Annotated in this window: 56 protein-coding genes and 2 pseudogenes (1 of these 58 only partly in view); 27 read left to right on the forward strand and 31 right to left on the reverse strand. The window is 64.0% G+C overall.

The features are described 5' to 3' along the window. Positions 1-177: 177 nt before the first annotated feature. The 3 genes from RCH07_RS09065 to RCH07_RS09075 all read right to left on the reverse strand — a co-directional run bounded on the left by RCH07_RS09065 (position 178) and on the right by RCH07_RS09075 (position 2599). Positions 178-1482 (reverse strand): plasmid pRiA4b ORF-3 family protein, encoded by a 1305-nt coding sequence (locus RCH07_RS09065; RefSeq protein WP_326967140.1) that lies wholly within the window; start codon positions 1480-1482, stop codon positions 178-180. Positions 1483-1666: 184 nt separating this feature from the next. Next, positions 1667-1993 carry a GYD domain-containing protein gene (locus RCH07_RS09070; protein ID WP_326967141.1) on the reverse strand — a complete coding sequence of 109 codons (327 nt, stop codon included), beginning with the start codon at positions 1991-1993 and terminating at the stop codon, positions 1667-1669. A gap of 402 nt (positions 1994-2395) precedes the next feature. Beyond that, positions 2396-2599, reverse strand: coding sequence for a cold-shock protein (locus tag RCH07_RS09075; RefSeq protein WP_024365339.1), 204 nt, complete (start codon positions 2597-2599; stop codon positions 2396-2398). A 257-nt stretch (positions 2600-2856) separates the two neighbouring features. On the opposite strand from RCH07_RS09075, the gene RCH07_RS09080 reads away from it, so the two are divergent. From RCH07_RS09080 to RCH07_RS09090, 3 genes are all read left to right on the forward strand, one after another. After that, on the forward strand, positions 2857-3294 hold the full coding sequence (locus RCH07_RS09080; RefSeq protein ID WP_326967142.1) for a helix-turn-helix transcriptional regulator: 438 nt from the start codon (positions 2857-2859) through the stop codon (positions 3292-3294). A 10-nt stretch (positions 3295-3304) separates the two neighbouring features. Beyond that, entirely contained in the window at positions 3305-3706 is a 402-nt protein-coding gene (locus RCH07_RS09085; RefSeq protein ID WP_326967143.1) for a VOC family protein, read from the forward strand. A 162-nt stretch (positions 3707-3868) separates the two neighbouring features. After that, complete coding sequence (locus RCH07_RS09090) at positions 3869-4450, forward strand: protoglobin domain-containing protein (protein WP_326967144.1); 582 nt, start codon at positions 3869-3871, stop codon at positions 4448-4450. A 57-nt stretch (positions 4451-4507) separates the two neighbouring features. On the opposite strand, the gene RCH07_RS09095 is transcribed toward RCH07_RS09090, so the two are convergent. The 8 genes from RCH07_RS09095 to RCH07_RS09130 form a co-directional block, all read right to left on the reverse strand. Continuing rightward, on the reverse strand, positions 4508-5077 hold the full coding sequence (locus RCH07_RS09095) for a DM13 domain-containing protein (RefSeq protein WP_326967145.1): 570 nt from the start codon (positions 5075-5077) through the stop codon (positions 4508-4510). A gap of 190 nt (positions 5078-5267) precedes the next feature. Next, positions 5268-5534, reverse strand: a complete 267-nt coding sequence (locus tag RCH07_RS09100) for a hypothetical protein (protein ID WP_326967146.1) — start codon at positions 5532-5534, stop codon at positions 5268-5270. Continuing rightward, the gene (locus tag RCH07_RS09105; RefSeq protein WP_326967147.1) at positions 5531-5854 is read right to left on the reverse strand and encodes a hypothetical protein; all 324 of its coding nucleotides are present in this window, start codon (positions 5852-5854) and stop codon (positions 5531-5533) included. Before RCH07_RS09105 ends, RCH07_RS09100 begins: the two co-directional genes overlap by 4 nt. Before the next feature lie 24 nt (positions 5855-5878). Further along, positions 5879-7033 (reverse strand): acyltransferase family protein, encoded by a 1155-nt coding sequence (locus RCH07_RS09110; protein WP_326967148.1) that lies wholly within the window; start codon positions 7031-7033, stop codon positions 5879-5881. A 65-nt stretch (positions 7034-7098) separates the two neighbouring features. Beyond that, on the reverse strand, positions 7099-7941 hold the full coding sequence (locus RCH07_RS09115; RefSeq protein ID WP_326967149.1) for an SDR family oxidoreductase: 843 nt from the start codon (positions 7939-7941) through the stop codon (positions 7099-7101). Between the two features lie 14 nt (positions 7942-7955). Further along, positions 7956-8402: a MarR family winged helix-turn-helix transcriptional regulator gene (locus tag RCH07_RS09120; protein ID WP_326967150.1), complete on the reverse strand. Its 447-nt coding sequence runs from the start codon at positions 8400-8402 to the stop codon at positions 7956-7958. Further along, on the reverse strand, positions 8399-9040 hold the full coding sequence (locus RCH07_RS09125; RefSeq protein ID WP_326967151.1) for an NAD(P)-dependent oxidoreductase: 642 nt from the start codon (positions 9038-9040) through the stop codon (positions 8399-8401). Before RCH07_RS09125 ends, RCH07_RS09120 begins: the two co-directional genes overlap by 4 nt. Before the next feature lie 108 nt (positions 9041-9148). Beyond that, the gene (locus tag RCH07_RS09130) at positions 9149-10300 is read right to left on the reverse strand and encodes a DUF6226 family protein (protein ID WP_326967152.1); all 1152 of its coding nucleotides are present in this window, start codon (positions 10298-10300) and stop codon (positions 9149-9151) included. A 798-nt stretch (positions 10301-11098) separates the two neighbouring features. Here RCH07_RS09130 and RCH07_RS09135 point away from each other — a divergent pair. The 7 genes from RCH07_RS09135 (at position 11099) to RCH07_RS09165 (ending at position 16087) form a co-directional block, all read left to right on the forward strand. Next, complete coding sequence (locus RCH07_RS09135) at positions 11099-11575, forward strand: response regulator transcription factor (protein ID WP_326967153.1); 477 nt, start codon at positions 11099-11101, stop codon at positions 11573-11575. 141 nt (positions 11576-11716) lie between these two features. Continuing rightward, positions 11717-11902, forward strand: coding sequence for an aureocin A53 family class IId bacteriocin (locus tag RCH07_RS09140; RefSeq protein ID WP_326967154.1), 186 nt, complete (start codon positions 11717-11719; stop codon positions 11900-11902). 105 nt (positions 11903-12007) lie between these two features. Then, positions 12008-12547: a PH domain-containing protein gene (locus RCH07_RS09145; RefSeq protein ID WP_326967155.1), complete on the forward strand. Its 540-nt coding sequence runs from the start codon at positions 12008-12010 to the stop codon at positions 12545-12547. Next, complete coding sequence (locus RCH07_RS09150; RefSeq protein ID WP_326967156.1) at positions 12537-14057, forward strand: PH domain-containing protein; 1521 nt, start codon at positions 12537-12539, stop codon at positions 14055-14057. The genes RCH07_RS09145 and RCH07_RS09150 overlap by 11 nt, the downstream gene beginning before the upstream one ends. Further along, the gene (locus tag RCH07_RS09155) at positions 14054-14953 is read left to right on the forward strand and encodes an ABC transporter ATP-binding protein (RefSeq protein ID WP_326967157.1); all 900 of its coding nucleotides are present in this window, start codon (positions 14054-14056) and stop codon (positions 14951-14953) included. The genes RCH07_RS09150 and RCH07_RS09155 overlap by 4 nt, the downstream gene beginning before the upstream one ends. A gap of 2 nt (positions 14954-14955) precedes the next feature. Then, entirely contained in the window at positions 14956-15765 is an 810-nt protein-coding gene (locus tag RCH07_RS09160; RefSeq protein WP_326967158.1) for a hypothetical protein, read from the forward strand. Positions 15766-15832: 67 nt separating this feature from the next. Further along, entirely contained in the window at positions 15833-16087 is a 255-nt protein-coding gene (locus RCH07_RS09165; RefSeq protein WP_326967219.1) for a hypothetical protein, read from the forward strand. 141 nt (positions 16088-16228) lie between these two features. Here RCH07_RS09165 and RCH07_RS09170 read toward each other — a convergent pair. Together RCH07_RS09170 and RCH07_RS09175 are read right to left on the reverse strand one after the other, a co-directional pair. After that, positions 16229-16306 (reverse strand): annotated as a pseudogene (locus tag RCH07_RS09170) (PEP-utilizing enzyme); the annotation flags it as partial. Then, on the reverse strand, positions 16299-16634 hold the full coding sequence (locus RCH07_RS09175) for a hypothetical protein (RefSeq protein ID WP_326967159.1): 336 nt from the start codon (positions 16632-16634) through the stop codon (positions 16299-16301). The gene RCH07_RS09175 and the pseudogene RCH07_RS09170, both read right to left, overlap by 8 nt. A 204-nt stretch (positions 16635-16838) precedes the next feature. Here RCH07_RS09175 and RCH07_RS09180 point away from each other — a divergent pair, with 204 nt between their 5' ends. The 7 genes from RCH07_RS09180 (at position 16839) to RCH07_RS09210 (ending at position 26247) form a co-directional block, all read left to right on the forward strand. Continuing rightward, positions 16839-18074 carry a glycosyltransferase gene (locus RCH07_RS09180; RefSeq protein WP_326967160.1) on the forward strand — a complete coding sequence of 412 codons (1236 nt, stop codon included), beginning with the start codon at positions 16839-16841 and terminating at the stop codon, positions 18072-18074. Between the two features lie 199 nt (positions 18075-18273). After that, positions 18274-19716 carry a DUF3375 domain-containing protein gene (locus RCH07_RS09185; RefSeq protein WP_326967161.1) on the forward strand — a complete coding sequence of 481 codons (1443 nt, stop codon included), beginning with the start codon at positions 18274-18276 and terminating at the stop codon, positions 19714-19716. Then, on the forward strand, positions 19713-20402 hold the full coding sequence (locus RCH07_RS09190) for a DUF4194 domain-containing protein (protein ID WP_326967162.1): 690 nt from the start codon (positions 19713-19715) through the stop codon (positions 20400-20402). Before RCH07_RS09185 ends, RCH07_RS09190 begins: the two co-directional genes overlap by 4 nt. Then, complete coding sequence (locus RCH07_RS09195) at positions 20399-23827, forward strand: ATP-binding protein (RefSeq protein WP_326967163.1); 3429 nt, start codon at positions 20399-20401, stop codon at positions 23825-23827. The genes RCH07_RS09190 and RCH07_RS09195 overlap by 4 nt, the downstream gene beginning before the upstream one ends. A gap of 100 nt (positions 23828-23927) precedes the next feature. Beyond that, positions 23928-25160, forward strand: coding sequence for a Wadjet anti-phage system protein JetD domain-containing protein (locus RCH07_RS09200; RefSeq protein ID WP_326967164.1), 1233 nt, complete (start codon positions 23928-23930; stop codon positions 25158-25160). Between the two features lie 284 nt (positions 25161-25444). Beyond that, positions 25445-25714, forward strand: a complete 270-nt coding sequence (locus tag RCH07_RS09205) for a type II toxin-antitoxin system TacA family antitoxin (protein WP_326967165.1) — start codon at positions 25445-25447, stop codon at positions 25712-25714. Further along, the gene (locus RCH07_RS09210; RefSeq protein WP_326967166.1) at positions 25711-26247 is read left to right on the forward strand and encodes a hypothetical protein; all 537 of its coding nucleotides are present in this window, start codon (positions 25711-25713) and stop codon (positions 26245-26247) included. The genes RCH07_RS09205 and RCH07_RS09210 overlap by 4 nt, the downstream gene beginning before the upstream one ends. Positions 26248-26390: 143 nt before the next feature. On the opposite strand, the gene RCH07_RS09215 is transcribed toward RCH07_RS09210, so the two are convergent. From RCH07_RS09215 to RCH07_RS09225, 3 genes are read right to left on the reverse strand one after another with little or no spacing between them, the layout of a single operon-like run. Then, positions 26391-27329 (reverse strand): sugar ABC transporter permease, encoded by a 939-nt coding sequence (locus RCH07_RS09215; protein WP_326967167.1) that lies wholly within the window; start codon positions 27327-27329, stop codon positions 26391-26393. After that, positions 27326-28930: an ABC transporter permease subunit gene (locus RCH07_RS09220; RefSeq protein WP_326967168.1), complete on the reverse strand. Its 1605-nt coding sequence runs from the start codon at positions 28928-28930 to the stop codon at positions 27326-27328. Before RCH07_RS09220 ends, RCH07_RS09215 begins: the two co-directional genes overlap by 4 nt. A 7-nt stretch (positions 28931-28937) precedes the next feature. Continuing rightward, positions 28938-30269, reverse strand: a complete 1332-nt coding sequence (locus RCH07_RS09225) for a sugar ABC transporter substrate-binding protein (RefSeq protein ID WP_326967169.1) — start codon at positions 30267-30269, stop codon at positions 28938-28940. Positions 30270-30485: 216 nt separating this feature from the next. Here RCH07_RS09225 and RCH07_RS09230 point away from each other — a divergent pair, with 216 nt between their 5' ends. The 3 genes and pseudogenes from RCH07_RS09230 to RCH07_RS09240 form a co-directional block, all read left to right on the forward strand. Further along, positions 30486-32234 carry a glycoside hydrolase family 13 protein gene (locus RCH07_RS09230; protein ID WP_326967170.1) on the forward strand — a complete coding sequence of 583 codons (1749 nt, stop codon included), beginning with the start codon at positions 30486-30488 and terminating at the stop codon, positions 32232-32234. Next, complete coding sequence (locus RCH07_RS09235; protein WP_326967171.1) at positions 32222-33250, forward strand: LacI family DNA-binding transcriptional regulator; 1029 nt, start codon at positions 32222-32224, stop codon at positions 33248-33250. The genes RCH07_RS09230 and RCH07_RS09235 overlap by 13 nt, the downstream gene beginning before the upstream one ends. A 385-nt stretch (positions 33251-33635) precedes the next feature. Continuing rightward, positions 33636-34151, forward strand: a pseudogene (locus RCH07_RS09240) (alkaline phosphatase D family protein); the annotation flags it as partial. Between the two features lie 187 nt (positions 34152-34338). Here the strand turns inward: RCH07_RS09240 and RCH07_RS09245 are convergent. Continuing rightward, positions 34339-35298, reverse strand: coding sequence for a DNA cytosine methyltransferase (locus tag RCH07_RS09245; RefSeq protein WP_326967172.1), 960 nt, complete (start codon positions 35296-35298; stop codon positions 34339-34341). Positions 35299-35364: 66 nt separating this feature from the next. Beyond that, positions 35365-36168 (reverse strand): HNH endonuclease, encoded by an 804-nt coding sequence (locus tag RCH07_RS09250; RefSeq protein ID WP_326967173.1) that lies wholly within the window; start codon positions 36166-36168, stop codon positions 35365-35367. A gap of 321 nt (positions 36169-36489) precedes the next feature. Between RCH07_RS09250 and RCH07_RS09255 the strand changes: the two genes are divergently transcribed. Continuing rightward, on the forward strand, positions 36490-37656 hold the full coding sequence (locus tag RCH07_RS09255) for a DUF262 domain-containing protein (RefSeq protein WP_326967174.1): 1167 nt from the start codon (positions 36490-36492) through the stop codon (positions 37654-37656). Positions 37657-38753: 1097 nt separating this feature from the next. On the opposite strand, the gene RCH07_RS09265 is transcribed toward RCH07_RS09255, so the two are convergent. From RCH07_RS09265 to RCH07_RS09290, 6 genes are all read right to left on the reverse strand, one after another. Continuing rightward, the gene (locus RCH07_RS09265) at positions 38754-39563 is read right to left on the reverse strand and encodes a DUF2510 domain-containing protein (RefSeq protein ID WP_326967175.1); all 810 of its coding nucleotides are present in this window, start codon (positions 39561-39563) and stop codon (positions 38754-38756) included. 897 nt (positions 39564-40460) lie between these two features. Then, the gene (locus tag RCH07_RS09270; protein ID WP_326967176.1) at positions 40461-41024 is read right to left on the reverse strand and encodes a 4Fe-4S cluster-binding domain-containing protein; all 564 of its coding nucleotides are present in this window, start codon (positions 41022-41024) and stop codon (positions 40461-40463) included. Between the two features lie 59 nt (positions 41025-41083). Continuing rightward, on the reverse strand, positions 41084-41860 hold the full coding sequence (locus RCH07_RS09275) for a ComEA family DNA-binding protein (protein WP_326967177.1): 777 nt from the start codon (positions 41858-41860) through the stop codon (positions 41084-41086). Further along, the gene (locus RCH07_RS09280) at positions 41857-42075 is read right to left on the reverse strand and encodes a DUF2997 domain-containing protein (RefSeq protein ID WP_326967178.1); all 219 of its coding nucleotides are present in this window, start codon (positions 42073-42075) and stop codon (positions 41857-41859) included. The genes RCH07_RS09275 and RCH07_RS09280 overlap by 4 nt, the downstream gene beginning before the upstream one ends. Before the next feature lie 2 nt (positions 42076-42077). After that, the gene (locus RCH07_RS09285; protein WP_326967179.1) at positions 42078-42281 is read right to left on the reverse strand and encodes a hypothetical protein; all 204 of its coding nucleotides are present in this window, start codon (positions 42279-42281) and stop codon (positions 42078-42080) included. A gap of 228 nt (positions 42282-42509) precedes the next feature. Then, positions 42510-44141, reverse strand: a complete 1632-nt coding sequence (locus RCH07_RS09290) for an AAA family ATPase (RefSeq protein WP_326967180.1) — start codon at positions 44139-44141, stop codon at positions 42510-42512. Between the two features lie 374 nt (positions 44142-44515). On the opposite strand from RCH07_RS09290, the gene RCH07_RS09295 reads away from it, so the two are divergent. From RCH07_RS09295 to RCH07_RS09315, 5 genes are all read left to right on the forward strand, one after another. After that, positions 44516-45532: a LacI family DNA-binding transcriptional regulator gene (locus RCH07_RS09295; RefSeq protein ID WP_326967181.1), complete on the forward strand. Its 1017-nt coding sequence runs from the start codon at positions 44516-44518 to the stop codon at positions 45530-45532. Positions 45533-45660: 128 nt separating this feature from the next. Continuing rightward, on the forward strand, positions 45661-46980 hold the full coding sequence (locus tag RCH07_RS09300; RefSeq protein ID WP_326967182.1) for an ABC transporter substrate-binding protein: 1320 nt from the start codon (positions 45661-45663) through the stop codon (positions 46978-46980). Between the two features lie 86 nt (positions 46981-47066). Beyond that, positions 47067-48089, forward strand: a complete 1023-nt coding sequence (locus RCH07_RS09305; protein ID WP_326967183.1) for a carbohydrate ABC transporter permease — start codon at positions 47067-47069, stop codon at positions 48087-48089. Next, complete coding sequence (locus RCH07_RS09310) at positions 48086-49012, forward strand: carbohydrate ABC transporter permease (RefSeq protein ID WP_326967184.1); 927 nt, start codon at positions 48086-48088, stop codon at positions 49010-49012. The genes RCH07_RS09305 and RCH07_RS09310 overlap by 4 nt, the downstream gene beginning before the upstream one ends. Then, positions 49009-50682, forward strand: a complete 1674-nt coding sequence (locus RCH07_RS09315) for an alpha-amylase family glycosyl hydrolase (RefSeq protein WP_326967185.1) — start codon at positions 49009-49011, stop codon at positions 50680-50682. Before RCH07_RS09310 ends, RCH07_RS09315 begins: the two co-directional genes overlap by 4 nt. 350 nt (positions 50683-51032) lie before the next feature. On the opposite strand, the gene RCH07_RS09320 is transcribed toward RCH07_RS09315, so the two are convergent. From RCH07_RS09320 to RCH07_RS09345, 6 genes are all read right to left on the reverse strand, one after another. Further along, positions 51033-51398, reverse strand: a complete 366-nt coding sequence (locus RCH07_RS09320) for a zinc-binding dehydrogenase (protein WP_326967186.1) — start codon at positions 51396-51398, stop codon at positions 51033-51035. An 18-nt stretch (positions 51399-51416) separates the two neighbouring features. Then, positions 51417-51809, reverse strand: coding sequence for an alcohol dehydrogenase catalytic domain-containing protein (locus tag RCH07_RS09325; protein ID WP_326967187.1), 393 nt, complete (start codon positions 51807-51809; stop codon positions 51417-51419). After that, positions 51806-52552, reverse strand: coding sequence for a DUF2306 domain-containing protein (locus tag RCH07_RS09330; protein WP_326967188.1), 747 nt, complete (start codon positions 52550-52552; stop codon positions 51806-51808). The genes RCH07_RS09325 and RCH07_RS09330 overlap by 4 nt, the downstream gene beginning before the upstream one ends. 13 nt (positions 52553-52565) lie before the next feature. Continuing rightward, positions 52566-52853 (reverse strand): hypothetical protein, encoded by a 288-nt coding sequence (locus RCH07_RS09335; RefSeq protein WP_326967189.1) that lies wholly within the window; start codon positions 52851-52853, stop codon positions 52566-52568. A 41-nt stretch (positions 52854-52894) separates the two neighbouring features. Then, positions 52895-53587, reverse strand: a complete 693-nt coding sequence (locus RCH07_RS09340) for a hypothetical protein (protein WP_326967190.1) — start codon at positions 53585-53587, stop codon at positions 52895-52897. Positions 53588-53713: 126 nt separating this feature from the next. Then, entirely contained in the window at positions 53714-56413 is a 2700-nt protein-coding gene (locus RCH07_RS09345) for a LuxR C-terminal-related transcriptional regulator (protein WP_326967191.1), read from the reverse strand. Positions 56414-56475: 62 nt separating this feature from the next. Here RCH07_RS09345 and RCH07_RS09350 point away from each other — a divergent pair, with 62 nt between their 5' ends. Further along, positions 56476-56799 (forward strand): hypothetical protein, encoded by a 324-nt coding sequence (locus tag RCH07_RS09350; RefSeq protein WP_326967192.1) that lies wholly within the window; start codon positions 56476-56478, stop codon positions 56797-56799. A 38-nt stretch (positions 56800-56837) separates the two neighbouring features. Here RCH07_RS09350 and RCH07_RS09355 read toward each other — a convergent pair whose 3' ends face one another. Further along, a protein-coding gene (locus RCH07_RS09355; protein ID WP_326967193.1) for an RES family NAD+ phosphorylase crosses the window boundary here: on the reverse strand, positions 56838-56997 show its 3' portion. It continues 365 nt past the right edge of the window; only the last 160 of its 525 coding nucleotides appear in the window; its start codon lies beyond the right edge, outside the window — the gene reads right to left on this strand; the stop codon is at positions 56838-56840.

The raw sequence follows: 56997 nt of genomic DNA on the forward strand, positions 1-56997 counted from the left end.
CTGAGCTGCTCACCCTGACCACGAGCAAACAAGGACCCAAAACCATGCCGTCCACGCGCGCACTTTCGAATGATTCCACGAAGAAAGCTACGCGCGCATCTTGACATGATTCCCCGGGGACCCGCTTGGCTGTCCGGTCCCGCGTGGCAGTCAATACCCGACGCCGACGACGCCCGGTCACTCCTCGGTGAGCCGCCTCTGCGCCTGCAGCAGGAACTTCCGGCCGCCGTCGGTGAGAGTCCTGGCCTCGCTGAAGTCGCGGTCCGGCACAGTCAGCTGGACGCAATCGAGCGTCCACCGCACCTGCCGATACAGCTCGTCGGCCATGTCCTGTGGCACCGGTTCCCCGGCTTTCATCCGGAACCCGGCCGCGTGCAGCGCGTCCGCGATCGCGGGTCCGCGCCGGTCCCAGGGCGGCGTGGTTCCATGAACCAGCCACTGGACCACGCTGTCCGTCACTACGGCCGTGGCCTTCTCTGTCGGTGAAGCCACCGCGCCGGCGAGGTAGTCCCACAGTTGCCGGCCGCCGTCGTGCATGGTGCGTCCCTTCGGCGTCAGCAGCAGGCGGCCGTTCAGTTTCCGCACTAGCTTCCACGCCTGCAACTGCTGCCGGAGCCGCAGCACGGGAGGGGTCTGGACTTCCCTGTTCGCCGTCCCCGGCCAGCGGTATTCCCAGCCAAGTTCGCGGACGGCCCGGCTCACCACGGCGGGTTTGAGGTAGCCGTCCTGGGTAAGCTGCAGCCCGTCCAGGGGAACCTGGTTCAGGAGCCAGTGCACGGGACGGACGACGGCGTCGATCTCCTGGCGCGTGGGCGGTTCGGGCCACAGCCGCTGGGCCAGCCCGTCCAGGCGGTCGTTGAGAGCGTCGGGGTCGAACGCGCGGGGATCAAAGGTGCCGGCGTCCTGCCCCGTGGCAAACGTGTACCAGCCGGAAAGCTCCTGGTGATCTTTGTCCGCCGGATCCGCCAGCGCCGCAATGAGGCGTACGTAGCCGTAGGGGCCGCCGGAGTCCTCCACCGGGCCGCGGTTGGCGCCGTCAACACAGCGCAAGGTCCCGGCGGGAAGCTCGGCGGGACCGATCACGTCGAAGGTGTGCGTCCAGGCATCGCCGAAGTCGTACTCGTATTCCAGCGCCGCCGGGCCGTCCCGCTGGGCGTCCAGGAGTTCAGAAAGCACGACGCCGGAAGCCGGCTCGTCGTCCGTATCCTCGGCTGCGGCGTCGGGGCCGATGACCATCCGGGACTGGCCCAGCCGGTCAACGCCCCGGATCCCGTACAGGTGGCGGTTGTCCCAGCCGAACGCGGCCTGGAGGACCTGGTGCAGTTCAGGGACGGTGATGGTCTCCGGCACCAGCAGCCGGCGCCAGATTGCTGGTTCCGTGGCCTGGATGCTGACGCGGAGATCGTAGGCGGGGACGGCACTGGGTAGCGGGGCGATCGATGGCGGCGGGCTGGCGGGTGACTGCAGGCTGGCGGATTCCATGCTGGCCATCATGTCAGAGCGGCGCCCCGCGGCCCCAACGCCACGGGGCCTCGGGAACGCGGCTGGGGGAACGCGGCTTGGCGAACGCGGCTTGGCGAACGGGCCGTCGCAGGGGCACGCCAACCATTGAGCAGGATTTCGATTAAGCAGGACTTCGACGCATACGTCGCCCCCGCCAGTGCCGTCAGGTGCCGGGAGGACGGTACTTAATCTGCTCCGCTTTCCGCAGCGCGTCCATCGTCTCGTCGACGGTCAGGAGGACTGTCGTTTCCATGGAACTCAATGCGCCGCCGCCGCTGATCGCCAGTGCGACAGCGGCCATGGACACGTTATCGGGAGCCTCCCACATGGTGTAGCCGTCGTGGGCGCCGAAGGCGTACCAGAATCCATGGAGTTTCCCGCCCACCGATTCGATGTATGTCCGGGCGGCCTGTCCGCGGTCTTCGGGGTTGCTGATCAACCTCGCCCAGGTCTCCGGTGTGTAGCTGAACTTTGACAGATATAGCGGCATCGTCTCATCCTTGCATTCGCTGTTGGAAGTGCGGATTTACCAAGAATGGCAGTCTGTTGCCAAGTCAGCAATGGCCACGATGTCATCGCTGAAAGCCGTCGGGTCCAACCGGCTGGACCATTCGGCGTATGGATGAGAGTGACTCGGCAGCAGCCGCGGAGGCCGGTGACCTGGCGCAACTGGCCCGGGATCAGGCGCCGGTCCTCCAAAAACTCTTACAGGCCGGACCGAAAAGCTGAAGAACGCCATCACCTCCGGGGGCCCGGCGTCCGGATTGAACGAGGCCCACGGCTTGGGACCAGCAAGCACACCTGGGTTAAACAAAAGCAGGGCCCGTCGAAGACGGGCCCTGCTCGAAACCTTGCGGCCCCGGACTCAGAAGAGTTAGCTGGAAGCTAAGTCTTAGAGAGCCTGGATGTTTACGGCCTGCGGGCCCTTGGGGCCCTGCTCGGTCTCGAAGGAGACCTTCTGGTTCTCTTCGAGTGAGCGGAAGCCGGAAGAGGCGATCGCGGAGTAGTGTGCGAAGACGTCCTGTGAGGAGTCATCGGGGGAAATGAAGCCGAAGCCCTTTTCAGCGTTAAACCATTTGACGGTACCAGTAGCCATTATTTTTCGTCCTTCGTGAAGGTAGAGGAAAAGTCCCGACTTTCGGGTCCTCCGGTGTGGGGTGCTCAAAACCGCTGCTTCAGAAGAACAAGGTCTTTCAACCGTGCGTACTGCCTGAACTACGAACTGCATAAACACAACAACAGAATCAACTGTACAGGAGATTCCCGGGACGGGTGACCACCGCGGTTGGCGCCGCGCCTCCTACGGCTCATGTCAGGCCCCCGTAGCGATCTCAACGGTTCTAGAATGGCGGCATGACACCGCAGGAGTTGGCCAACCTGGTGCACCTGCGCCGGGCCCGGGACCTGATCGACCGCAACTACGCCCGGCCACTGGATGTGCCCACCATGGCCGCCGGGGCCCTCATGTCCCCGGCGCACTTCTCCCGCCAGTTCAAAGCGGCCTACGGCGAGACGCCCTACAACTACCTCATGACCCGGCGGATCGAACGCGCCATGGCTCTGCTGCGGTCCGGTACCAGCGTGACGGACGCGTGCATGGAGGTCGGCTGCACCTCGCTGGGATCGTTCAGCTCACGGTTCACCGAGATCGTCGGCATGCCGCCGAGTGCGTACCGGTCCCGGCAGCACCACGCGGTGAAGGCTATGCCCTCGTGTATCGCCCGGCTGCGCACCCAGCCAGGGCGCAAACCGAGCAGGATTGAAGAAGCGCCCCCACGGCCGCTGCCATAGCGTGAACAGCATGAATATTTCACTGCAGTACTCACAAATCACCGTCAATGACCTCGATACGTCGCTCGCGTTTTACCGGGACGTGCTCGGCCTGGAAGTGCGCAACGACGTCGGCTCGGACGGACAGCGCTGGGTCACTCTCGGCACGGCCCAACCGGACCTGGAGCTGGTGCTGTCCGTCCCGCACGCCGGCCGTTCCCGGGACGACGGCGACGCCCTCCAGCAGCTGCTCGTCAAGGGCGCGCTCCCCATTCTTGTATTCCGCACCGACGATCTCGACGCCACGTTCGAGGCCGTCCGGGCATCCGGCGCGGAGGTCATCCAGGAACCCATCGTTCAGCCGTGGGGACCGCGCGACTGCGCCTTCCGCGACCCGTCCGGAAACATGGTCCGCTTCAACCAGGCTGCCTGACCCCGCACCGCACCCCCCACTGACCCGCAATTGTGGTCGTTTGAAGGGCCAGTCGTTTGGAGGGCCCAGAACCACCACGATTGCGGGCTACTTTGGCTGGACTCTATACGTCGGCGCCTCCAAGTGCTTTTATGAGAAAGTTCCCCGGCGAAAGGTGTCATCATGTCCACGATCCCCGGCTACACGTTCGGCAGCGAGTCCCTTGCCCCGAGTCCCGTGTCCCTTGAAGACCTGGCCCGGCTCGAAGGGGCGGTGCTATGGACTCCGGATGATGCGCACGCGTTGCGGCGCGCAGGCGAGATTCTTGGACCGCAAACCGATCGAATCCTCGACGTCTGGTACGGATTCGTTGGCAGCCACGACTTCCTCATTGCCAGTTTCGCCGGAGCGGACGGAACGGCGAATCCGGACTATCTTGGAGCCGTACGGGCCAGATTCGCCCAGTGGATCGTTGACACTTGTTCCCGCGACCACGACCAGCAGTGGCTTGACTACCAGCATGAGATTGCCCTCCGCCACACGGCGGCGAAGAAGAACCTCACCGACGGCGTGAGCTCGACGGCGTCCGAGATCACCCTGCGCTACATCATCGCCTTCATCGTTCCCTTGACCGCCACGATCCGGCCCTTCCTCACCGGGCAGGGTGCGGACGCGGATGAGGTGGAGGCGATGTATCAGGCGTGGTTCAAGTCCGTCACCCTGACGGCGGCCCTGTGGGCCGAGCCTTACTCTTCATCCTGGTGACGGGCCGCGCTGCCTCCGCCCAACGAACCTGCAGGCCTGCCTGGTTGCCGGGTGTAACTAACTCGTCAGCTCGGCAGCGGCGAAGGAAACCGCGAACCGCGCGCACCAGATACTCACGGAGCTGTAGTCCGCCAGGTTCGCTCCGGGCGGGATCACGTAATTCTGATCGCCCTTGTTGGCCTTGAGCACTCCCAGATCGAGGTACGCCCCGTCGTCGAACACCTGCCAGCCGGCCGCTCCCTCGATCACCTGGGCGTCGCTGAGCCACACCCGAAGGTCCGGGCCATCGGACGTATCGAGGCCTTCGAACCTCAGGATCCGGCTCCCGTCGGCGAGTTCGAGGATTTTCACGGTGCCGGAGCTGGCATGTTCGTGGCTGATAAGTTCGCCCCCGCTGAGTTGACGCGGCGGGATCGGGGCCGGTTCGGCCGATGGCCCCGCAGATTGCGGCGCAGATTGCGGCGCTGACTGGGGCGCTGACTGGCTGGCCGGCGGCGCAACGGCCGGAATGTCCTCCGCCACGGTGGAACTGGTGAAGATCCGCCAGGGCTGGAACAGAAATAGTCCGACGGCCACCGCGACAACAGCAAATAGGGCTACAACCGGAATCACGACGCGCCTGTTCATGCCCGTCCAACGACCGGCCCGACATCGGAGTTCCGGGCCGGCACCGGGCGCGTGTGAGGGTGATGCTTCCCCGGCCGGGCGGTCACCGGGCGCGTGTGAGGGTGATGCTTCCCCGGCCGGGCGGTCACCGGGCTCGTTCTGCTGCGGAGTTCGGCTAGACCTCTCTGAGCCGCCACACAGTCGCCGCGTTTCAGGAGCGGCCGGAAGCCGCCGCCAGAACACCGTTGGGTTCCCGGCGCCAGTTCAGCCCGTTGCTGTCCCTGAAATTCAGCGACGCCATGTAGTCAGCATTCCCGGCCAGCGGCTCTGCCCTATCCAGTTCCCCCATCAGCTCCGGCCACCGCGCCCCCGCGGCCACGAAATACTGTCCCGGCGGAAGCACTTCGGCTTTCGCGCTCAGCGCCGCAATGGTGCTGCCCTTACCCCGGCTGAGCGCCTGCGCCCTGGTGATGCTCATGCCGAACACCGGCGCAGCGGAGGCGTTGACAACCAGGAGTCCCCACTGATTTCGACCTGGAAATCGGCCTTCACCGGCCAGGCGACGATTTGGGCTGCCTGCCGTTGAGCATCAAAATCCGCGGCCCGTTTTTCCCTGCCACTTTCCAGCGCGTGCATACGCTGGGCCTCGGAAACCGCATCGCGTGAGTGCTTGGTTTGTCGGGTCACGAAGATCAACGCCCCCGTGGTGGCCAGGGCACTGACTATCTGAGCTATGTCCACCCAATTCATCGATTTCCCCCATAGATTACCGACCTCGATGGGTTGCAGAGTTACCAACCCGGTACATCCTTGCACTTCAACCTAAACACCCCGGGCACCGACGCGTTGCGCCCGGTGGGGGAGATACATTTTTTGTTCCACGGCCCGGCCTGCTGCCATCGAAAGCCGGTGGGCGGGCTGCTCCACATAGCGGTAGAACAGCGTGGCGGCCAGGAACGAGGCGGCCACCGAAACCGCGAGCGCCAGCGGAAGCGAGACTGCGCGGAGCAGGGTGACACCAGCCAGGATGATGGGCAGGTGCACCAGGTAGAGACTGAAGGACACGCGTCCCAGCCATTGGGCGACGGCGGCGTCCCCCAGCCTTTTGGCGGAGCGGCAGGACACAAACAGCACCACGATCAGCACCGAGCCCACCGTAACAACGGCCTCGACGGCGGCGATCGGCTGCCCGGGACTGGTCCATTCCGCGTTGGCCAGGAAGAGGCCCGCGGCGGCCACGACGAACCAGGCGAGGGGCGGCCATGATTGAGTCAGTTCACGGATCCGGTCGCGTTCGGTGCCGAGAATGGCCCCGATGGCGAAGATCGGGAGATAGGTCAGCCATTCCTGGTCCTGCAACGCTCCCACCACGGTCAGCAGCAGTGCGATGCCGATTTTCACATGCCAGAAGCGCCGCCAGCGGAGGGCGATGAGGACGTAGGCCGGGAGCAAAAGGGAGAACGCGACTTCCCATTTGAGGGACCACAGCGGAGTGTTGATGGTGCTCGCGGTCAGCAGGAGCAGGCTGTCCTTGAAGACCTGGCCCATGCTGGGGCCGATTACGTAGATGTCCGCCCAGGGGCTCTGCAACGGCGACGCCGACCGGGGAATGATGGAGATCAATGCAACGGCCACCGCCAGCGATGCCCAGGCCGGTAAGTAGAGGCGGAGCAACCTTTTGGCGTAGTACTGCGCCCAGTTTCTGACGGCCCCAGGTCTGGTAAACGGCAGGACCAGCACGAAGCCGGAGAGCACAAAAAAGACGTGGACTGCCGGGGTGCCGTTCCAAAGGACGTGCAGCGGCGAGAAAACCGCCCACTCCCCCGTCGTAGTAAGTCCCGCGGATCGGTTGCCACTGACAACACTCCCGATTCCGGGAAGTGTTGACAGTACGTGGCAGGCAACAACCACCAGGGCGGCAATTCCCCTGAGGCCATCCAGCTGCGTGACTCTTGTTTGACCAGACTTAGACAGCATCCGTTCTACGTTACCAGTCCGTTACATTGCGCCTGTGGGGTCCAGCGCTTCGTGTCTGGCGCCTATCAGCTCTTCCACGCACCGCGCTCACGCTCGGCAAATTCGCGGAATGTGGTGGCTGGGTGCCCGGTGAGGCGCCGGACCGACCGGTTGGGGAAAGCTGAGATGTTGAAACGCACGATGCGGTAGATCATCTTCTGCACGGCGATGTAGTCATCGGACTTGCCCTGTTTGCGCAGGCGGGATAGGTATTCGGTCTCGCTGGGTCGCCGGTAATGGATGCTACGCCCGAGCACGTCGCTGAGGATGCCAGCGACGTTGCGATAGGTGAGGCTCTGTTCGCCCGAGAGGGTGTAGGCGCGGCCGTTGTGGCCCGTTTCGGTCAGTACGGCCGCGCTCACGCGGCCGATGTCGCGGGCGTCGATGAACGCGGTGAAGGAGCGTCCGGCGGGCACGAAGACGTCGTCGTCGTCACGGATCTCCGCCGCGTGGGTCGTCGACAGGTTCTGCATGAAGAAGTTCGGGCGCAACGACGTGAACGGTGCACCGGTGCTCTTCAGATACTGCTCAACGGCGTAGTGGGGGGTGCGGCGGTTTTGCTGCACGCCCTGCAAAGACAAGAACACGATGTGTCGGATGCCGCGACGTTGGGCGGCGTCGATGACCGGGAACAAGTACGTCTTCACATCGGCGATTGCGGGAGGTCGCATCAGGAACAGTTGGTCGCACCCCTCCAGTGCCTGATCGAGTCCGGCTGGCGACATCGAGAAGTCAAAGTGCCGTGCCTCCACGCCTGCACGGAGACGGGCCGCGTCGTCAGCGTTGCGCACGGCGCCCAGCACGGAGGCTCCGCGCTCGAGCAGAAACTCCGTCACGGCGTCGCCCACCGTGCCGGTTGCGCCGGTCACCAGAACACTCCCGATCATTCTTTCGTCTCCATGGTGACGCGATTCATCAGGTCCGCGAGTGTCGTCAGTTCGGCCGGTGTCAGGGCCGCGAACTTGGGCCGCAGGCGTTCAGTGGTGGCCCCTTCGAAGTGCTCCACCTCGTCGCGGGAGGCGCGGGACAGCACGATGATGCGCGATCGGGCATCAGCAGGGTTGACCCGAATGTCGATGTGCCCGTCCGCTCTCAGCGCGTCGACGAGCTGGGTGACAGCGCCTGCGGACACGGTGAGGAGCTCCGCCAGCCGGCCCGGGGTCAAGCCAGACGGCGTCCGGGCGAGGAAGAACAGCGCCGATAGTTGCGAGCCGGTCAGCACCCGCCCTTCGAACGGACGCCGCTGCTCCACCGTCAGCGCCCGGCTGAGCGCCGCCACACTGCCGAGCACCACACGCACCGGGTCAACCCGGCCGTCGGCGGCGCTCATCGGGCGCTGACGAACGGCATCTCGCGTACGTACTGGCGATCATCGATCTGGGTGATAAGAAACTGGGCGAGATCGTCGCGACTGATCTTCGTGGTGCTGTCGCCTCCCACCCAGCCCACCCCGTACGAGCTCGTCCCGGGTTCTTCGGTCAGGCGGGGTCCGCGCACCACCGTCCACTCCAGGCCACTCTGCTGCAGCAGCTCCAAGTGCGCTTCGGCGTCCGCGAGCAACTGGCCCGATAGCAGCTTCAGGAGGCCGCGGATGATGCGATCTTGCAGCTTCGGCCGATCCTTACCCTCGGCACGCAGGCCGCCGCCCGAGAGGGTCACGATCCGGGTGATCCCGTGATGCTGCATCGCCTCCAGGATTAGCCGGGTACCGTCCGCCTGCAGGCCGGCCGGGGAGCCTTTCACATGCCCGAACACACTGAGCACGGCATCCGCCCCCGCCACCACCCGGTCGACCGACCGTGCATCCAGCACATCCCCCTCGATCACGGTGAGCCGATCATCGGCAACGGCGATCTTGGCGGGATCACGCGCGAGTGCGCGCACGGAGAGCCCTTGCGCAAGGGCCTGGTCGAGTACACGGCGACCGGTTTTCCCGGTCGCACCGAACAAAGCAATGGTCGTGGTCATGCCATTACTTTAGCAGCTAAACAATATCGCTTCGAAAGCAGCCGTGGTGGAGTCGGCATCCGACTGAGTCAAACCCTGACTCCTGCTTCCGGCACCCGGGTTGCAGGTTCAGCTCCCGCGCAGCGGCCAGGGGCTCCAGCCGCCGGCCACATCCCGTAGCCGGATCTCCGCGTCGTGGAGGCGCCCGGCGGCGGCGCCGGGTTCGCCTTGTCCGCTTTCCGAACCGGAACCGTCGAACGCGGTCAGCGCGTATTCGCTCCACCGCTTGCGGCCCACCGGGTAGCGTTCGCGGTATCCGCCGGCCGCGACCGAGAGCACCAGCTGCTCCAGCCGGTCCGCTGTTGTCTCTTCCGTTTGGTCGCAGGCATCGCAGACGCAGACAGGAAACGGAAAGTCATGCAGCACCCCGGCGTGCACCACAAGTCCCGGATAGTCGGTCACCAGCAACGTCTGTGAGGCCGCTCCGGAACGCCGCGGGGCGACTTTGACCGCCTGCCGCACATCCTTGACTTCCCTGACCAGTTCCCCGGCATGGACGGGATCCTCCTGGACGTCGACGTCGTAAACTGCTCTGAGATGCTCGATCAGGGCACGGGCAACAACGTGAAGTCCGGCGAAACGCTCGGGGTGGCTGTCCAGGCTGTAGGAATCCGGGCTGGGTCCGTCAGCGCCCCAGTGGCTCCCGTAGCGAATGGGTTCGCCCTCGCGGGAGTAGTAGGTCTTCGCCGGCAGGTCCAGCCGGACATAGCGGGGCTGTCCTGCCGCCGGGGATACGGGCCGGGGCAGCATTGCCGGGAGCTCCTCCGGTTCGTCCCGGGCCCAGTCCAGGATCGCGGCCACGAGTCCGCGGACGGCATCGTCGTCCGCGCTGCGCAGAGCTTCGAGCAGACGGTTAGCCTCGAATGCCTTTCCCCGGTTTCCCACCGTTGGAGGGGCCCCTTCGTAGACGGTCCACTGCGCGTCCGGACGCAGCCCGGCGATGGTGTTCCCGGCGAATACGGCCGCCGCGGCACTGAGCGTACTGTGCTCCGCAATCCGGGAACCGAACACTCGTAAGAACCAGATGAGCCGCTCAGCGTCCGCAGCCAGTTCCTCGGCCCGCACTCCCTGCGCGGCGCAGAATTCAATGAACGGGGTATAGCCCCCAACGTGCCGGACCACCGCCGGGCCGGAACCTTCCCGGTACGGCGAGCTGCCTCGTGACGTCGGCGCCGGCAAACCGGTGGGTTGCCCTTCGAACAAGTCCTCTGCTGTCCCCAAACCGCGATCCTATTACCCCGTGGCCGCATCCCGCAGCCGTCAGGCCGCCGCACTGGTGGCGCGGTACGCCCGGGGCAGTTCGGCGCCCTCGTTACCGACAAACCGGCCCCGCTGAGACGCTGCAGCTACCGTCATCGTGTCCTGTCGGTGGGGAAGCAGCCACGACGCGTTCTACGGCACACCACGATGCCGCGGTTCCAGCGTCGAAAAATCCAGCTTCTTCTGGACATCGTGTATGCCTCACCGCGGCGGTCCCATCCCACAACGCGTCGAGGCTGAAGTCCGCCTAATGGAGGGCTAACCGCAGTGCCCGGACCCGGGAGGCAAAGTCCATCAAACGGAATAACCGTCAATAATGGATCATTTTTTCAGTAGACTTCGGAGCAGGACCTCCTTCATCTCGAAGGGAGGTACGGCAGCCAACTTCGTTGATCCAGGTTCAAGCACTGGTTCTCTGAGGAACCGCAGCACGACAGTCGGACCAAATAGTCACTTTGGGCTGTAGTGGAATTACGTTGTCCCGGAACGGGCAAAGGGGAGAAGGCTGATGTGGCGGTGCAGGAAATGTCGGTGGTTGTCGGCGTCTCGGAGACTCGATTGCTTTCTGTTCTAAATGCAATTTTTCGTTTCAATTCCCAGACGCGGGTTGTATTCAGTCGCGCAACGTCGCCTCTCGAGCTCGCGTCCGATTGCCGGGCACATCAGGCCGACCTTGTCGTCGTTGATGCACGGTTGCCACGCGGCCAGGCAGCTCCCGACCTCCTACCCGTGTTGACCTTCTATCCTCAGGCCCATCTCATGGTCTTCATCGACGCCGGCGCGTCCGAGGCGATTCGAGACGTCATGGACGCAGGTGCCCGCGGAATCCTCACGAGCGATGCTTCGGTTTGCGAGATCCAGAGTGCGGTGTCCGACGTTACGGCGGGCCACGTCTTCGTGTCCCGATCTGCACTTATCGGGTTGCTGGAGGTGTTAAGGAGAACACGCCCCGCCGAACCACTGCTGTCCCGAACCGATCTGCCCACACTGACGACCCGAGAACGGGAGGTCGTTGAGTGCCTGGGCCAAGGACGGGCCAACCGCGACATCGCGAGGGAACTCGGTGTCTCGGAGGCGGCCGTCAAGGGCCACCTCTCACGCATAATGGTGAAATGGTGCGTCCAAGATCGGTTGCAGGTACTTGTCACCGCCCTTGAGGCCGGCGTGCTCCATGTCGGGCCGCGGGGCGGGAAGGTTCTCCAGTCCGAGAGGCGTGAAGCGATTACCGCACACTAGCCAAATGCCCCAACCTTTTATCCAAAAGTATACATATAAAGGACAAAAGAATACTGGTTAGTGATCCATCTGGAAAATAATGTTGACAGCGTATTGGGGGATTCCCGACACATCATCATTGGCTTTCAGAAGGAGACTAAAATGGGTGCAGTATTGAGGTTTGTCGCTTGGGTCCTGACACAGGCTTGGCGTTGGGGGCTGAGCACCGTTAACGCGATCGCCCGGTGGGCCAGGAACAACTGGCCGACGGTCCAGCGGTGGCTCGAGCGAGGCGTGACCTTCGGTACGATCGCCCAATGGATCATGCAGATCCTCGGAATCGGCTAACAGGAGTTGGCACTGGTGTGGCCGGGGACCACGGCCTCTGGCCACACCAGCGCTCCGGAATGCACGGAGAATATGTCGCTAGCAGTACAGACAGAAGGGGACGCAGTGGCCGGCACACAGTCTGACGGCCGGGGCGAATGGCCGGCGTCGGGCCGGACCAAGCGTTCGCATGCCTATGCGTCGGCGCTGCCACCGGTGGCCTTGAAGTACCTCACAGTCCGGTCCACCGTCGAGGTACTAGTGACGGGAGGCCTCGCGTGCGGACTGGCACTCTGGCTCGTCCCCGGCGACTGGAGGCTGCCGACCCTCGTCGTCATGGCGATCCTCATCGTCGCCGGTCTGATCGTTGATGTACCGATTGTCAGCCGCCTCACAATGCGCTACACGTCATACCACGTGGGCCCGGATGCGGTGCGAATCAAACGGGGTTTCCTGTTGTCCAAGGACACTGTCCTGTCCACCGCCCAAATCCTAAATGTCTCCATCATCGAAGGGCCGCTATTGCGGCGGTTTGGCCTCGCTAAAGTCAGGTTTGTTACCCTCAACCACGTTGAACCACTGGGCCCCGTGGAACGTTCTGTGGCCCTGGAGATCCGTCGGCAGGCGTTGTCCACCTATCTGGAGGCGTCACCCGGTGATCACTGACACCCCGCAACGGCTGCCCGTGAAAGCCATGGCGGCGATGTCCCTCCGTGGAGCCCCGAGTGTGGTCAGCCTGCTGTTCGGCGGATTCCTATACTGGGACCGGCCCGGGCTGTGGCCCGGTCCGGTGGCCATCTACGTGATCGGAGGCCTGGTCATCCTCCGGTTGGTCCACCCCGTGTACGCATGGGCGACGCTGAGGTACGAGATCTCCAAGGAAGACTTCTCCCTCACCCGCGGGTTGCTATTCAGAACTACGAGCACGACCGCTTGGCGTGACGTCTCGGTGGTGGACATCGACTCACCCTGGGCGTTCCGCCGGTTCGGGCTGGGGGTTCTCTCCCTGCGCTCCGGCGGCCAGGATGATGCAAAGATCGATGTCCCCGGCGTCGACCACGCAGACCTTGAAACCATCGTCGGGCTAGCACGGGCCCACGGGGCTCCGGGGGCTCAACCTGGACCCTCCGGCAGCACGGCCCGTGGCGTCCACGGCACGGTTCCGGGGTCCTCGGACACGACGGGCCGGACCGTCGTCTACACGGCCCGAAAGAGGGACCTCGTGGCCGCCAACCTGATCTATGGCCATGTGGTGCTCCTAGGGACCGGTGCCGTTCTCGCGGTGGTGGATGCGGCGGACCAACTGGCGAGTTTGGACGGTGCCGTGAACGTGTTCAGTTCCCATCCCTGGGCGGGAAGCTTGGTGCTGTGCGGGGCGGTCCTCTTGGGCGGGTCGGTAGCCGCGGTGGTCAAATACCATAACTTCACGGTGAGCAGTGATCCTGCCGGGTTGTCCATCCGATATGGATGGCTCTCCACCAACCAACGCGACGTGCGATCCTCGGCCGTCGGCGGGATTACGGCACGCCGCAACCTCATAGAGATGCTTCTGGACCGGGTCCGGGTCGCGCTCCTGACGACGGACTCGGATGCACAGATGGGAACTAACATGGTCCTCCCATCGCTGCCGCGCAGGCAGGTGAGACGGATCCTCGACACATCGCTGCCGAAGCTTCCTCGCCCGGCCCTGCTGGAGTCCTCGGGCCGCGGGTCCATCGCCAGATCGATAGCGCTCTTCGCGGCGATCGGGGCACCCGCGCTCGGTTTCGGTTGGGTTCTGCACCGGGTGACCCATGGCGCGTTCCTCCTGGCCGCGGTGGCAACTGTGGCACTCTGGTGCGTTCTGGCCCTGGCGGTCCGCCTTGCCACGGCCCGGTTCTCGGTAGTGGGAACCAGGGTCGGTTGGGCCAGTCACTCCTTCGTTGACCGTGAAGTGGTCCTGGCCGCCACCGGCCTGCACTCCGTGTCCATCGTCGGTGCTCGGACAACCACGGTGTCCCTCGTGCGGGCACACTACTTCGCGGGTCGGCCCAGGACGTTGGCTGCGCTCAGCTTTTCCCCGGCGGTCCCGGACCAGATGGGCCGCCTGGTGGAAGACACCTCACCGAAAATCGCCGCCCTCCGGCGGCGCCCCACCGTCAAGCAGCCCACCGCCGAGGAGTTTGTTTATCCATGATTCATGTCGACAACGTGAGCAAGAGCTTTGGGAGCAAGAGAGCGCTACACGACGTTTCCTTCACCGCCGTGCCGGGGCGGGTCACCGGATTCGTCGGACCCAACGGCGCAGGCAAGTCCACCGTGCTGAAAACCATTGCCGGACTGGTGCGTCCTGACGCCGGCACCGTCAGGGTCAACGGATCAGACTTCGCGCAGGCCCGGCGTCCGGGGAACACCATGGGACTTTTCTTATCGGCGGAATGGCTCCCGGAGCAGGCCACCGCTGCCGGCGTCATCGGCTACGTCTGCCGTGTGCAGGGACTGCCGCTTTCTTGGGGCAGAGACGCCCTCGAAAGGGTGGGACTGGCAGGCGTGGCGCAACACCGGGTCCGCACCTTCTCGTTGGGTATGCGCCAGAGACTGGGCATCGCCACGGCTACGGTGAGTCGTCCGGACGTACTTGTCATGGACGAACCCATCAATGGGCTCGACCCCGACGGAATTGCCTGGATCAGGTCGTTCCTGACGTCTGCGGCGTCACAGGGTGCAACGGTCCTGCTGTCCTCACACCATATGGCTGAACTGGCAGAAATGGCGGATGACATCGTTATGATTGGGGATGGCCGGATCCTCGGGCAGGGGAGCATCGGGGATTTCGTGTCTCGTCCGGACGAAACGGGTTACTACCTGGAGTCCCCGGAACCCGAGATCCTGCTGGTTGCCATGGCACAGAGGGGGTTCCGCGCCACCCGCGAACGGGAAGGACTACTTGTCCACCATACGAACCCGACCGAGCTCGCCTCCGTCGCCTTGGATTCCGGTGCGGGGATCTCGCATCTGTCCCGGGTGACCCGAAGCCTCGAAGACACCTACTTCGAGGTCCTGGCCCGGAGCGCATCCGGAGGAACGGAATGACCATGACCGAATCACGGATCGACCACCGCGCCACCGTGGCCCCCGATCAAAGCCTCGGCGCCGTGACACGGGCCGAGGCGCACCGGCTCCTCCGGAAGGGCGGCGTGCCCACCCCTGTCATCGTGGCGATCACCGCGGCGGTGGCGGCCGGGATACTGACGATGTTCGTCATAAAGTCACTGGCCCCCGAACCCACCGGGGTCATGACCACCACCTCCATCGAAACCGGTGCGTTTGTCAGTGCGCTGGTCCTTTCTGTGGCCGCCGTCTTCGCGGTTGGTCGGGATCACACTGGCCAGTTAGGCCTGGCACTGTCACTGACACCGAAACGCGAGCGGCTCTTCATGGCCAGAGCCCTGTCCTGGGCTGCCCTGACGGCAGCCAGCACGGCCTTCGTCACGATAGTCCTCGCCGTACTCGGATTCATCCTCTCCGGAGGCGGCTTTGCCGGGTCGGGTTTGCTGGGCGTGACGGCGGCCGTCGTCGGCAGCACCAGCATGGTTCTGGTTGCCGTGGCCCTGGCCCATCTCGTGGGGCGCTCCTTCATTGCCGTATTACTGCTCATCGGGGTCAACATCCTCCTGCCTCTGGCGGTCGTCGCTGTAGGCGCCATGATCCCCGCTCAGGCTGCCGGGGCGGTAGATGCCTTGGTGAACGTGACACCGACTCCCCTTTTCATGCAGGCCATCAGCGCGACGACGGTCCAGGATCTGGGACTGGGACGCCTGATCATTGGCCAACTTGGCCTTGCGGTGTGGGCGCTTGTCCTCGGCGGACTGGCGCTCACCGTCTTCCGCCGCCGGAACCTCTAACGCCTTCCCTTAGTGCCCTACCCACCCGCCCGGCATCAGCACCACACGACGACAACAAAGGAAAACCATGGCAGAGATCAAAGACCGGCGTCATGCGGACGGTTCCCCGCGGAGCAAGCCGCCCGGTGAACCGGCGTCAATGGTGGCGCTGCTCGTCACCATCCTGGCCGTCAGCATCGGGCTGGCGCTGTGGACTGACATGAACATAGGTCTGCGCGGGCTCATCGCGGTCGTCACCGGCATTGTCGCGGCCGCCATTACCCTGATCGTGGTCAACCGGATCGCAGCGCGGAAGGGGCGCGAAACCGAACCACTCCGGTGACGGGCCCGCCTCGATCCTGACATCGGTCACCAGCTCCGGATCGCATTCACCCCGGGCCACCGCACCGGCCGCAGGGACCCGTCCGCGCGTTCCGTCCACCCGGACCAGCTGGACGTCGTGCAATACCCCGGTCCCGGACCTGGTACCCATGACAGCCGGTATCCCGTATTCCGGGGCCACGATGGCTGCGTGCGAAGCTATGCCGCCGGCGTCAACCACGACGGCGGCCGCGCGCAGGAACAACGGTGTTCAGGTCGGGTTGGTGTAGGAGCAGACGAGGATCTCGCCGCTGCAGCGGCATCCACTCGAGCTCCCGGCGTTTGGCGGCCCGGGCCAACACCAGGCGGCGGTAACGGCCCCGCTCGGTGGCCGGCAGCGCCCCGCCGTCGTTCATTCCCGCCAATTCCTCGAAGCGCAGGTCGCCCGGTGCCAGTTCCGTGAAGGCCCGCGCCAGCTCCTCCAGCGCCCGGTTGGCCTGGCGGGTGCGGGTCTCCGCGCCGGCGGTCAGGGCCGAGCCCAGCAGCCTCTTGCCCAGCAGCAGGAGCAACAAACGCAGCTTAAGCTGCGGAAGAAAAGCCCCCGGCTACACTCCGGTCCAGGTGCTCGCAAGGGTCTGGCGGCCGACGGCGGCTCCGGCGCGAAGCCGCCGCTTGAACGAAGTACTGCAGAGCTCTGCGGTAGCCGCCGCGCCAGGGTGGGTTAGCGTAGCAGTACCCGTTTACGTCTTGTCCCACTCCCCCGGAGGAACAACGTGCGTGTAGTCGTCGTAGCGAATGACACCCGAGGCGGAGTGCAGCCGTACATCGCACTGGGCACCGGGCTCCGGGCGGCCGGACACGACGTGCGCGTCGTGGCACCGGCGAACTTCGCGTCGCTGGCCTTCTCCGGGCTCAGGGGCAACGCCCGGGAGGATGCCCGGCGCGTGAGGTCGACGGCGCAGCACGGCCAGATCGCCGGCATGCGTGCGGTCGCTGGCGCCATGACCACACGCCTGGAAACGTGGACCAGGGAAACGCTCGAGGCCAGCGAGGGCGCCGATCTGCTGACCGGCGGCGTGGGCGGCATGATCGTGGGGCTCTCGGTCGCGGACAAGCTCGGAGTTCCGTTCGTCCCCACGCACCTGCAGCCGGTGGATGCACCAACCGGCGAGTACCCTGGCGTCCTGCTCGCGGGCATGCCAGCCTGGCTGGGGCCGCCGGGGCGCCGGCTGAGCCACACCCTGACCGCCCTGGCGCTCTGGACGCCCTTCAAGCGGCCCATGATGTCAGTGCGCTCCTCGGTGCTCCAGCTGAGCGGCCCGCCGGCCGCGGCGAAGGGCCAGCCCGTTCTCTACGGTTTCAGCCCGCGGGTGGTCCAGGTACCCATCCGGCCCGGGGTGGAGCGGCATGTGACCGGCTACTGGTTTGCCGACCCATCCGGGTGGACTCCGCCTCCAGCGCTGGAAACATTCCTCGCCCGGGAGGGCCCGGTGGTGAGCATCGGCTTCGGCAGCATGAGCGGCGAGGACCTGGAAAAGTTCACGGTGAAGGTGCTTTCCGCTGTGCGGGCCGCCGGCGTGCGGGCGGTGTTGCTGTCCGGCTGGGGCGCCCTGGCAACGATTCCGGCATCCGAGGACGTGCTGGTGACGGAGGCCGTTCCGCATGACTGGTTGTTCCCGCTGGTGAGCGCCGCCGTGCACCACGGCGGCGCAGGCACCACGGGCGCGGCCCTGCGGGCGGGTATTCCGGCGATCGTGGTCCCGTTCGGTGCGGACCAGCCGTTCTGGGGCGCCCGGGTGGCGGCCCTGGGCCTGGGGCCGGCGCCCATTCCGCGGCGGCACCTCAGCAGCGAACGTCTGGCCGCGGCGCTCGGCCGCACCCTGGCGGACGCGGCCATGCGTTCCAGGGCAGCCGACTTCGGCGTCGGGATCCGGGCGGAGGACGGTGTGGCTGCCGCGGTACGGCACTTCGATCGGATCGGGCGTCGGGGCGGAACCTCCCCGAGATGACCTGGCGGGACAGATATGACCTGGCGGGACAAAGCCCCCGGCAGCGGACTAGCTGCCCGGAGTCGCCGCAACACTGAGCCAGCGACTTTTCCTCCACAGGATGTCTGTCGTCGCATGTACCTTATTAAGTAGCCCCGAGCGCACCCACAGGCACCCCCACGCCCACCCCCACGCACCAAAGAACCGCACCGAGGACACGATGGACTACTACGCAATCAGTTCGCTGCGTGAAAACCACGCAGGATGGTCATTGCTGCGCGCCCAGAACGCCCCGCTGGCGGTGTCCTTCTTTATGGCGGCCTTCACCGGGCCAAACCAGCGGGACATCGGCCGCCAGCAACTCATCGACACCCTGGACGATGTGCTGTTCGGTCTGCGGGACGCCGACGGCGAGGACAAGTTCCCGCGCGCGGCCTCGGAATACCTCGACGATTGGGCAGCCCCGGAACGTGCCTGGCTGCGGAAATACTATGTGTCCGGCCAGGACGAACCCCGCTATGACCTCACTCCCGCCGCAGAGGATGTGGTCCGCTGGGTGGAGAACCTGCGCGGCCGGGACTTTGTGGCCACCCAGTCGCGGCTGACCAGCATCTTCGCCGTCCTCAAGGCCCTGGTCCAGCAGTCCGAGACGGACCCGGAAGTACGGCTGGCCGAGCTCCAGCGGCAGCGGGACGGGATCGACGCGGAGATGCAGCGTATCCGGGACGGCAACGTCCGGGTCATGACCGCCCCGGAGGCCCTGGACCACTTCCAGCAGCTGACGTCGCTGGCCAAGGACCTCCTCTCCGACTTCCGCGAGGTGGAACAGAACTTCCGGAAACTGGACCGGCAGGTCCGCGAACAGATCGCCACCTGGGACGGCAGCCAGGGCGATCTCCTGGAAACCATCTTCGCCAACCAGCAGGACATCAGCAGTTCCCTGCAGGGCCGGACATTCCAGGGTTTCTGGGACTACCTGATGTCCCCGCAGCTGCGCACCGAACTCCGCGACCTGCTGCAGCGCGCCACCCAGATCGAGGCGCTGTCCGGCGCCGACAACCTCCATGCCGTGACCAACCTGCACCAGGACTGGCTGCCCGCCGTCGAGCAGACCCAGGCGACCGTCCGCCAGCTGTCCCAGCAGATGCGCCGGCTCCTGGACGACAAAGTGTTCCTGGAGAACAAACGCATCATGCAGCTGATCCGCAGCGTCGAATCCGGCGCGCTGGGCGCCCGGGAGGCACCGCCGTCGGGCATCTTTATGGAGGTGGCCGCGCCGTCCGTGGACGTGGCGCTGCCCTTCGAACGCCCCCTGTATGAGCCCAGCCGGAAGATCATGGTGGACGACGACGTCGTTGCCGCCGACGACGCGGACGTGGACGCCGGCGCCCTGTTCAGTCAGTTCCACGTGGACCCGGAGCGGCTCAGGACCAGCATCGACGCCGTCCTGGCCCAGGCGGAGCAGGCCACCCTGGCGGAGATCACCGACGCCCACCCGCTGCGGCAGGGCCTGGCCGAGATCGTGGCTTACTACCAGCTGGCCACTGAGTCCCCGTGGGCCAGCATCAACCCCGAGGCTACGCAGCAACTGTCGTGGCAGCTGCCGGACGGAAGTATCCGCGAAGCCACCATCGACCAGATCATCTTTGGAAGGCCCGCATGAAGCCCGCAGAAGCCCCGGAAACCCGGATATCGGAAGCCGGGATGCCGGACGCCAGGACACCGGAGGAGCTTCCCGGCGTCGTCACCCGGCTCTTCAAGGGTGTGGTCTACGCCGAGGCGGACGAGAAGATCTGGCAGTCACTGATCGGCCTGGCGTCGCATGTCCGCGACTATGTTGCCGTGCTGGGGCTGGACCTGATCCTGGACGAGTCCGAGGGCTATGGGTTCCTGAAGTCCCGCGAGGACCCGGACGGCACACTCCCCCGGCTGATTCCGCGGCGCCAGCTGACTTTCAACGTCAGCCTGCTGCTGGCCCTGCTGCGCGGACGGATGCTGGAGTTCGACACCAACTCCAGCGAACTCCGCCTCATCATGACAGAGCAGGACATCGCGGACATGGTCTCGGTGTTCCTGCCCGAATCCAGCAACGAGGCCCGCATCCTGGACCAGCTCGGCGCCAACATCAAGAAGGTGGTGGAGCTGGGATTCCTCCGGAAGCTGCGCGGCCAGGTGGGCACCTACGAGGTGGCCAGGATCCTCAAGGCGTACGTGGATGCGCAGTGGCTGGAGGAGTTCGACGCGCGGCTGGCGGACTACCGCTCGTCGCTCACCAATAACGGCGCAGGGTCCGGCGGCACCGGCGGCGCCGATGCCAGCACCGGGGCAACCAAAGAGGAGGGCGAATGAGCACCAACACCGAACTGCAGGACACCCTTTTCAGTCTCGCGGACCAAGCAGACCAAGCGGACGACGCCGGGGCGCTGCCGGGTTTCCGGCTGCACCGCCTGGAACTGCTCAACTGGGGTACGTTCCATCAGGGCATCCGCACCTTCCGGCTGGACGGCGCCAACAGCCTCCTGACCGGTGACATCGGCTCGGGAAAGTCCACCGTGGTGGACGCCATCACCACCCTGCTGCTGCCAGCCAACAAGATCGAATACAACAAGGCCGCGGGCGCGCAGAAGAAGGAACGCACCCTGATGTCCTACGTCCGGGGCTTCCACAAAAGCGCCCGCAGCGCCGGAGGTGAATACTCCAAGCCGGTGGCACTGCGCGGGACGGGAGCGCTCACCGTGGTGCTGGGCGTCTTCCACAATGCGGTGCTGAACAAGTCAGTCACCCTGGCCGTCACACTCTGGGCCATGCAGGAGGCCGGCCAGCCCAACCGCTTCTACTCCCTCGCCGAGACGGAGCAGTCCATCGCGGCGGACTTTGCGAACTTCGGCCAGGACCCTGCCAAGCTGAAAAAGAAACTCCGCGCAGCGGGCGTGAGCGTCCATGACTCCTTCGACCCCTACGCCGCCGCGTTCAAGCGGCAGTTCGGCATCGGCGGGAACCAGGCCATGGAACTGTTCCACCGCACCGTGTCCATGAAACAGGTGGAGAACATCACCTCCTTCGTGCGCACCAACATGCTCGAGGAAGACGACGTGGCGGCGCGGATCAGCAAGCTGATCGCGCACTTCGACGACCTGAAAAAGGCGCACGACGCCGTGCTGCGGGCCAAGGACCAGATCACCCTGCTGACGCCCATCAAGGACGGCTCGGCCCAGCACGCCAAGCTGACCCGCGAGGATGAGCTCACCCGGGCACAGCGGGACCAGCTGCACCCCTGGTTCACGGACCGGAGGCTGAAGCTCAGCCTGGAACACCAGAACGAACTGGCGGAAACCGGTGTCCGGCTGCAGGAGGACGGCAGCAAGCTGTCCACCGCCATCACGGCGCTGCGCCACGATCTGTCCGCCGTGAAGGAGGACATCCGCAGCAACGGCGGCGGCCGGCTGGCCGCCATCGACGCCGAGGCCACCCGTCTCGGCGAGGAATCCCGCACCCAGCGGCAGCGCTTCGAGAACTACACGGCTGCGGCCGCCGGCCTGGGCCTGCCCGCCGCCGAGGACCGGGTCCGCTTCGACGCCAACCGCGCACGCCTCACCGACGTGGAAACCGAACTCGGCGAGAACTCCCGCGGGCTGCAGGAAAGCCGCACCGCGCTGACCATCGAGCGGACAACGCTCACCGAGCGCGCCGCCGAGATCGGCGCCGAACTGACCAGCCTGCAGTCCCGGCCCAACCTGCTGCCGCGCCCCCAGCTGGAGCTCCGCCGTCGGCTGTGTGACGGGACCGGAATTCCGGAAAACGCGCTGCCCTACGCCGGCGAACTGCTGCGGGTCCGCGACGGCGAGGCCGCGTGGGAGGGAGCCGCGGAACGCACCCTGCACGGCTTCGCGCTCTCTCTGCTGGTGCCCGGCGAGCATTATGCGGCCGTGAGCAAGTGGGTGGATACCAACAATCTCCGCGGCAGGCTGGTCTACCTGAAGATCGGCGAATCCTATTCCCCCAGGGCCGCCGAACCGGGAACGCTGGCGGCCAAAATCGCCATCAAGCACGGCACCCCATTCCGCGATTTCCTGCTGGACGAGCTCGGCAGCAGGTTCGATCACTTCTGCTGCGAGAACCTGGCGGACTTCCGCCGGTACCCCAAGGCGCTGACTCTCAACGGCCAGCTCAAGGGCGGCCGCGGGCGGCATGAGAAGGACGACCGCAAGGACCTCGCTGACCGGCGCAACTATGTGCTCGGCTGGGACAACCAGGACAAGGTCACCCGCTTCCTCGCCGAGCAGGACGAGGTCCGCAGCCAGCTCCAGGGCAACACCGCCCGGCTCGGCAAGGTGGACCACTACCTCGGTGCGCTCGGACGGCAGAACCAGCAGCTCGGAACGGTCCGGTCCGTGACGGATTTCGCCGAGATCAGCTGGCAGCTCACCGCCCGCCGCATCGAGGACCTCAAGCAGGAGAAGGCGGACCTTGAGTCGGCCAGCGATGTCCTGCAGCAGCTGGCGGCCAAAGAAAAGGAGATGGCCGGCCGGCTGGGGCGCCTGGAGGACCAGGCGGACAAGCTCCAGCGCCGGATCGGCGCCAATGAGGAAGCGGCCAAGGAGATTGCCGACGCGATCGACGAGTGCGCTGCCGTGTTGGCTGAGCAGCCGTTGACGGACGACGCCGGTTTGCTGGCCGCCGTCGCCAAGCTCGCCGCCGGTGCGCTCGGGGACAAACCGTTGACGTACAAAAACACCGCGGCGGTGGAAAGCACCGTACGCGCCGGGCTGACGGACATCATCGATGCACTGGTCAAGCGGATCGCCCGCACGGCGGAAACCACGGTGCGGCTGATGGCCGATTTCCGGAACAAATACCCCAACGAGACCACCGAAATCGACGCCGCCCTCGAGGCCGCCGGGGACTACAACCGGCTCCTGGAGCAGCTGGCCAGCAACGACCTGCCCCGGTTCGAAGCCCATTTCAAGGAATCCCTCAACCAGAACACCATCCATGAGGTGGTGGCCTTCAACGCCTTCCTGGACAGCCGCCGGCAGGACATCGTGAACCGGATCGGCGAAATCAACCTCTCCCTGGCCGGGATCGAGTACAACACCGGCCGGCATATCCAGCTGGAGCACCAGAACACCACGGACCTGGACGTCCGCCAGTTCGGCATGGACCTGCGGGCCTGTTCGGAAGGGACCATCGGCGACGAGGCACAATACTCGGAACAGAAATACCTGCAGGTGGCCCGGCTGATCGAGCGGTTCCGCGGCCGGGACGGCTACACCACGCTGGACGAACGGTGGACGGCGAAGGTGACCGATGTGCGGAACTGGTTCACCTTCTCCGCGTCCGAGAAATGGACCGAAACAGGCGAGGAGTTCGAGCACTTCACCGACTCGGGCGGCAAATCCGGCGGGCAGAAGGAAAAGCTGGCGTACACCATCCTCGCCGCCGCACTGGCGTTCCAGTTCGGCCTGGGTGCCGGGCAGGGCAGCGGCGGCAGCGGCCGGAACGCCGGGAAAAATTCCGCCGCCGGTCGCAGTTTCCGCTTCGTCGTCATTGATGAGGCCTTCGGCCGCGGCTCGGACGAGTCAGCGCGCTACGGCCTGGAGCTCTTCCAGCGGATGAAGCTCCAGCTGCTGATCGTCACTCCCCTGCAGAAAATCCATGTGATCGAACCGTTTGTGGCCCACGTCGGCTTCGTGGCCAACACCAACGGCGACGATTCCCAGCTGCGCAACATGACCATCCAGGAATACCGGGACGAACGGGACCGCCGTGCCTAAGCTGCGTCCCGACGGCCCCGAACCGAGCTTGCAAGGTTCGGGAAGGGACCTCCGCGCTGAATCCCCGGCTGTGCGGGCCCAGGGCTGGACTACGCTGGCGATGCTGCGCACCCAGTCGCAGAAGGCCTGGGACAGCGGGGCGCTGCTGCGCGAGCTGCTGGAACCGAGCGGCGTGTATCCGCGCCGCCGTCCGCTGAAGCGGCCGACGGCGGCCACGCTCCGGAGTGACTACGCTGCGGCCCGGGCGTGGGCGGCGGAGTTGTTTGCTGCAGTTGGTCATTTCAGTCTGGAGACGGCGGAGGTGGGCCGCAGCACTGTCGGGGCCAACCTGCTGCCTGCCGCGGCGGTGTTTGACTCTGCACAGGATGAGATTGCGTTTGTCGGAAAGGCGAAGGACGCCGTGCGGTTGCGTGGGCTCGCCGCGGGGCTGTCAGCCCTGGACCCTGCCTTCCGCCGCTGGGCGCTGAAGCGTCCGCTGCAGTTGCTGGAGCTCGGCGGCGACGCGCTGACCGCAGCCCGGGTGTCCCTCTGGTTGCGGGGCAACGCGCATCCTGGCGTTTATGTCCGGCAGCTCAGCCTGCCCGGGGTCCACACCAAGTTCATCGAGCACCACAGAAAAGTCATCGATGAGCTGGCCGCGGAGCTGCGTGCAGGCGTGCCGTTTTCCGAGGACGGGGAGGCGGATGCCGTCGTTTCGGAAGTGGCCGCGGAGCCGGGGTCGCTGCTGGGCCAGGCACCGGCACGGACGCCGGCGGCACGCTTTGCGGCGCGGCACGGTTTTCTTCACCCTCCCGAGCTGGCCAGGTTCCGTGCCCTGGACCCTGGTATGCCGTTGCTGGGCGGGGCGCGGGACCTGACCGTCACGGCCGAGGCGTTCAGCACCCTGAACCTGCCGGTCCAGCGTGCAATCGTCACCGAAAACCTGGTGAATTTCCTGGCCCTGCCGGAAGTGCCAAACACGCTGGCCATTTACGGCGGCGGCTACGGGTTTTCCTCGCTGCGGGATGCCGGCTGGCTCCGCCACTGCGAGGTCTGGTACTGGGGTGACCTGGACACCCACGGCTTCCGGATCCTCGACCAGCTCCGGGCCGTGCACCCGCACGTGGTCAGCGTACTGATGGACCAGGCAACGCTGCTGGCACACCGCGACGCGTGGGGCAGCGAGCCGGCTCAATCCAAGGCCGCGCTTGGCAGGCTGACGGCCGCGGAATCTGCGCTCTATGAAGCACTGGGCAGTGACCAATTCGGGAAGGCCGTCCGGCTGGAACAGGAGCTAATCCGCTGGGACTGGGCCTTGGAAGGACTGCTGGGCGGACGCCGTCCGACTACGTAGGCTCCGACCACTTTCGTGCGTCCATGATCTCAGCCAAGGTTGAACGGGCGCGCAACCATTCCCGGGCCCTAGTCGCTCCCTGTCATGCAGTTCCCTATATTTAGTCATGCAGTTCCCTATATTTAAAGGTGAAGACCCCGGAACGATCACTGGTTCGCCATATCGCCGGGGTTACGCCTTTAACACTTTGGGCGGCTTGGCCTTGGCGTCCCGGCAACTGAAGACGCCAGACCCCTACCCACTACCGTACAGATACCGTACAGTTGGTCGAGGAGGCAAAGACTATGGCAATCACAAAATCCCGTCGCTTGGAGTTGCGCACGGACCAGAGCACCGATGAGTTGATCACGGAAGCTGCGGAACTTCTCCACGTAACTAAGTCAGCGTTCGTTACCGATGCGGCTCGCCAAGCGGCACAAAAGGTCATTTCTCGCTCGGAGGTCACTCTCATGGCTCCCGAGGTCTTCGACGTCATGATGGCATCCCTCGACGTTCCGGACGAGTCGACGGAGTTGGCTGCACTGTCCAAGCTTCCGAGGCTTATCGGTCGATGAGCGACCCGACTTACCGCACGGCGAAGCTGGCCCCCGGGTTTGACCTGGGGGCCTTCGACTGCGGCGAACCGGGATACAACCAGTGGCTCACCGAGCACGCGATGCAAGCCTTGGAGTCTGGGGCGAGCATGGTCTACCTTCTTCTCGAGAAGCGTCCCGATGAGGACGAGCGAGTCATTGGATACTTCGCCATCTGCCCGACACTCGTGGTCCGGGATGATATGCCGAAGCCGCTCCAGCGGAAAGTACTGCGCAACGCCCCAGCCTGGTTGCTGGCCAAGCTTGCACTCGACAGCTCCATGCGTGGAGACCAAGTCAACCAGTGGGGCTGGCAGCTTCTGCGTGCAGCACTGGAGACCATCGTTGAGGCCTCCGAGCTCGGCGGAGGCCAGATCATCGTGGTCGACGCCGGCAATTCCGGCTTGGTCCGGTGGTACACGCGGCACGGGTATATTTCCACCGGGGGCCACAACCTCAGGCTCTATATGAAGGTCGCAACGGCCAGGAAGTACCTCGGTTCGGTCGAGGACTGATCCTGCGACAACATCAGATCGGGCGCCGTCCGTTAGCGCCCGACGGCGGGAGGTGCAGTTGGCTGCACCGCCCGCCACCGCCCGCCACCGCCGCCGTCGAACAGCTCGCGTGATGCACGCAGACCTAACCTGCTGGTTTTGTCCTACTTTACTGATCCGGCAGTGAGGCCGCCCACGATGAATTTCTGCAGGTACAGGAACAGGAGGAGCACCGGCAACGCGATCATGACCGAGCCTGCCGCGAAGACACCGAGGTTGTTGCTGCGGTCCCCGGCGATGATCCCAAACATGCCCACCGCGAGGGTCTTCACGCCGTTGTCCGTGAGGAAGATGCTCGCCAGGATGTATTCGCCGATCACCGCCACGAAGACCAGCAGGCCGGTGATGGCCAGGACGGGACGGATCAAGGGCAAAATGATACTGGTGAAGGTGCGGAAGTGCCCGGCACCGTCAATCCGGGCGGCCTCGTCAAGTTCGTGCGGGATGGAGTCAAAAAATCCCTTGATGAGCCAGACCTGTCCCAAGGCGCCGCCCATCAGCACCAGCGCGTAGCCGGAGAGTGTATTCAGGCCGATGCCAGGAATGACCTTGCCGAAGTTCGCGATCATGAGGAAGAGCGCCACCACGGCGAGGAACTGCGGGAACATCTGGACCAGGAGCAGCGCCAGCAGTCCGCCGCGCCGTCCGTAGAAACGGAAGCGGGAGAAGGCGTAGGCGGCCAGGGTGCTCAGGATTACCTGGGCCACGGAAACCACGGTGCACAGGATCAGCGTATTGAGGTACCAGGCGCCGAACGGACCCTTGGAACCGCCCAGCAGCGTCTCGAAATTCACCAGGCTGAAGGTCCGCGGAATGATTTCCGTGGTGGCCACGCTTCCGAGGGGGTTGAAGGCGGCGGAAACGATGTAGAGCACCGGAAAACCCGCGAACGCGACGCCGGCGAGGCCCACGATGTGGCGCCAGCCGACCTCGCGCCACCAGCGCCTGCCGCGCGGCACCTCCAGGCCGTTCTTCCGGACCCGCATCCGGGTACTGGTGGCGGCGTCGTCGTCGGGCGGGGTCTTGGTGAGTGTGCTGGTCATCGCACGTCCTCCAGGGCTTTGGTGTAGCGGAACTGAATGCCTGCAAGCACTGCCGTGACAATGAACAGGACTACGGAAATGGCAGAGGCGAAGCCGAACTCGGCACCCGCGCCGCCGAAAGCGATCCGGTAGGCGCCGCTGATCAGGATGTCCGTGGCACCGATCTGTCCGCCGCCGTTCGGGAAGGGTCCGCCGCCGGTCACCAGCTGGATGACGTTGAAGTTATTGAAGTTGAACGCGAAGGACGAGACCAGCAGTGGCGCCACCGCAACCAGCAGCAGCGGGAACTGTACCTGCGTGAACGTCGTCCAGCCGCTGGCGCCGTCGATCTTCGCCGCTTCCGCAACATCCTGCGGGAGCGCCTGCAGGGCGCCGGTGGCAATCAGGAACATGTACGGGAATCCGACCCACAAGTTGGTCAGCAGCACAGCGATCTTCGCGAGGAGGGGGTCACCCAGCCAGTCAATCTTCGCACCGCCGAGCATGGAGTTGATGAGCCCGAAGTCCTTGTTGTAGAAGCTTTGCCACACGATGAAGGAGATGAACACCGGGATGGCGTAGGGAATGATCATCACCGCGCGGTAAAACTTCAGCCCGCGCACGCGCGGGTCATTGAGCGCACCGGCCAGAAGGAGGCCGACGACGAAGGTGCTCCCCACGGACCCGACGGCGAAGACCAGCGTCCAGACGAAGGATCCCAGCAGGGAGTCGCGGATCTGGGGGTCGGTGAACAGCCTGGCGTAGTTATCGAAACCGACGTTGCGTTCCCAGCTCTGGTCAAAGCCCTTGGCACCGCCGGCATCGGCGAAGTATTCACGGTCACCGAATTTCTGGACCATGAAGACCTCCCCGGTGGCGGAGTCGGTGATGCTGTCGCTGGCGGCGTCGTACTTCAACGTCTGGATGCCTTCGAAGGCCCTGTTGATGCCTTGGGCGCGGATGGCGCCCTTGTCCGTGGGAACGGTCACGCTGCTGACCTTGGTGCCCGCGGCGTTGACCTCCTTGCCCGTGAGGATTTTGTAGCCCGGAGCCTGCTTGACGAATCCGCCGGCTACTGCGGCGTCGGCTCCGGCAAGCGGTTTGAGTCCCTCGGCGTCTCCGGTAAAGATTTCCTGCGAGGCCTTGTCCACCAGGAAGAACATGAAGGGCCCGTCCGTCGTCGAGCCTTTTGTCCCCACGGAGAGGTTGTAGGTCTTCGAATCAGGCGCCTGTGTGACGGAATTCTGCACGATCGTGGCGATCGTGTCTTCCTTGGAGCCGCGGGTTCCGTCGCCGGAGTTTGTGAAGGACAGCTGCGCGGTGGAAATTATCGGCAGGAGTACGAAGACGGTGAGCAGCAGAGTGCCGGGAAGCAGGTACTTCAGCGGCACCAGGCGCCGGGTCGAGTAGACGGCGATGAGGCCGGCCACGCCGATCCAGAGTCCGGCGAGCATGCCCCACTGCTCGCCTGCCAGAAGGAGCGGGGTCAGGGAGATGGCGGCGCCAAGGGCAGCGCCGAGGCCGAGGATCTTTGCCAGCAGGGCGGGAACTGACGTGGTGGAGCCCAGCGACAGACTGGGCCCCACCACCTTTCCCGTTTTCTTCGGAGTTCGGGTAGCCATCGGGAAATTACTTCAGCGCACCGGCGATGGTGTTGCCGGCTTGTGTCATGGTCTCGGCCGGGTCGGCGCCGCCTACGATGGCTGTTTCTGCCTGGCCCAGTGGCGCCCAGACGGCGGCCATCTGCGGAAGCGATGGCATCGGGATGCCGGCTGCGGCGGCTTCAGCGGCTACCTTGGTGTCCGGGTCGGCTTTGGCAACCTCGTCAATCAGGGCAGCAATTGCCGGCGGAATGTGGTCCGCCTCGTAGAGCGCGCGCTGGGTCTCCTGCTGGGAAGCAACGGTCTGCACGAAGGTCTCGGCAAAGGACTTGTTCTTGCCTTTGGACGCGACGTAGAAAGCCTGGACGCCGGTGAACGGCTGGGCCGACTTCATGCCTGCGAACCCGGGGATGGGGCTCAGCGCGTAGTCGATGCCGGCCTTTTTGATGTCACCCAGCGCCCAGGGGCCGTTGATCATAAACGCGGTCTTGCCCTGGTTGAACAGCGCACTCGAGTTGTCGGCGCTGACGGACGTGCTGAGCACCTTGGAACCCTTCTCGCCGAGCTCACCGATCTTCTTGGCAGCAGCGAGGGAGCCTTCCTTGCCTACGCCCAGATCCGAGGGATCAAAGCTGCCGTCGGCTTTCTTGCCGAAGAGGTATCCTCCGGCCGAGGAAAAGATCGGCTGCATGAAGTATGCGTCCTTGGGGCCCACCTGAAGATTGAGTGCCCGCTCGGCTTTTCCTGACTCAACTGCCGCCTGTCCTGCGGCGATGAGTTCTTCGAAGGATTTCGGCTCTACGGGCGCCAGGGCCTTGTTGCGGATCAGCACCAGTGATTCAACCGAGGCCGGCATCCCGTAGGTCTGCCCGTTGTAGGTGACCGCGTCCGTGGCAACCGGCAGGAAAGCCTTCTTCTGCTCGGCGGTGATCTGCACGGGGTCGATGGAGCCGTTCTGGACCATGTTGCCGATCCAGTCGTGGGCACCGATGACCACATCGGGGCCGTTCCCGGACGCGTTGGCGGTGACAAAGTTGGTCTGGAGCTCCGTCGCAACCGCCTGGACGGCCACGGTGATGCCGTTGTCTTTGCCGAACTTGTCGGCGATCGGCGTCAGCGCCTGAACCACCGCGCCGTTGGCCCAGATGACCAGGTCCGCGTCGCCGCGGACGGGCGCCGGGTCGGAAGCCGAGGGTGCGGCGGCCGCCGTCGGGCTTTCCGACGGCGTGGCGGCCGCGCTGCCGGATGGGGCGCCGCCGCCGGAGCAGCCGGAGGCGAGGAGCATGAGGGAAACGGCAGCGGCCGTGGTAAGTGATGCCCTGGCCCTCCGGGCCGAGGACTTGACGAGAGATGTGCGCACCGATGCGCCTCCTTTAGGAAATGGGCTTTTGCCCTCTGCTGTATCCGCGGCTTTTGACCTCCGAAAGTGATTCCAGGGCCGGGCCGGGTGAGACAAGTCACTACTGTAAGCGATTCTACAATATACGTCCACTGTCCTCGAAAATGACCCACCATCATGCAAACACTGAGTGGAAGCCGTTCCAGAAATTTCATCAACCCAGTTACCATTGCCCACATGACTGAAACAATCGCCCCTGATGTGCCCCGCCTATCCCCCGCCCGGCTGGTGCCTGTTCACCCCGCTGACGAAGGTTCGCAGTGGTGGCGGTCATCGGTGATCTATCAGATTTATCCGCGCTCGTTCAGGGACCTGAACGGCGACGGAGCGGGAGACCTGCCCGGCATTACCGCCGAGCTGCACCATCTCGCCGACCTCGACATCGACGCCGTCTGGCTGTCCCCGTTTTACGTCTCGCCGCAGCGTGACGGCGGCTACGATGTGGCGGACTACTGCGATGTTGATCCGCTGTTCGGAACCCTCACGGACTTCGACGCACTGGTCGCGCGGGCGTCGTCGCTGGACATCAAGGTCATCGTCGACCTCGTTCCCAACCACTGTTCCTCGGACAACGCTCTCTTCCAGGCAGCGCTCAAGGCCGGCCCCGCCAGCCGGGAACGGGACATGTTCATCTTCCGGGACGGACGAGGTAAGGACGGCAGCCTTCCGCCGAACAACTGGCAGTCCCACTTCAGCGGATCAGCGTGGACCAGGATCACGGAGGCATCCGGGGAGCCTGGCCAGTGGTACGTGCACCTTTTCGACTCCTCCCAACCGGACTTCAACTGGGACAACCCCGCAGTCCGCGCCGAATTCGAACGTATCCTGCGCTTCTGGCTGGACAGAGGAGTGGCCGGCTTCCGCGTGGACGTGGCACATGCCCTGATCAAAGCCAAGGACCTTCCGGACTGGCACGGCCGGGCGGACGGCGTGAGCACGGATGACTACCCCGGCCACCTAGCACCCATGTTCGGCCAGCCCGAAATCCACGACATTTACCGCCGCTGGCGCGAGGTCCTGGCCGAATACGACGGCGAACGCATCCTCTGCGCCGAAGCCAGCATCGACCCGCTGTCCCGGCTGACCGACTGGGTCATGCCCGACCAGATGCACCAGGCCTTCAACTTCGCCTACCTCGGTACGCCGTGGGACCCCGCCGCGCTGCGCTCAGTCATCGAAAGTTCACTGCGGATGTTCGACTCCGTCGGCGCACCCACCACCTGGGTGCTGTCCAACCACGACGTCGTCCGGCACGCCACCCGGTTCGGCATCACCTCGCCGTCGTCCCGCCCGGGTGACGGCCTCGGCGCCGAGGACGTCCAGCCGGACGCGGAGCTGGGTCTGCGCCGTGCCGCCGCCGCGTCGATGCTTATGCTCGCGCTGCCCGGCGGGGTTTACCTGTACCAGGGTGAGGAACTGGGCCTGCCGGACCACACCACCATGGACCATGGGTTCCGCCAGGACCCCAGCTTCCGCCGGACCGCCGGCGAGCGGATCGGCCGCGACGGCTGCCGGATCCCGCTGCCCTGGGACGCAGCGGCCCCGGCGTTCGGCTTCAGCGGCACCGGGGACGCGTGGCTGCCCCAGCCCGCGGACTGGGCCCAACTGTCCCGGAATATCCAGCGTGCGGACCCGTCCTCCGTGCTGTCGCTGTACCGCCGGGCCCTGCGTCTCCGCCGGGCCGAGAGCCTCGGTGCGGGCTCGCTGGACTGGCTGTCGGCATCCATCGGAACGGACTGCATCGCCTTCGTCAACAACGGAGTACTGGTCATGATGAACATGGGCGAGAAGCCTGTGGACCTGCCAGGCCTTGAGGTACTGCTGTCCACCGATGATCAGCCGTCCGGTCAGCGTAAACTGGGTCCCGCGCACTGCGTCTGGCTGCGTATGGACCCAAGAGGCACAGAGGATCAGTGGCAGGAATAAAAGACGTTGCGCGCCTGGCCGGGGTTTCCCCGGCCACGGCCTCGCGCGCGCTGAGCGGCAACGGCAGCGTCTCGGCCCGGGCGAGGCAGGCCGTCACCAGCGCGGCCAGCGAACTAGGCTTCATCGGGTCCTACCACGCCTCCAGCCTGGCGACAGGACGCAGCCGAAACGTGGGAGTGGTCCTCCCCTATGTCAACAGATGGTACTTTTCCACTCTGCTGGAAGGCGCCAATGCCGCCCTCATGGACGCCGGCTACGACCTCACCCTGTACGACTTCCAGGGCGACCGCTACCGCGAAACCGTATTAGGCGATTTCCTCCTGCGCAAACGCCTCGACGGCGTCATCGCAGTCTCCCTGCAGCTCAACGAACACGAAGTAAAGCAGATCCTCTCGGCCGGCATACCCGTGGTGGGGGTGGGCGGGCCCCTCCCCGGCATGGCAACAATCAGAACCGACGACCCCGGCATCGGCAGGCAGGCCACCGAACATCTGATCAGCCTCGGCCACACCAGGATCGCGCACATCGGCGGCGAACACGAAGTGGGCCGGTATTTCAAGATATCCACCGGCCGCCGCGTCGGCTACGAGGAAGCCATGGCCGACGCCGGCCTGCCGCTGCGCGATGCGTGGTCACTCGTCTCCGATTACACGCTCAACGACGCCTACGCCCAGGCCAAGCACCTGCTCGCCAATGCAGCCGAGCGGCCCACAGCCATCTTCGCCGCCTCCGACGAAATGGCGGCCGGGGCACTCCTCGCCGCCCGCGATCTGGGACTGAGAATCCCTGACGAGCTCTCCGTCATCGGTGTGGACGGCCACGAGATGGGCGAAGTGCTTGGCCTGACCACCATCGACCAGTTCGCCCGCCAACAAGGCACCCGGGCAGTCGATCGGCTGCTGGCTCAGCTCAAACCCGGAGCTGAACCGACGGAGCCAGCCGACGAGCTCGTTCAAACCCGATTCATCGTCCGATCCAGCACCGCCGCACCCTATATCAGGGCGCGCAGCCGCTGACTTGGTGCAAAAGTGCGACGGCGAAGTTCCGGGAGACCGGGGTTGCCGTTGAGGTGGCGGCTGTTTCGGGGTGAGGCCGGGGGTTGCTCACATCATCGCCACCACGGACAGGCTCCCGGCCGCCGGGGAGACCACCGGCGGCAGCAGCCGCTGCCCGTCTGGGCGCCAGCGCGAGAATCATCGGGGCGGTGGGCGAGAACGCCTCCGGCCGGCTGATGCTGGACGACCTGGGAGGCGCCAGTGTGGACACTTCGGCCGCCGCCGTGCTCGACGGCGACGCGACGGCACGGCGCTGATCGTGGCGGACCGCCACGGCGAAACCAGATCGTGGTGTGCCCAGGGGCCAACTCCAGGTTCTCGTCGGAGGGCCTGCAGTTCGGTTCCGGACGGCTGGCAATAGAACGTGACCGATCACCTGGCCGGGAACCTCACCATCACCGGCGCGCAGCAGGAGAAGTGGCTGCTGGACGGCTTCAAGAACTCCACGCAGCACTGGGACATCCTGGGCCATCAGGTGTTCTTCGCCGAACGGGACCGGAACCAGGCGCCGGAGATCGACGACGTCGTGGACGCGAACGTGCGCAATGCCGTGGTCCTGATCGTAGACGTGCACCGCAACTGGGCCAACTACGTCAAGGTGGATTACAAGGACCCGGCCTCGCCCGTGGTGGGCTCGGAGCTGGTGTGCACGTCCATCAGCTCCACCGGAAACGGCACCGGCCCCACCACGGATGCAACAATGGCATGGAACCCGCACCTGAAGTTCTACAACGACAACCGCGGCTATGTGAACACCCGCATCACGAAGGACACCATGACCGCCGAATTCCGGGTAATGGACGTCGTCACGACGTCGGGATCCCCCGTCAGCACAAGGGCCTCCTTCGCCGTCCAGTATTAGGTTCCAGTGCCGCGTTAGCGGGTAGAGCCTGCCGGAACTCGGGTGATGGAGCCTGTTGAACCCCGGCGGGCCGCCAGCAACTTTCGCTGGCCGCCCCGCCACTGTGCTCATCTGGGTGGGTCATCAGGGCGCAGTCACTGGGCCACTTATCTGCAGCAGGGCTCCCGGACCCGCTGGCTTCTGACCCCTAGGCTGCAACATGGAGGCGACGTGCAGAAATGGCTTTGTGGATCTGGCGTCCAACTGCGGCGGCAACGGGTGGCGGGAAAGCGTTGCCGACCTGGCGATACGCGGCCGTCTTGCGGCCGGAGATCTGCCAGTCGTCAGGGAATCCCTGGACCCGAGCGGCCATGCGCACTGTAAGACGCGGCATTCCCTCAAACCCCGCCTCCGGCGGGAACTCAGCGAGGGTCTTGCCGTTAACGCCGAGCGACGCCCAGGCGGCGCGGGCGCGGGTAGGTCCCAGGTCTGGGCCGCCATGCTTCTTAGAGCCGCCGACCAGGGTAGGGGCGATAGACGAGGCTCCAAGGGCCCATTCGTCGGCGCCTTCCCAGCCATTGGATGCCATGAGGTCGCCCAACAATTCTCCGACAGTTGGGGGCATTGCCTCGTTCGGCGTCGGCCAGTGAAAGTGCTCCGAAATATCGTTGCGTATGCCGACGAACAGCACACGAGGGCGCAGTTGCGAGACACCGTAGTCAGAGGCGTTCAGCAGACGCCAGCCCGGGGTATATCCCAACTTTTTGAGTTGCGATTCGACGTCCCTACGGTACGTCTCGAAGACGGGGTCCAGAAGCCCTCGCACGTTTTCCAGCATTACGGCTTTGGGCCGAATCTCGTCAACCAGGTGGATCGCTTTGGGGAACAGGTTCCGCTCGTCTTCGGCGCCGAGTTGCTTACCCGCCTTGGAGAACGGGGGACAGGGCACGCCGCCAGCGAGCAGGTCGACGCCTTCGTACGGCTTGCCGGACCAGTCGAGGAGGTCCTCTTCCAGAACGTTCCACTCTGGACGATTCATGCGAAGCGTGGCGCAGGCCGGTGGCTCGATTTCGACAAGCGCCTCGTGGCCAAAACCCGCCATCTCCAAACCAAGGGCTTGTCCCCCCGCTCCCGCACAGATCTCGACTGACGTTAAATGTTCGACCACTATGTTCCTCCCGCTGATTGCGATTACAAGACTACCTTGGGGAGACACTATGGCCCACGGGAGACACTATGACTCCAGGCCTCCGTTCACCATGATTTGGATCAAGCTTTCGAGTACGGCGCGCTCGGCCGGGGAAAGCCGCCGAGCGTCGTCATACACGACGTCCAGCTTGTCGCGCGACCGTTGCTGGGCGCGCACCCAGGACAGCAGCCGTTCCTTCTCAACACGCTTCAGCTTGCGAACGTCCGGCAAGACTTCTTGAAGTGTCTTTGGTACCCGGATTTCCTGGCGCACAGGTTCGTTACACCTCTTACACTCAGTCCGCAGATTGTTGAGGTCGGCATTACTGCCACCATGGTCGTTGGCCAGGATGTGGCCAACTGTCATGCTGGCGCTCGTGCCTGGCTCCCCCGGGTATTCCTCTCGATCGGCAACCCCGCAGACGAGGCATCGGCTGGCATCGCGCTCGAATACCTTACGCCGCACGGACTGCGAGACTCCCGTTGATTTCGCTCGTGCGGTACCGAGCCCAGGATGCCAACCAATTTTATCGACTCGGTAAGTCCCCATAGGGAGGCTACCGTCGTCTTTATTACTGGGAATCACCCAAAGATCGCGTATCCGCAGTTCGCGAAGTCGCCTGTTCAGGTGTTCGTCACTGTTAGCAACTTCGGATCCCAGGGCCGTTCGGACATCCCGCATGGTGAACGTCCCACCAACTGGAAAGTTGTACGCCAGCCAGGCACAGATTTTCAGTTCTGCGCCATAGCTTTGCTGCTTGCCGGGATGCTGATCTAGCTTCCACCAGAGTGTGCCATCCGAGGCAAAGGCTTCGGGCGGGTAATGCGATCGTACTTCGGTTTGATTCACTTGATAGTTCTAGCCGGCTTCTGGGGATATTGTCTTCACACGCCATGCCGTGCGGCGGAAAACGTAGCGCATTCGCGTCGGCGTTGACTTGGTCCGCCTCTGGCTGTCGCCTAGCCCGGCTGCACCCTCGTCCATCGCAAGAACACCAGCGATGCCCAGAACTCGGGAGAGCGCCTACGTGTGCTTCCTTCTCCGCTCAGGGAGCTGTCGTGGTTTTGTAGCATCATAGGAGTAGCTTGTGACCGGACGGCCTGGCGTTAATGTCGAGAGGCCGGGAAGCGAGCAACGTGGCCTTGGACGCACTCACTAGTATGGGGAAAAATGACTCAGACAGAATTTGTAGAAAACGACAATGTGCCCGACGTTGTTGTAGATGACGAAACCGAGGCGGACGATCTCGGACTCTACGAAACCGCACCGTCGAGCCTTCCGTACTTTGGCGCGGATTTTGACGTCGCCGGACTCGTACGTCGACTCGACGATAACGACATTCTCGTCCCCCGTTTCGATCCAGACGAATCTGACGACCTCACTATCGAAGGATTCCAGCGTCAGCGCGTCTGGACGACGCCCCGCATGGAAAAGTTCATCGAGTCCCTTCTTCTCGGCTGGCCCGTTCCCAGTATCTTCCTGGTTGTCGAGCCAGATGGACGCTACTTGGTTCTCGATGGTCAGCAGCGACTAACTACCCTTCAGAGTTTTTACAGCGGTAGTCACCCAGACGGTCGGCCCTTCGTGCTGCGCGATGTCTCGGAGCATCTCCACGGTGCCACATTCGAGACGTTGTCAAAGGAAAGCAAGCGCCGGCTAAACAACACATTTATCCAAGCGGTAGTTATCGAACCTGCGGGCGACGAAGGCCGCGACGCCGTCTACCGCCTATTCGGACGGCTCAACAGCGGCGGCGTTTCACTAACTGCTCAGGAGATTCGTGTCGCCCTCTACAGAGGGCCACTAGTTGACTTCATCCGCGAACTAAATCATAATTCGTCCTGGCGCCTCCTATTCGGAGCGGCGCACAAGAAGCTCAAAGATCACGAATTAGTGTTGCGCGCCGTCGCAATGGCAGACGTCATCAGTCAGACTGCAGGAGAATGGGATAATGAGGATATGTGGTTAAACGCATATAAGCCGCCAATGGCTCAGTTCCTTAACAACTTTTTGGAAAGTCATGGTGATCTCGCTGATTTCGACCGCAATGCCCTTTCAAGCGCCTTTAGCACAAGCTGTAAGTTGCTAGTAGATGCCAACGGACGCGACGGCCTGAAGTTTGCGGGAAGACTTAACGCTGCACACATCGACGCAGTCCTTGGTACGTTGATTTTTGCCCACCAGAACGGAATGAAAGTAACCAAGGATCGTGTCAAGGAGACGATCGCGACGCTACGATCCGACGATGCGTACATTGACTGGGTCTCCCGCAGCACGTCTCACCGCGACAGTGTCTACGGCAGACTCAGAACCGCACATAGCGCATTGCTGGGTTAACACATGGCAACCAGTATGATCGCCCATCCGGACGCATATGCCCTTTGGACCAGACTGGAGTCCGAATTTGATCGATATCACGCGGCCATCGCCTACATACCAATTGATCAGACACGTCTTCAGGACGACCTCCGCCGCTATCTATGCCTAAGGTGTGCAGGCTTCCTCGAGAAGCTCGTGCATTTGTGTGTCCACCTCTATCTCGACGAAACGTCGGGGGGACCCGCCCTAGAGTTTGCTAAGTCCTTCTTCTCGAATGCTCCCAATCTCAACGCTGACTCTTTTAGACGAGTTCTGGCCCGATTCGGAGACGAACACGCCGCGGGTTTCGATGCTTTCCTGACGAACCAACGGCGAGATAGCCTCAATGATCTCTCTTCGCTGAGAAATCCTATTGCTCACGGAGACGTCACAGGAGGACGAAAACTCGACCCTGAACCCTATCGACGGTTATGCAAAGAGGTTTATCAGTGGCTGACAAGCGAGTTGCTCTCGCCGACCGGAGTCATAGCTGATTTCCGTGACTCGCCCACTGAATCCAACACTCTTGCCTGACCGCAGAGTGTTCCCATGCCTGTCTTCCGGGAGAAATCCCATCCAACGTGGAGAATTCAGGACTGTTAGGCACTTCCTTCTGCTGCCCACGTGGTCGTGTGGAAATATCCACGGTGCCGGTGCGCACATGTGAATCACTCAACAACACCAACCGGCTGAAATAAGTGTGACACTGGGCGCTGTACCGCCCGGTCCGCGGGCTCGTCGTCATCGTGGCGAATTCCGCACCCAACACGCTTGTGTAGTTGTATTTCAGCACGTGGTTTTCACGACACAGAGGCTACGAGACACCGAGTCGGATCTGCGAAGGAGCGTCCGCCCGTAAGCGGATCCCGTCGTGGTAGTTGCGACGCTGGGTGGGACATTGGCGCAACCTCAGCTCGACAAGCTACGCCTCCTGCATGGACGTCGCTGACCAGGGCAAGTATGAAGTATCGGCGACACCGAACGTCCGGAAGTCGACTACTTACCCTGACGCGTCTCGCGGGCGGGGGGCAGATATCTTCGGAAAGTGCCCGTTCGAGTCGGATCAGGGCCTCAAATCACGCCGGGTCCGCAGGGGCCAAAGGTGCCGTGTGGTCGGTCCAAACAGCGCCGTCCCAGTACCGCTGAATATCGCCCTGCGGGTACCAGTCCGCCGGCACACTAACGGGCGGGGGAGGTGGGGGAGCGGTTGCAGGGGCTGTCGTGAGAACAGCGGTGTCCTGGCCAACAGGGTGGGCGCCGTGTTCGGTGGCAGCGTTATTGACCTTGTTCGCGAACTGTCGGGCCTTAGTCTCATCCAGCCCTTTGACCTCCTTCATGATCACCTCGTCCGGGGTGATGATGTTCAGGTAAACCTTGGTGCGGTCCTTTTTCGCGATGGCGCCGACAACGGCTCCCGTGGAGCCGAAGGTCATGGCGCCAGCAACAACGCGGGGTGCCGTGACACGGGCACTGATGGCAGCGCCGGTTTCCACATGCGCCTCACATTCAGCAACCGGCCATTCCTTGGGAAAGCCGAACATTGTCGGCTGCCTTTTGAGGACACCGGCCTTGAGGATCAGGTCTTGGAACTGAACAGTCGTGCCAGCCTTAAGGATCTGGCCGATTTCCGACACAGTGACCTGCCGATCGATCTGGTCAGGTTCGGCAGACTCCGGCGGGGTCACATATTCCGCAGTCTGGACTCGTTCCCGCAGCGCGGAGTTGAAGGCTTCCGCTTCCTTCTTGGCAGTCAAACGCGAGCTGTAGGTGTCGAGGAGCGCGTTGACTTTCGCTTGGCCCTCCCTCAAGACGAGGCGCAGATAGCCTTCCTTGAACGTCTTCGGCACCTGGAAATCGATTTCGAGAATGTGCTCGTAGGGGATCACCCTAGGCGAGACTGCCGCTTCTCCGGCAAGGCCATCGCCCCGAATTCCATGATGACCGCGGTGTCCGTGAGACGGACCATTCCGTCGGCGGTAGTTATCTGCATATCGGAATCCTAATAGCTGAACGCGCAACTCTGGGGCATTGAGTCCTCGGGAAGACTTCCTGCGGCTCCGCACACATGGGCTGTCCCGTTCAGGTCCGGCCTTCACCCGGGAGGATCTGGATGGTCCCGTTTTCGGCGAGCGTTGCATGTCGTGAATGAGATCGCGGCCCTTGACTCCTGTGCTCCGCGAACGGACCGGTGGAGGGAATTGGTGGCCAGCCGGCCAGATACAGTAATGGACTTGATTGCCCGTAAGACGGTCCGCTGCCGGGCCGATCTGCTCGGCGTCACAGACGTGCGCGGTCCTAATCGTCGTGATGACCGTTTGGCTATGCCCGCTTGGCCCGCCCGGTGAAAATGCAGGGAAGGGTGGCTTATCTGAAACATGATTCCATGTCCCGAAAACCCTAGGGGTACGAGGCGTCTAGCCGACCCGGCGACCGCTGCGGCGGCAATGCTCTCATTTTCACGGAATGGTGTGGGTTCGTCCGCGGTCGGGGATTCCCGTAACTTTGTCTCGAAACCCTCTGATTGAATCGGTGTATTCACCCTTAGTTTTACGGGACACATCGGAGCAGCTCCGCACCGGCTGCAATAAATTCACAGGGTCTCAGCTATTTTGGATCCGATTTCCGACATTCGTGCTCTTTACGTAGAGGAAGCAGAACCAGGCCTTGTGAAAAGAGACAAGAGGCTGCCGGAGACGCCGACGGACCACTACGCACAGTTCATCGAGCAGCTGGATGCCGCCTTGCAGAACCTCCCCGCAAGTCACGAATCACTGAACATGACGCTATGGGGCCGGGAACGTTCTCTTAGTGCGTCTCGACGACGTTGAAATCGCTAACGCTTGCAGCGCTTCGGTCCCCAAGAATCCGGCGACATCAATGGAGCCATCGGCCGAAACACGAACGTCGATTCTGTTGGTTACCATCTCGGGCTTGTATGCTGCGTAGCGCTCCGTCAGGTGAATGAAACGCTGGTTGCTCGAACCCACTAGCGCCCGTGCAGTCTCAGGACTTTGCGCGAGATATGGCCCGTCTACCAACAGGTCGGACGCCGCGAGCAGGGCGCGCGCATCCGGGTCTCGGTTCTTCAATGACTCAAATTCGTAGCCGGTGAAGACAACGACGCCAAGTCCTCGGGCTTGGGCAGCCTTGGCCAAGGCTGCGCCCGCATGTGCTTGATCGAACGGTTCCCCGCCAATGAACGTGAGCCCTTCTACTCCCGCCGCAACGGCGTCACTTACGAGCGTGTCGACAGAAACCAGGCTTCCGCCGCGTTTCGAAAACAGCTGAGGGTTGATGCAACCTATGCACTCGATGCTGCACCCCTGAAACCAGACGGCCGACCGCAAACCTGGACCTTCGGCGGTAGTGCCGTGGAGAACCCGTCCTATGCGGAGGGCGGTGGCAGTCACAGGTCGAGTCGGCGAGACGACGAGTGTCCGCGGACCGCCGGAGGTTCTGTGGTCGGAGAGTTGCCGACCCCGAACACGAGCTGACCTCGCAGCGGAATCAGCAGGTGCGGTTGCACTCCTGCCTTGGAAACGAGTTGCTCGAATGAGCTGAATGGTCCTGAATTCTGTCTGGCCTGCACTATCCGCTGTGCGATGTCGTGCCCTACACCCCGTAACTGGGTCAGGTCTTGGACCGAAGCCGAATTTACGTCCAGTGGTCGTGGTCCGCCAGAGGACCCCTCAAGCCCGAAGGACTGTGCAGTCGTCGACGTTTGACTCGTTGCCGCGGCTGCGGAGAGGGCAGCGGTCGCTGCGTTCGGGTCGAAACCGTCGACCGGAGAATTCTTTACCGAGGCGGGCGCGGACACCGTCTGCGCATACCACTTAGAGTCATTCGAATGTGCCTTCCAAATCAGCCATTTCCTGTTCATGACGAACGTGAGAACCACGCCTCCAATGAATGAAATGCCGGATATCCAGCCCCATATATCGCTCGCCAAGGTATGGACCGGCGCCTCTTTGGTTCCGGTGTTGACAGATGATGTGGCAATCAGCGCAAGACCAATGACACCGAACCCGATGCCCAACTGGATCCACAGCTTGTTCTTTGCCTTGATTCCGCGAATAAGGAAGCCAACGCTGGTCAGCAACCCGAATGAGAGAATGCTCCAAAGAACACCCGCGCTGTTTCGCAGTCGCCAAGTCCGCGAACAAAGTTTTTCTTCAGGCGTCATTGTCCACTCTCATTCATAATGGTTTGCTGGAAACCGGTTTGTTGGATGCGAGTCAATTGAAAATACTCCGGCGTCAGCTTCGAGTCCACAATCTCCGTTTGAGGCAACAACGCCTGGATCGTCGCCAGCTCGTCCATGCAACTCGGGCCGGGTTGGCCGCCTGACTCGGCGGTAATAGAACCGGAAGCGGAAACAGTTATCGTTATCTTCTTCATTTTCAGGCCTGTTCGAATACGAGTTGCACGTCGCCGTTGCTACTGGTCTGCGTGATGAGAGTCAGCCCCATCTCTGCGGCTCGAGTGCGCAATGAATCTACGGTCCTCTGCTGCAGCAGGCCCCCCACGGACGTATCCAGTGCGGCCAGCATTGCTGTGGTCGCCTCGTCGGAACCGTCGACCCGACCGAGGAATACGTCCCCCACGAGCTGAAATGTTACTCGTCCGTACGGAGAATGGCCGGTAATTCTGCCGTCTCCCATACTGAGATGCGTCGCCCCAGTGGCAATCAGAGCGTCATGAAGTAGTTGCTGATCCTTTATTCGGGTGGTCTTACATTTTTCACATAGGTCCGTGCTTCGCGCTTGTCGAATCGCCGCTATGGCAGCGATTCCAATGGGGATGAGAAGGACTTCCAGGCTCATCGTTGGCTCCTAGAAATCAATCTGCCGGCCGCCGCGCCACGACGTAACGTCGTCGGCAGAAGTCGAACCACTGGTGGAATATTCTTCACGTGCGCTGATCGATGTGGCAGCTACGGCTCGTTTCGAGGCCCATCCCCGGACGGCGTTGATCTGCTCCGCTTGCGTAACGGACAGGGGCACTGTGTTAGAGATAGCCCGGTGCAAGTCTTTATCGTTCAGCCTGCGTCGTTCGGAGAATGCCTCGAAACATGCGCTGATCACGGCCTCTGCGATCTCCGCCCCAGAGAATCCCTCACTCTTTTGAGCAAGCGCGTTCAAGGAACCTGAATCTATTTCAAAATCGCCCGAAGCCTCCGACGAACCTGTCAGACGCTTCTCGAGCTGAATCTTCCAGATGTGGGTGCGCTCATCGCTAGTCGGGAGATCCACAAAGAATATTTCATCGAAGCGGCCCTTGCGAAGGAATTCTGGCGGCAGAGCATCAATCTTGTTAGCCGTCGCGATGACGAACACCGGATTTTTCTTTTCCTGCATCCAAGTCAGGAAGGTACCAAAGACCCGTTGACTGGTGCCGGAGTCTCCTCCGCCGGAAGCCCCGAACCCCTTCTCAATCTCGTCGATCCACAAGATGGAAGGCGAAACGGCCTCCGCGAGCTTTAGGGCGCCTCTCATATTTTGTTCGCTGGAGCCCACGAGGCCCGAAAACACTCGACCAACATCTAGCCTCAGTAGCGGTAACCCCCAGAGAGTAGCCATGCACGTCGCGGTCAGGCTCTTTCCGCATCCGGGGATCCCGGTTATCAGGACGCCTTTCGGAGCAGGTATCGACCACCTCTGCGCTTCTGGAAGCCACGATCCATTTCTCTTTTCGAGCCACTTCTTCAAATTCTCAAGGCCACCAACATCTGCCATCGTGCCTGTCGGAGAGATGAACTCCAGCAAACCGGATTTTCTGATCGTCTGGCGCTTTTCATCCAGCACCATAGCGATGTCAGACGCGTCCAAGCGGCGATCGGAGGCAATAGCTCGTGCAAAAGCGTTTTCGGCTTCGCCCAGCGTCAATCCCTGGGCGGCTTGTATCAGGCGCTGCCGTTCGTCAGGGCTGAGATCTACCACTATCGACGACGCATTGGCGTTGACGATGTCGTTTAACACCGTTTCAATCTCGTCAGCACCGGGCAAGGGCAGATCGACGACAGTGACTTCCTTTTCCAGATCGACCGGAAGAGTCATCCCCGGCGAAACCATGATCAAGGTATGAGGAATCTCGCCAGTTCTGAAAGCCGTGGCCGCATCAAGAACGGCTCGAACCATTGCAGGCTCTGCCGGGCGCCCCTGTGATCCTAAGTAATGGTGAAGGTCAAAGAAAACAAATATGGTCGGCTCTGAAGCCGTCACTGCTTCAGCAAGCGCTACATCAGGGGCTGTTGCTTTTCCCGACTGGCCCGGAGCGTGGAGACCTTTAGAAACCGTGTAGACGAGAACGCGTCGGGAACGCCTCAGCTGTGGCCCAGATGCAACAGCTTCAGCCGCTGTAACAACCCGATCCCCTTCGTGTGTTTCGACCATGAGCACGGGGTGCCGCGCCCGAATCAGGTCAATCAACGTTTCGCCAAACGTCAGTGGCTTCTTGATATCCAAAGTCTTGTCCCCTTATACATATCCGACCTCGACGAAGTGTATCCCAGCGTGTCTCCGCGAATGCCTTTCCGCCGAGGCCGTCCTCCAGGTTTGACGTCGGCCAACCCGGCGCCAGCCCGGACCTCGGCGGCATCGACATCGATACATACGGCGGAGCCCTCGCCTGGGATGCGGCAGCCCAAGGCTGACAGCCCAGCGTCCCAGATAGCCGAAGCCAGGGCGGGCCCGTCGCCGTTTACGAAACGCAACGCGATCCCCCACCCACCCCTTAGTGTTGATCCTGCACCCAACGAAACCGTTTACGTAAACCGTTTGCGCAACTTCAGCGCGAGCCGTTCACGCAACCCCCAGCACACCCTCAGGGAGGAGGAACAGTGGTCACCATCCGCGATGTCGCCAAGCACGCCGGCGTCTCTCCGGCCACCGTCTCCCGGGTTGTCAACGGGCTCGTCGGCTACTCGGACGAGACCCGGGAACGCGTCGAAACCGCGGTCAAGAGCCTTAGTTACGAAACGGACCACCTCGCCCGGGGCCTCAAGACTCGGCAGACGTCCGTGATGGGGCTGCTCGCCCCGATGGTGTCCGATGCCCTGGCCTCCCAGGTCATGCAGGGTGTGGAGGAGGAAGCCCAGGAGCGCGGCTACGCCGTGATGCTCGGCCGCACCGGGGCCAAGTCCGCCTACATCGCCGGTTACCTGCGGACCCTGCGGACCTACCGGGCCGCCGGCGTCATCCTCATCTCCGCGGTGATCACGCCGGAGACCCGTCAGCTGCTGGGGCCCAACGTCCCCATCATCTCCGTCGCCATCAGCGACAAGTCCGGCTCCCCCAGCGTGGCCATCGACGACGAGCAGGCAGCCTACGACGCGACCCGTCACCTGCTGCGGCTCGGCCACCGCCGCATCGGCCTGCTCACTGGCGATCCTGCGTCGATCTACGTCGCCCGGCCCCGCCAGCGCGGCTACCTCCGCGCCATGACCGAAGCCGGCTGCACCCCGGTCGCCGCGACCGGCAGCTTCTTCTACGAAAGCGGCGCCGCCGGCGTCGACGAGCTGCTGCGGCAGGAACCCGGCCTCACCGCCATCTTCGCGATGAGCGACGAGATGGGCGCCGCCGTCGTCAATGAACTGCAGCGTCGCGGACTCCGGGTGCCGGAAGACGTCTCCGTCCTGGGCTTCGACAACACCTCCACCTCCCTGCACGTGAACCCGCCGCTGAGCACCATGGCCCAGCCGCTCGAGGAGATGGGGCGGATGGCCGTGAAGAAGCTGCTCCGCTCCCGCGACCTGGCGCCGAAGATCATGCCGCACCGGCTGATCGAGCGCGGCTCCACCGCGCCGCCGCATCAAACGGCGCCCGCCCCGCCCGGCACCCCAGAACACACCAGCTAAGTCCGCACAAACCAACGGCACCAGCCGGCACTCCCCCGTGCCACAAACCAGCCCCCGCCGCAGTTCCGCAGGCACCAGACCACTCGCACCACCCACCCCGCACCACCCCAGAAAACAAGGAGCAATACATGAGGCAGCGCCGCCGCACCTGGCAGACACTTCTCGCCACCACCGCATCCCTGACCGTCGCCGCCGTCGCCCTCACGGGCTGCGGCGGGACCGCCCCGGAAGCGAAGAGCACCCCGAAGGCCACCGCGGCGTCCTTTGAGGGCAAGGGCCCCATCAACTACGTCTCCAACCGGGACGCCTCCGGTGCCGCGAACAAAACCATCGACGAATGGAACGCCGCCCACCCGGAGGAGAAAGTCACGTTCATTGAACTGCCCGACTCCGCGGACCAGCAGCGCCAGCAGCTCATCCAGAACGCGCAGATCAAGTCGGACACCTTCAGCGTGCTGAACCTGGACGTCGTCTGGACCACCGAGTTCGCCGCTAACAAATGGATTCTGCCGCTGCCCGCGGACGCCATCCCCACCGACAAGATGATCCCCGCCACGGTCAACGCCGCGAAATACCGGGACACGCTCTTCGGCGCGCCGTACTACACCGACGGCGCCCTGTTCTACTTCCGCTCGGACCTGCTCAAGGCCGCCGGCATCGCCGCCCCGCCCAAGACCTGGGACGAAATGAAGACCGCCTGCAAGTCCATCCTGGCGCTCCCCGAAGCCGCCGGCATGTCCTGCTACACCGGCCAGTTCGACAAGAACGAGGCCCTCACGGTCAACTTCTCCGAGGCCGTGACCTCGGCCGGCGGCACCGTGGTGGACGCCGACGGCAAGCCCACCGTCAACACCGCCGAGGCGAAGAAGGGCCTGAACCTGCTGGTGGACGGCTTCAAGGAGGGGCTCTTCCCCTCCGACGCCATCACCTACCTCGAAGAGCAGGGCCGCCGCGCGTTCCAGGACGGCAAGCTGGTCTTCATGCGCAATTGGCCCTTCCTGCACGCCTCCCTCAGCGCCACTGACGGCTCCAGCAAGGTGAACGGCAAGTTCGACATCACCTCCATTCCCGGCACCGACGGCCCCGGCGTCTCCACCCTGGGCGGCCGCAGCTTGGCCATCTCCCCGTTCACCCCGAACAAGGCCTCGGCTCTGGAGTTCGTCAAGTTCTTCACCAGCGAGGAGCAGGCCCAGAAGCGCCTCGCCCTGTCCTCCCGCGCCCCCGTCTACGCCTCCCTGTTCGCGGATCCCGCCGTCGTCGCCAAGCGCCCGTTCTTCCCCACGCTGCTGACCTCGCTGAACAACGCCCAGCCGCGCCCCAAGGTGGTCCAGTACGGCGCCACCACCAAGGCGATCCAGGAAGAGGCCTACGCGGCCATCACCGGCAAGAAGGACACGAACACGGCCCTGAACGACATGCAGGCCAAGCTCACCGAGCTGGCCAAGTAACTCAGCCCGCAGTTCAGACTCCACGCCTGGCCGGCCAGTCCACCCCGGCCGGCCAGGCACGCTGCAACTCCAGTTAGGTACCCAGTATGACGACGACGACCGTCCCGCCCGCCGGCGCGCAGCCGGCCCCCGATACCCGGCCCACCCGGCCCCGGAAGCGCGCGCAACGCACCGCCGGCGAAGGCCGAATGGCCGCGATGCTGCTCTCCCCCACCCTCCTGGTGCTGGCCCTGGTGATTGTGTACCCGCTGCTATCCGCGGTGCACCAGTCCCTCTACCGCGCCGAATCCGGCCTGGACGCGGACGGCTTCGTGTCCGACGTGGATGCCTTCGTTGGCCTGGCCAACTACGCCGACCTCTTCGTCGGCGAATCCGGCCGGCGCTTCCTCAACGCCTTTTCGAACACCACCTTCTTCACCGTCACCACGGTCTTCTTCGAGACAATCCTGGGCCTCTGCCTGGCCCTGGCCATGAACCGCGCCTTCCGCGGCCGGTCCTTCCTGCGCGCCAGCATCCTGGTCCCGTGGGCCGTCCCTACCGCCGTCTCCGGCCTGCTGTGGCGCTGGATCTTCCAGTCCGACGGCATCGCGAACACCATGCTGGGCAGTGAAATCCTCTGGACCGCCGAAGGCGACGCATCCAAGCTCGCCGTGATCGTGGCCGAGGTCTGGAAGACCGCCCCGTTCATCGGCCTGCTGGTCCTCGCCGGGATGCAGGTCATCCCGGGCGAAATCTACGAGGCGGCCAAGATCGACGGGGCCGGCTGGTGGCGCCAGCTCGGCTCCATCACGCTCCCGCTGGTCAAGCCCACCCTCCTGGTGGCCGTGCTGTTCCGGATGCTCGATGCCCTGCGGATGTTCGACCTGCCATTCGTGCTGATCGGCCCCGGCAAGGAATCGGTGGAAACCCTCTCCATGCTGGCGTGGGACGAATCCAACCAGCTCCGCTACGGCTCCGCCTCCGCGTTCGCCGTCATGCTCTTCCTGTACGTCGCCGTCGTCGCGATCGTCTTCGTAAAGGTGCTCGGCGCCGACGTCACCGGCGCCAAGGAACTGAAACTGCTCTCGAAGAAGTCCCGCACCATCAAGAAGGCCGAGGCCGCCCGATGACCATCTCCGACCTCCGCAACGCCGCCGCCGATTCCGGCGCCACCGGCGCCGGCGCGCCCGACGCGAGTGCCGCCGTCGTCCACGGAAAGCCCAAAGCCAAGCGCACCTGGCGCTCGTACAGCGTATACGCCGTTCTGGCCCTGATCTTCGCCTACTGCCTGGCCCCGTTCTACTGGATGCTGGTCTCCAGCCTCCGCCGCACCGCGGACATCTTCGACAACACCCTGCTGCCGGCCCCGTTCTCGCTGGAGAACTACGCCAAGGTGTTCGACGGCTCCACGATGTTCGGCCAGGCCCTGCTGAACTCCCTGATCGTCGCCGGCACCACCACAACGTTCGCCCTGGTGCTGGGCGTGTTCGCCGCCTACGCGATCTCCCGGCTGAACTTCCGCTTCAAGTCGGTGATCCTCGGCGTCATCATCGCGACGTCGATGTTCCCCGGCATCTCCGTGGTGGTGCCGTTGCTGCGGCTCTTCACGGACATCGGCTGGATCAACACGTACCAGGCGATGATCGTGCCGAACCTGTCCTTCGCGATCCCGCTGGCGGTCTGGAACCTCACCACGTTTATGAAGGCCCTGCCGTTCGACCTCGAGGAGGCCGCCATGATCGACGGCTGCACCAAGTGGCAGGCGTTCCGCCGGGTGCTGTTGCCGCTCGCCGCGCCGGGCGTCTTCACCACCGCGATCCTGACCTTCATCCACAGCTGGAACGAATTCATCATCGCGCTGTCCATGGTCAACGACCCCAAGGTCCAGACCGCCACGGTGGCGATCTCCAAGTTCACCGGCGCCACCGAATTCCAGGCGCCTTTCGGCGAGCAGATGGCCGCCGGCGTGATCGTCACCGTCCCGCTGGTGATCATGGTGCTGATCTTCCAGCGCCGGATCGTCGAAGGCCTCACCGCGGGCGCCAGCAAATGAGCCCTGTTGAGGACACCAGTTTCACGCCGGACGTGAACTGGTGGCAGTCCGCCGTCATCTACCAGGTCTATCCGCGCTCCTTTGCCGACGGCGACGGCGACGGCGTGGGCGACCTCGCCGGGCTCACCGCCCGGCTGCCGTACATCGCCGCGCTCGGCGTGGACGGCATCTGGATGACCCCGTTCCAGCCCTCCCCGCAGGTGGACCAGGGCTACGACGTGTCCGACTACTGCGGCGTGGACCCGCTGTTCGGCACCATGGAGCAGTTCGATTCGCTCCTGGAGCTCGCGCACTCGCTGGGCCTGCGCGTCCTGCTCGACGTCGTCCCCAACCACTGCTCGTCCGAGCACCCGCTGTTCCAGGCGGCTTTGGCGGCCGGCCCGGGCGCGCCGGAACGGGACATGTTCCACTTTGTCCCGGGTCCGGTGGACATGCCCGACGACGGCGGGTCGGGTTCCGGTGTTGCTGGCGGTGCTGGCGGCCCTACTGGTCGCAGCGTGCCGCCGAACAACTGGCAGAGCGTGTTCGGCGGCCGCGCCTGGAGCCGCGCCAACCCTGACTCCGAGACAGACACAGACTGGTACCTGCACCTCTTTTCCCCCGAGCAGCCGGACTGGAACTGGCGCAACCCGTGCGTCGGCGATTACTTCGACGGCGTGCTGCGCTTCTGGTTCGACAAGGGCGTGGACGGCCTCCGGATCGACGTCGCGCATGCCCTCTTCAAGGCTGACGGCCTGCCCGACTCGCCCTCCACCGGCGCCGTGGTGGACGGGCTGCGCTCCAACCCGCAGGTCTCGGACCAGGAGGAAGTCCACGAGGTCTACCGCCGCTGGCGCATCCTCGCCGAGAAGTACCAGCCGCACCGCCTGCTGGTGGGCGAGGTCAATCTGGAACCGGCCCGCGCCGCCCGCTACACCCGCGCGGACGAGATGCACCAGGTCTTCGCCTTCGCCTTCGTGAAACTCGGCTGGGACCCCGCGGCCTGGGCCGCCGTCGGGAACGAACTCGAAACCGCGCGCCTGCTGCACGGCGCTGCACCGACATGGGCGCTGGAGAACCACGACATCGTCCGGTCCGTGACGCGGTTCGGCGGCGGCAAGCTCGGCAGCGTCCGTGCCCGGGCGGCGCTGGTGGCACTGCTGGGACTGCCCGGCCCGGCCTACCTCTACCAGGGGCAGGAGCTCGGGCTGCCCGAGGTGGACGTGCCGCTCGACTCCCGGGTGGATCCGATGTGGGCCCGCGGTGGCGTCTGCCGCGACGGCGCCCGGGTCCCGCTGCCGTGGACCGCGGATCCGGCGCTGAGCCACGGGTTCTCGCTGACTGAAACAGCAGCTGAACCCTGGCTCCCGCAACCCGCGGACTGGGGCGTGCACGCGATCGAGCGCCAGGAGCAGAACCCGAAGTCCAGCCTGCAACTGGTGATCTGCGCGCTCAAGCTGCGTCGCCAGCTATGGGAACAGGGCATCTTCACCGCGAACGACGGCGGCGCCTGGCGCGTCGAGGCCGGGAACCTGCTGATCTGCGAGCGCGGGCCGCGGTTCGTCGTCGCCGTCGCAATGGGCACCGAGCCAGCTCAGCTGCCGCCCGGAACGTTGCTGCTCAGCGCCGCGCCGCTGGCGGAGGACGGCTGGCTGCAGCCGAACAACGCCGCCTGGGTGCTGCGAGACTGAGCCGACCGGCCACACGAAAAAGTGGCCGTCCGCGCTTCCTAATAGGAACACCCGTTGCCCTATCACTTGTAGCTGCTCTCAGCGCTCAGAACACCCATAACTGATAGCGCACGGGGAACGTGGACGGCTGTTTCGCGTCCCGCTTGGTACGCACCGACGTCGCACGGGATCACCGGCTTTCCGTGCAACCCGGGCATCGACGGCGTCCAGTCCAGTCGAAAGATCCGCCCTTCTGAGACCGTAAGTGGACGCGCTGAATCAGCTGCTCCCCGAGCGCCGACTCAGGGGTTATGATTCAGCTGATAGCCAGCGAGCGTTCAGATAATGCTCAGCAATTCTCATCCGAACGGTCAGAATTCACTGCCTGCCCAAGTCACGTAGCCAGGTGCGCATATGGCGTTTTGCAAGGAGGCACGACCCCGTGAAGAACCCCTCATCGGATGGCTCGTCCCAGTGAAGTCCTCCGACGTGTAGTCGATAACGCGCTCCGCGCCGAGCGAGGTGACCAGCCCCCTGTTGGCGTCACTGGTGACACCCGTTACGCGGGCACCGAGCTCTTTCGCCAGCTGCACCATCGCCGTTCCGACGGCACCGGCTGCGCCGTTGACGAGAACGCTGTCGCCCGGCTTCATGGTGACCTGGTTCAGGTAGCCTCGGGCGGTGATGCCGCCGAAAACGAGGGTGACAGCCTGCTCGAACGGCATGCTGGTGGGCACGAGGGCGACAGCGCCGTCCTAGGCCGCACACACGTACTCGGCGTGGCCGCCGAATGCACCGCCGAGCATGGCAATCACATGGTCCCCGGGTGCGAACGCCGTGACCTCCGAGCCCACAGACTCAACGACGCCGACGACATCCATTCCGAGGATCTTGCGGCTCGGCCTGAACAGGCCGATACCGAGAGCGGCGAGAAGCCCGAGTCCGCTGGGGATGTTTCGACTGCGAGCGCGGTGGTCGGCAGCGCTGACGGTGCTCGCGTGCACCTTGATGAGCACCTGGCCGGCCTTGGGGGTGGGTTTGCGGGTCGATTCGAGCATGACGACCTCTGGTGGGCCGAACCCGCGGTACACGGCTGCCGTCGTGCGCTGACCGAGCGCGGGAGCGGTGGCCAACTGTTGTGAGTTCATTTTGTCTCCTCGAGAAGAGTGATGGTGGTTGATGAAACGAGTGCGGGCCCCGCCCCGACAGGGCGGAGAGTGCGGGAGCGGATGCGGAGCAGGCGTGCCCTGTGCCGGATGACGGACTCGGCTACCGTGAGATTGATCGCCCACGCTGTGCCCATGAGCACGGCCCGGGTTGAGGGTTCGGTCGGGCCGACGAAGCCGATCCAGAGTGCCAGCACAACGGCCTGGGTTCCGGCTGCAACGCCAAGTGCGTAGGCGCGCGTCATCCAGGCACCGTGCCGAATGAAGTCCCGGCGCAAAATCGCCAGCAGCCCGAGCACGATGCTCGCCGCCATCGCGGAGCCGAAGACGAGCCGAATGACGAGCAGAAGCGTGCCGTCGCCGTTGGGGAAGGAATAGAAGACCGCCATCCACAATCCGGAGACCGCAGCGAACAGACCTGCGGGGACGAGAACGCGTCCGGCGATTCGGTGCCAACTACTCCCCCTGCGGCGAAGCGAAGGGACGAATTGGAAGGCTCCCAGGAAGGCGTAGACGGTGGCGCTCACTATATGGACCGCGACGGGTATCGGTGAATCGAGGAACCGGATGTTTTGCTCGGTGGCACTGGCTCCACCGGTCAGTTCTGTGAGGCGCGCTGCTCCGGCGATCACGGGGATGAGGCTGAGCAGGATGAGCCCGGTGGGTGCGAGCCACTGCCCTCGGGGACGTCTTGGCGCCGGGATGCCGGCGCAGATGGTGCTCATGGTGCTGTTCTCCTCACGGTTTTGACTTGCGGGGACGTTGGGGCTTGGGACGTTGGGGCTTGGGGCTTGTGCTGAGCACCTTCACCGAGATCAAGGTGACCCCCAGATCGCCTACTCGCCTCAGCAGTCCATGCAGGGCAGCTTGATCGATGACTGGCCCAGTGAGGATCGTGTTTCCACCGCTATCGTTGATCAGAGTGAAACCCTCGAACCAGTCACTCCATCTCTGATCAAGCTGCCCTTCGAAACGAATTTCGTAGTGATTGCCGTCAATTGAGGTATTTCCTTGTGGTGAAGTCATGGGCTGGTCCCCGCCCTTTTCCGAGGAGTCGCGGTCGAGTTTCAGGCCGCGGCAGCCTGATCGACAGTGGACTCGTCCTTAACGGCGAGCGGGAGTGAGTTGGTCTTTCGCTGATCCGACCACAGTGAGTAGCCCAACCAGATCAGAGCCAGCCCCATCGGGATGGCGGCCGCTCGGTCAAGCGGGTGCGCAAGCAGTGCGCCAGCGACCGGCGTCAGCGCGGCGGCGACGATCAGTAGGATGCCCGCTCCGCGGGCCAGAACCCGCGCACGGATGATCGCGATACCGAACAGCAGTGCGCCAATGACATAGAGCGCGCTTCCCGCCAACGGCAGTGCGGCGAGCGGCCCGAGGTCCGTCACTGCGGGGACTCGGCCGAAGAGCCCGACGAGGTCTACGGCGAGCTGCGGCGCGCTTGTCGCGATGAGTGGTGCGATGAAGACTTCCACGAAGTTGAATGCCGACTGAAGGATGAAGAAGAACCCGAACATTAGGTAACCGATGAGGCCGAGTACCCCCAGCTGCCGAACCTGACGTAGGTAGAGGCCGGTGACGCCGAGCAAGGCGAGCACGGCCTCACCGAAGCTGAGAATGTGCACGGTCATCCAGGATTGACTCGCGAGTGAGGCGACCACGTCGGCCGGGTGGATGAACTGGATGACGATGTAGATCAGTCCCGCGACAGCGGCGGCGATGGCAGCGGTGCGGGTGAGCGTGGAAGTGGTGACTCGCATTGTGGTTCTCCGATGTTGTGAGTTGCCTCAGACCGTTGCCTAAGAACAACCCGAATCTACGAAGCCATGTGGTGACGCGGCATCACCACATTGGGTGATCACATGGTGATTGTTTCGGATGCCGGTCTAGATCAAGCCCAGCGCTTCAGCACGCCGAACGGCCGCGGGGCGGCTCGTCACATCGAGTTTCAGGAAGATGTGCTTGGTGTGGGTGCGCATGGTGTTCAGTGACACGTAGAGTTCGCGCGCGATCTCTGGACCGGTCAGCTCGGTTGCCAGGAGCCGGAGTACGTGAAGTTCACGCTCGCTCAACATCTCAGGGAGAGGCAGGCCCGGCCGGCCCGTGCCTTCGGTCTGCCGCAGCGCCTGGTTGAGCTGGCGAACATAGTCGGGTCGGACCCCCGCCCCCGCGGCAGCACGAAGCAGCCGCAGCATCGCAGGGCCCTCATCGAGAAAGAGCCGGAAATAGCCTTCGGGTTCCGCCTGCTCGAGAGCGCGCTCCAGCGGTACGAGCGCCCGAGAGAGCTGGTCGTGCGCTTCCAGGGCGAGCGCCTGCAGAACGAGAATCTCATTGACACTACCGAGCCGGCCGCCCGCTTCCGCGGCGTCGAGGAGTCGTGCCAGTAGCCCGTCCACCTCGTGAATCGAGCCGGACTGCGGGTCCACTGCATCCTTCACGATCATCAGTCTTGCCAAGGTGACGTGCCCGAACTCACGCAGGTAGCTGGGTTCGTCCACAGCGGTGAGGCCCTGCTCCCTCACCCAGGCCTGTGCATCGTCTAGGCGTCCCTGCGCAATCCGGACCCGCGCTTTCATTCCTCCGATGGGTCGCGCGTCGGCGAAGAAGCCACGCCGGTAGTGCTGTTCTGCCTCGGTGAGCAAGTCGAACGCGACATCCAATTCACCCTCGGCTTCCCTGACCCTGGCCATCCCGACGAACCACCGGTAGTGATGCTCATGCGAGAAGGCGCCCTCTCCGAGGTCAGACGCCGCGTCCAGATGCTCTCGTGCACCGGCGAGAAGGTTGCGTTCCCGAAGCATTTCACTCATGCCACAATGTAGATCCGCAGTGGGATGCCCACCGTTGCCCCGCTCAATTGCCTCGTGCAGTGCTTCATCGTAGGCATGGTGCGCCTCCCGAAGCCGACCCAGCGGCATCAGCATGTCCGCGATCACCATCGTGGTGCTGAGTGCATCGGTCAGGTTTCCGGCCAAGGCCAAACTGGTCTTGCATACTCCAAATGAACGCACGCCCGCTTCAAGGTCTCCGCTTGCCCAGAATGCGAGCCCCAACAGGCCAGCCGCCGCCCCTCGCCCAAAGTAATCGTCGGGCAGTGCGATATCCGCGGCGCGCTGAGCGTGTTCCCTGACCCCGGCCAGGTCTTCCTGAGCCAAAGCAACCGAGGCACGATAAAGCGCGATCGTCACCGGGAGGCTCCTTAACTCTTCGCCCGGCTCCGAGCCGTGTGCCGGCATTCCAGTCTCGGTGGTGGCGGACAGGAGACGTTCCGCCTCCCTCAACTGGGGCTCGACGGCGGCGATGTCGCCAGCGGCGATTGAGGACCACGCTGAGAAGACGCGCAGCACAGGTCGTTGGTCTATTACGTCGCTGGGAAACTTTGCGAGCCAACTCCGCAGCATCGCGTCCTGTCTGCTCTTGCGGACACTGGGAATGGTTGCCTCCAACACTTTGGCTGCGCGTGGGAAGTCGGAAGCAGCAAACGCATACTTGATGGCCTCTTCAGCCAAATCATTGCGCTCGAACCAGTCGCTGGCGCGACTGTTGAGCTCTGAAATGTGGTCGGTGCCGTCCTTGATCAGTCGTGCGCGGAGCACATCGGCGAAGAGGTGGTGGTACCGGTACCAGCGACGCTCGTCATCCAGCGGAACAAGAAACAGGTTTGCCCGCTCAATCGATGCGAGCATCTCACTACCGCCGTTTTCCCCGGTCACCGCGTCGCAGAGGGGACCGCAGAGACGGTCGAGTAGCGCGGTTTGACTCAGGAACTCGCGGACGTCAAGTGGCGCGCGCTCCAGGACCTCTTCGATCAGGTAGTCGATGACATAACGATTGCTGCCGGTGAAGGCGGTGATGAATCCGGAAATGTCTGTACTTTCTCGCATTGACAGTGCGGCCAGCTGGAGACCGGCGATCCAGCCCTCCGTGCGCCTTTCGAGTGCGGTGACGTCCTCTGGTGAAAGCGACAGGCCCATCGCCTGATTGAGGAACGTGGCAGCTTCATCGGGGGTGAAGCGCAAATCGGCGGCTCTCAACTCTGTCAGCTCGCCCCTGGCGCGAAGTCGCGCCAGGGGAAGTAGCGGGTCTGAGCGGCTCGAGATCATCACGTGCAGTGTGGGCGGCAGGTGGTCGATCAGGAATGCGACAGCATCTCGAATGGATGGCTCCTCAATCAGTTGGAAGTCGTCCAGAACCAGAATTATCTCGTGCCGGCTTCGTGCCACCTCGTTTACGAGGGACGTCATCGTCGCATCGACCGATAGCTGAGAGTTGTGACCGGTCGAATCAATGTCGGGATCGGCCTGATGGAAGGCGGCAGTGAGATAACTGAGAAAGCTGACCGGAAAGTTGTCGCGCTCGTCGAGCGATAACCATGCCACTCGCGCCTCTGGTTTGCGTCGCCGGGTCTCTGCAATCCACTCACTGACGAGAGTCGTTTTGCCGAAGCCGGCGGGGGCTGAGATAAGGGTCAGCTTTCGTCCCGCACGAACTCCCTCGTCCAGTTGTTCAACAAGGCGAAGCCGGGGAACAGCTTGGGCGCGTGGCGATGGTACGAAGAGTTTCGTCGCCACAATCGGCATCGCCATGTGCCCATACTATGCGCGCTGACGACGCTTCGTGGTTACGTCCCGTGGAGTGGATGGTCCTATTGAAGTCAAGCAGCTTCTTGTGCCATAGGAGGTCGGGTTGTGCCGTCGAGCCATGCGCCGTAGGCGATTTCCAAGTTGGTGTTCTGGAGCTGCGCCGCAGGCTGTGGGATCAGGGCGTCTTCACGGCGGACGACGGCGGCGCCTGGCGCGTCGAGGCCGGAAACCTGCTGATCTGCGAGCGCGGGCCGCGGTTCGTCGTCGCCGTCGCAATGGGCACCGAACCGGTGCTACTGCCGGCCGGAACGGTGCTGCTCAGCGCCGCGCCGCTGGCGGAGGACGGCCGGCTGCAGCCGAACAACGCCGCCTGGGTGCTGCGCGGCTGAGTCGACTGGCCATACGAAAAAGGTGGCCGTCCGCGTTTCTAGAGGTGCCGGACGCGCGGCAGTACCGAAGCCGGCGGGCTGCCGTGGTCAACGATGAGCCACCCGACCGTGCGTGGTCGGCGGCCGAACAGGACGTAGACCTGCCCATCCGCTGCCGGGCCGTCGTGAACGCCTTTGTCTACCAGGAGCCCGTTGGCT

This window comes from Arthrobacter sp. CG_A4 (assembly GCF_035985125.1).
GTDB lineage: Bacteria > Actinomycetota > Actinomycetes > Actinomycetales > Micrococcaceae > Arthrobacter.

Coding starts and splice junctions, on each gene's coding strand:
- RCH07_RS09065 (WP_326967140.1), bottom strand. CDS start 1,482: ATGGAATCCGCCAGCCTGCAGTCACCCGCCAGCCCGCCGCCATCGATC.
- RCH07_RS09070 (WP_326967141.1), bottom strand. CDS start 1,993: ATGCCGCTATATCTGTCAAAGTTCAGCTACACACCGGAGACCTGGGCG.
- RCH07_RS09075 (WP_024365339.1), bottom strand. CDS start 2,599: ATGGCTACTGGTACCGTCAAATGGTTTAACGCTGAAAAGGGCTTCGGC.
- RCH07_RS09080 (WP_326967142.1), top strand. CDS start 2,857: ATGACACCGCAGGAGTTGGCCAACCTGGTGCACCTGCGCCGGGCCCGG.
- RCH07_RS09085 (WP_326967143.1), top strand. CDS start 3,305: ATGAATATTTCACTGCAGTACTCACAAATCACCGTCAATGACCTCGAT.
- RCH07_RS09090 (WP_326967144.1), top strand. CDS start 3,869: ATGTCCACGATCCCCGGCTACACGTTCGGCAGCGAGTCCCTTGCCCCG.
- RCH07_RS09095 (WP_326967145.1), bottom strand. CDS start 5,077: ATGAACAGGCGCGTCGTGATTCCGGTTGTAGCCCTATTTGCTGTTGTC.
- RCH07_RS09100 (WP_326967146.1), bottom strand. CDS start 5,534: ATGAGCATCACCAGGGCGCAGGCGCTCAGCCGGGGTAAGGGCAGCACC.
- RCH07_RS09110 (WP_326967148.1), bottom strand. CDS start 7,033: ATGCTGTCTAAGTCTGGTCAAACAAGAGTCACGCAGCTGGATGGCCTC.
- RCH07_RS09120 (WP_326967150.1), bottom strand. CDS start 8,402: ATGAGCGCCGCCGACGGCCGGGTTGACCCGGTGCGTGTGGTGCTCGGC.
- RCH07_RS09125 (WP_326967151.1), bottom strand. CDS start 9,040: ATGACCACGACCATTGCTTTGTTCGGTGCGACCGGGAAAACCGGTCGC.
- RCH07_RS09135 (WP_326967153.1), top strand. CDS start 11,099: ATGGTCTTCATCGACGCCGGCGCGTCCGAGGCGATTCGAGACGTCATG.
- RCH07_RS09140 (WP_326967154.1), top strand. CDS start 11,717: ATGGGTGCAGTATTGAGGTTTGTCGCTTGGGTCCTGACACAGGCTTGG.
- RCH07_RS09155 (WP_326967157.1), top strand. CDS start 14,054: ATGATTCATGTCGACAACGTGAGCAAGAGCTTTGGGAGCAAGAGAGCG.
- RCH07_RS09160 (WP_326967158.1), top strand. CDS start 14,956: ATGACCGAATCACGGATCGACCACCGCGCCACCGTGGCCCCCGATCAA.
- RCH07_RS09165 (WP_326967219.1), top strand. CDS start 15,833: ATGGCAGAGATCAAAGACCGGCGTCATGCGGACGGTTCCCCGCGGAGC.
- RCH07_RS09185 (WP_326967161.1), top strand. CDS start 18,274: ATGGACTACTACGCAATCAGTTCGCTGCGTGAAAACCACGCAGGATGG.
- RCH07_RS09190 (WP_326967162.1), top strand. CDS start 19,713: ATGAAGCCCGCAGAAGCCCCGGAAACCCGGATATCGGAAGCCGGGATG.
- RCH07_RS09195 (WP_326967163.1), top strand. CDS start 20,399: ATGAGCACCAACACCGAACTGCAGGACACCCTTTTCAGTCTCGCGGAC.
- RCH07_RS09200 (WP_326967164.1), top strand. CDS start 23,928: ATGCTGCGCACCCAGTCGCAGAAGGCCTGGGACAGCGGGGCGCTGCTG.
- RCH07_RS09205 (WP_326967165.1), top strand. CDS start 25,445: ATGGCAATCACAAAATCCCGTCGCTTGGAGTTGCGCACGGACCAGAGC.
- RCH07_RS09210 (WP_326967166.1), top strand. CDS start 25,711: ATGAGCGACCCGACTTACCGCACGGCGAAGCTGGCCCCCGGGTTTGAC.
- RCH07_RS09215 (WP_326967167.1), bottom strand. CDS start 27,329: ATGACCAGCACACTCACCAAGACCCCGCCCGACGACGACGCCGCCACC.
- RCH07_RS09220 (WP_326967168.1), bottom strand. CDS start 28,930: ATGGCTACCCGAACTCCGAAGAAAACGGGAAAGGTGGTGGGGCCCAGT.
- RCH07_RS09230 (WP_326967170.1), top strand. CDS start 30,486: ATGACTGAAACAATCGCCCCTGATGTGCCCCGCCTATCCCCCGCCCGG.
- RCH07_RS09255 (WP_326967174.1), top strand. CDS start 36,490: ATGACTCAGACAGAATTTGTAGAAAACGACAATGTGCCCGACGTTGTT.
- RCH07_RS09275 (WP_326967177.1), bottom strand. CDS start 41,860: ATGACGCCTGAAGAAAAACTTTGTTCGCGGACTTGGCGACTGCGAAAC.
- RCH07_RS09280 (WP_326967178.1), bottom strand. CDS start 42,075: ATGAAGAAGATAACGATAACTGTTTCCGCTTCCGGTTCTATTACCGCC.
- RCH07_RS09300 (WP_326967182.1), top strand. CDS start 45,661: ATGAGGCAGCGCCGCCGCACCTGGCAGACACTTCTCGCCACCACCGCA.
- RCH07_RS09305 (WP_326967183.1), top strand. CDS start 47,067: ATGACGACGACGACCGTCCCGCCCGCCGGCGCGCAGCCGGCCCCCGAT.
- RCH07_RS09310 (WP_326967184.1), top strand. CDS start 48,086: ATGACCATCTCCGACCTCCGCAACGCCGCCGCCGATTCCGGCGCCACC.
- RCH07_RS09315 (WP_326967185.1), top strand. CDS start 49,009: ATGAGCCCTGTTGAGGACACCAGTTTCACGCCGGACGTGAACTGGTGG.
- RCH07_RS09325 (WP_326967187.1), bottom strand. CDS start 51,809: ATGAACTCACAACAGTTGGCCACCGCTCCCGCGCTCGGTCAGCGCACG.
- RCH07_RS09330 (WP_326967188.1), bottom strand. CDS start 52,552: ATGAGCACCATCTGCGCCGGCATCCCGGCGCCAAGACGTCCCCGAGGG.
- RCH07_RS09335 (WP_326967189.1), bottom strand. CDS start 52,853: ATGACTTCACCACAAGGAAATACCTCAATTGACGGCAATCACTACGAA.
- RCH07_RS09340 (WP_326967190.1), bottom strand. CDS start 53,587: ATGCGAGTCACCACTTCCACGCTCACCCGCACCGCTGCCATCGCCGCC.
- RCH07_RS09345 (WP_326967191.1), bottom strand. CDS start 56,413: ATGGCGATGCCGATTGTGGCGACGAAACTCTTCGTACCATCGCCACGC.